Raw genomic sequence first — 42777 nt, forward strand, 5'->3', positions numbered from 1 at the left:
GGCCACCCTCTCCCCGGAGGGGAGAGGGCTATAAAGGTCAAATGCGATTGCCCTGACGCAAACCGTGATGAATGCGGCCAGCAGGCGCCCTCCGCCCGTCGGGCCTCAGGTCGGCTGACCGGGATGCTGGAACTCGATCCCCGGATTGCCGCCCGGCCCGCCGTTGCCGGGCGCGTTCTCATAGGGCTTGTCCGGCATCTTCGGCTGCGGCTGCGCGTAGAATCGCGGCTCCCGGTCATCCCAGGACCGCTCGAAGGGCAGCCGCATCATCGGGTTGGTGCCGTTGCGCTGGGCCTCCCGCTGGGCCTCCTGCAACTGCTCCGCCATGCGGCGGTCCCAGGGCAGGCGGTAGAGGTTGGGCGCCTGTTCCCAGAGAAGGGTGAGGTAGATCGCTTCGTTCTCCACCAGCGTGGCGCTCAGCACCTTGGCCTCGCGCACGTTGGCTCCCATCCATTCCAGCGTGACCGGCTTCGCGCGGCCCAGCAGCGCCGCCGGCGCGGCGTAGGCCGCCGGCAGCAGCAGGGCGAACAGCAGCAGGATCACCACCCGCGCCATCCGGCTGCGCGTCCAGCGCAGCGCCGACAGGACGAGCAGCAGGGTGACGACGGCGACGAAGCCGAAGATGACGGTCAGGCTTTCCATGGCGCACTCCCGGGCCGGCGGGTCAATTCTTGGCCGAGCGCAGCGGCTTGAACACGGCGTTCAGGGACCCCGGCACCAGCTCGCCCCGCTCCGTCAGGGTGAAGCGGAAGGCGGTGATCTCCTGCCCCTCGTGATCCAGGCGGACGCGCGTGGCGGCGATGGTGGCGGCCCCCGATTCATGCTCCGCCTTGACGCGGGCGACCACCCGGACCCAGATGGGAAACACATTTTCCAGGTTGCGGAACAGATGCACGTTGACGGTGTATTCGCCCGGAGGAATGCCGCGGGAATAGGAGGTTTCGAAATTGATTTCCGTGGGATCGGCGTAGGCGCCGAGATCGTCGCGCAGCAGGTTGAAGATCAGCCCCGACTTGTTCGAGTAGCCGACCGGCACGTCGCCCGGCGCCTGCACCCACAGATCGACGTCGCTGCGCAGCTTGTCGTCCCAGCGCGCCTCGATGATGACGTTTCCCGGCGGCTCCATGCCCGCCGCGGCGGACGAAGAGGATTCGTTCTGCTGGTTGGCTTCGGTTTTCTTGGCTTCGTTGATGAAGGGAACCGCCAGGACGGCGCAGGCGACGAAGCCGCACAGCAGCAGCGTCAGCAGGTCCCGCGCGACGAGCACGCCGGTTTGGTCCTCGCCCAGGAAATCGTTCATGATGTGGCCTCACCGCCGAGCGCACCGTAGGGGGCCGCTTGCGGCGCGGCGAAGTCCGGTGTCCCCGTCCGCGGAGCCAGCCGCGAGCGGGCGTGGGCCTCGTCCATGATCAGCGCGCACAGCGACGCCGTGGCCCCGCGCAGAAGCTGCAGGTTGCAGGTGGTCCACAAGCACAGCGCGCCGCCGAGCATCGTGGCGTAGATCGCCACGCCCAGACCGCTCGCCAACGTGGTCACCATGGCGCCGGCCGACGCGGCGTTGCCCACCATGTCCGGCGTGATGTTCGCGGCGAACAGGCTGAAGCCCCAGGCCGTGCCGATCAGGCCGAGCATGCCGAGCGCGTTGGCGATGTGCTGAAGATGCGAGATCCGCGAGAACAGGCGGATTTCCAGGGCGCGCTCGCTTTCGACCTTCATCAGGCGCCCGCCGCCGAGCTTGGCCCGGTCCAGCTCACCGCCGATCTTCCACACCCGATAGGCCGACATCACCAGACCGACCACGAACACGATCCCGATGATCGCGGTCGCCACGGCGATGTGCCCGGTCAAGACCCGGTCCAGCCAGCCCTGCGCATACAAAACGAAAACGAACGCCGAGATCGTCAAATTGAAGGCGACGAATTTCGCCTTGAGGAGCCACTGTTCTTCCATGGTTTTGACCCTGTGACGGTTGCGTGTGTCTCCGGATCGTCATGTTCGGGCGGCGATGGCGCATAAGGGTGGCGCCTCGGACAGCCGGGCGGCGGTGGCGGGATCAGGAGAGCGGGGGACGGGTTGGTGGCGGCACGCGCCGGCGACTCCGCCGCGGCTGGCCCGGGCGCGGGTGGCGGGACGGCTCCGTGTCGGCCATCGGTTCATCGGCGCACCTTCGCCGGAATTGCGCGATGACGGAGCCATTCAGGAGTCATCCGTCACGTCATGAACCCCGGCCCCGGCCAAGAGTTCCCAACGCCCGGCGACGGCTGTGCCGGGTCGACGCGCGACGCCCCTGGGAAAAGTCCGGTTGCCGGACACAAAAAATGAGCGGTCGGGGATAGTCCGTGCCGTCGACCGGCGCCAGTGACTGGACCGGCCTTCAGACGCTTCGCGGCCCGTCCGGCCCGATCACCGGAAGGCGCGCACGGCCATGGCGGTCCTTCGGGAAATGGCCCTTTACCCCAGGCCCTTTTCCTTCAGGAAGGGGCCATACTTCTTGTCGGTACCCTGGATGTGCTTGATCAGCCAGTTCTTCAGGAAGTTCATCACCTCCATGCTCAGCGTGGCGGTGACGCCGGCGTGGTATTTGCGCTGCACCTCCAGCACCTGATTGGCCAGCGCGTCGTGCTCCGCCTTGTGGGCGTCGCGGTCCGGATAGCCGAGGCGGGCGAAATGCTCCTCCTCATGGGTGAAGTGCGACCGGGTGTAGGCGACGAGGCTGTCGAGGATGCCGCCCAGCGCCTCCTTGCTGCGCCCCGCCTGGACGGCGTCGAACAGCTCGTTGACCAGGGCGACCAGTTGCTTGTGCTCCTCGTCGAACTTGGCGATCCCGACGCTCAGCTTGTCGTTCCACACCATCAGCGGCATAGCGCCAATTTCCTTCCCCGACGGACTCCGCTTCCCCCCAAGGGCGCGGGCAATGACCACGACCGGCGCGAGGGTATCCCTTTCCCGACGGCGGTTCAACGCCCGGTGAGCCTCGGCACGGACCGCCACGCTCCGATTTGCCCTCACAACCTCGCGTTCCGTGCGTCCTGCATGTCAAGAGGCGCGCCGCCTCGCCTGTCCACCCGGAGCACAGGACACGGAAAGCATGCCCTACAAGAAGGTTCAGCTCGTCGCCCACCTCATCTTCACCGGCCCCGACGTCGTCATCGAGCGCGAGTTCGTGAATTCGTTGTTCGGCAGAAGCGTCCGGACGACGTCGAAGCAGCGCTACCTCGGACTGGACAAGCCGGACGATGACATCGCGGAGCGCGTGAAGCTGGTCGGCTGCGCGATCGACGCCGCCCGCGCCTCCACGCAGATCGACACGTCCGACGAAACCCTGAAAATCTTCATGATGCCGGAGTTCTTCTTTCGGGGGAAAACCGGCGCCTACGACATGGACGATGTTCAGGCCCTTGTCGACAAGCTGCAAGGCCTGGTCGCCGACGCCAAATGGAAGAATTGGCTGTTCGTCTTCGGCACCATCGTCGGCAAGTCGGAATGGGACAAGGATGCGACCCTGCTGTCGCAGTTGATCGCCTTTCTTTTCCCGCCCAATACGGAAGCCTACAACTACAGCCTGATCCAAAAGGGAGGCTTCGGCGCCGACAAGGTCCTCGGACAGCGCACCGCCTTCGCCGTGCTCAAGGAAAAGAAGTCCGGGATCGACTTCATCCGGGCAGGAACCTTGAAGGACGGCGGCATCGCCCTTGAGCGGGTCAAACATCTGGCCCCGTCCAACACGACCCGAAGCGAAAGCCAGCGCCGCAATTACGACGGCTCGTCGGTCTTCACCCTGGACGGGCTGACCTTCGGCCTGGAAATCTGCCTGGATCATCTGGTCGGCAGGCTGCGCAAGTCCCGAAACCTCGCGCCCATCGACGTCCAGCTCATTCCCTCCTGCGGTGCGGAAGTCGACCCGCTGAACATTGCCGTGAAACCCGGCGGCCTCGTCCTGCATTGCGACGGGCTGGGGTGGGGATGCGACGCGCAGGCGGTGTCTCTGCCCCCGGCCGTCCCTGCCGAAATCCTGGCCGTGAACGCCGCCGGCGTCCGCGTTGCCGACATCTTCGCGCGGGGCGCCGGAGACCTTCACGTCTTCCCGGCGCTCGCGCTGCCCTGATCCATCCGCGCCGTCGTCAGCCCGTCCTTACGAAAGGCCGTATCATGCCGAGAACAGTTCTGAACATCGCCGCGGGCTACATTCCGCTCGTCGCGGAAGACTTCGACCGGTGCGACGTCACCCGCCTGATCAATTTCGATCCGCTCGACCTTTCCAACGCCACCACCGCCTTCCAGGCGATCCTCAACAGTCTTGCCGACAACCTGGAGGGCGCCCCGGGGCCGGCGGACTTCGAGTACTTCACCGCCCGAGAAGCAACCATCCAAGCGATCGGGAACGATCGGATCGATCTCACCATGGCCGTGTCGCCTCACGGATTCACGACGGTGGACGAATGGAACGACGCCCTCATGAATGTCGGGAGTTACGTGATGCTCTTTGGCAATCAATCCAACACCTTCATCACCCAGGATAACGCCTTCAGCGTCGCCGTTCGCAATAAATATCAGGAGCTTACCGAGGGGTTGGTGGATGGTTTGGAGGATTGGCTCGGGGAAATCGCCTCGCATGTCCTGTGGGGCTACTCGTCCTACCGGACGGCCCTGAACGGCACGACGATGCTCCAGATCTGCAAAATCTTCAAAAAGATCGGTTAGACCGACGCCGGGCCACGCGCCCGGCGTCGGTCTGGATTCACCCGATCGCCGACGGCCTGCCCTACGCCATCTCCTCGGCGAAGTGGCAGGCGACCAGCCGCTCGTCCACGGGGCGCAGCGCCGGCACCTCCGCGGCACAGCGCTCCGTGGCGTGGGGACAGCGCTTGTGGAAGGGACAGCCCGGCGGCGGATTCAGCGGCGAGGGCAGCTCGCCCTTCGGGATCACCCGCTCCGCCCGCAGCGCCGGGTTCACCCTCGGCGTGGCGGCCATCAGGATGCGGGTGTAGGGATGGCGCGGGCGGGAGTAGACCACGTCCTTCGGCCCATGCTCCACCGGCCGGCCGAGATACATCACCATGACCGCGTCGGCGATGTGCCGGACCACGCTGAGGTCGTGAGAGATGAACAGGTAGGCGAGGTTCAGCTCCTCCTGAAGGTCCATCATCAGGTTCAGCACCTGCGCCTGGATCGACACGTCGAGCGCCGACACCGGCTCGTCCGCCACGACCACCCGCGGATTCAGCATCAGCGCGCGCGCGATGGCGATGCGCTGGCGCTGGCCGCCGGAGAACATGTGCGGGTAGCGGTCCACCTGATCGGGGCGCAGCCCGACCTTCGCCATCATGGCGACGGCCCGCTCCCGCCGCTCCTGCTTGCCCATCGGGGTGTTGATGACCAGCGGCTCCGACAGGATCGAGCCCACGGTCTTGCGCGGGTTCAGCGATCCGTAGGGGTTCTGGAACACCATCTGGACGGTGCGCCGCAGCTCCTTCATCTCCGAGGCGGTGCGTCCGACCACGTCGCGCCCGTCGTAGAGAAGCTGGCCCGAGGACGGCGGCTCGATCATCGTGACGGAGCGCGCCAGCGTCGACTTGCCGCAGCCGGACTCGCCGACCACCGCCAGCGTCTTCCCGGCTTCGAGCTGGAAGGACACGCCGTCCAGCGCCTTGACGGTGGCCGCCGGCTTGAAGGCGCCGCGCTTCACCGCGTAGTGCTTGCGCAGGTGAATGGCTTCCAGCACCACCGGACCGGTGGCCGGCATGACGTCGGTGAGGATGTCGGTCATCACAGAACCTCCCCGGCGCCGACCGGAGCATCAGCGAGAGGATAGAAGCAGCGCGCCTTGCCGGCGTCCACGTCGAACAGGGCCGGCCGCTCGATGCGGCAGCGATCGGTGGCGAAGCGGCAGCGCGGGTTGAACAGGCAGCCCTGCGGCCGGTCGCCGATGCCCGGCACCACGCCGGGGATGGTCGGCAGCCGGCGCTTGCCCAGCGCCCGCTCCGGCAGCGCGTCGAGCAGCGCGCCGGTGTAGGGATGGCGCGGCGCCTTGAACAGGGCGTCCACCGGGCGCGTCTCGGCGACCTGCCCGGCGTACATGACGACCACCCGCTGCGCCGTCTCCGCCACCACACCCATGTCGTGGGTGATCAGGATCAGAGCCATGCCCCGCTCCTTCTGGAGGCGGACCAGCAGGTCGAGGATCTGCTTCTGGATGGTCACGTCGAGCGCCGTCGTCGGCTCGTCCGCGACCAGCAGGCGCGGGTTGCAGGCGATGGCGATGGCGATCATCACGCGCTGGTTCATGCCGCCGGACAGCTGGTGCGGGAAGGCCGACAGGCGGCTTTCCGGGGCCGGGATGCCGACCTGCTCCAGCAGCTCGATGGCGCGGTTGCGCAGCGCCTTGCCGGACAGACCCTCATGCACCTTCAGCGTCTCCATGATCTGGAAACCGACGGTGAAGCAGGGGTTCAGGCTGGTCATCGGCTCCTGGAAGACCATGGCCACGTCCTTGCCGGTGATCTTCCGGCGCTGCGACGGGCTCATCGCCAGCAGGTCCTTGCCGCCGAACTGCATGCGGTCGGCGACCACCGTGCCGTTGGAGCCGAGCAGGCCCATCACGGCGAGCGAGGTCACGGACTTGCCGGACCCGGACTCGCCGACGATGCCCACCACCTCGCCCTCGTCCACGGTGAGGTCGATCCCGTCCACGGCGCGGAAGGTGCCGGCGCGCGTGGTGAACTCGACGGACAGATTCTTGATGTCGAGAAGAGGCATGGCAGCCATCAGCGTTTCAGCTTGGGGTCGAGCGCGTCGCGCAGCCCGTCGCCCAGCAGGTTGAAGGCCAGCACCGTCACCAGGATGGCCACGCCGGGCCAGGTGACGACCCAGGGGGCGCGCTGGAGGAACTGGAGGGAGGAAGCCAGCATGGTGCCCCACTCCGGCGTCGGCGGCTGCGCGCCGAGGCCGAGGAAGCCCAGCGCCGCGGCGTCCAGGATCGCCGTGGAGAAGCCCAGCGTCGCCTGGACGATCAGCGGCGCCACGCAGTTCGGCAGGATCACCACCAGCATCAGCCGCAGCGGCCCGGCTCCCGCCACGCGGGAGGCGACGACGTAGTCCTTGTTCGTCTCCGCCATCACGGCGGCGCGGGTCAGGCGGGCGTAGTGCGGGATGACCACGATCGACACGGCCAGCATGGCGTTGACCAGCCCCGGCCCGAGGATCGCCGCCACCACCACGGCCAGCAGCAGGCTGGGCAGCGACAGCAGAATGTCCATGAGGCGCATGACCAGGGCATCGGTGACGCCGCCGAAGAATCCGGCGATCATGCCCAGCGCCAACCCGACCGCCAGCGACAGCGTGACGACGATCAGGCCGATCATCATCGACAGCCGCGCCCCGAAGATCAGCCGCGACAGCATGTCGCGCCCGATGTCGTCGGTGCCGAGAAGGAAGGCCCAGCGCCCGCCCTCCTGCCAGACCGGCGGCACCAGGATAGCGTCGCGGTACTGGATGTTGGGGTCGTGCGGCGCCACCAGCTCGGCGAACAGCGCCACCACGGCGATCAGCAGGATCACCGCGAGGCCGGCCATGGCCCCCTTGTTCTGCCGGAAATGGTACCAGAACTCGACCAGCGGGTGCGGCGGCTGGGAAACCGGCGGAGAAGCGGCCGGAAGAGTCTCCGGAACGCCCGTCGTCGTAGGAGTCGTCATGGCTCACCTCACCGCGAATGGCGGATGCGGGGGTTCAGGACGCCGTACAGAACGTCCACCAGCAGGTTCACGGTCATCACCGTCGTCGCGATCAGCAGCACCCCGCCCTGGAGCGCCGGATAGTCGCGGCGGTTGATGCTCTCGATCAGCCACTTGCCCACGCCGGGCCAGGAGAAGATGGTTTCGGTCAGGATCGCGCCGCCCAGCAGCGTGCCCACCTGGAGGCCGATCACGGTGACCACGGGGATCAGCGCGTTGCGCAGCGCGTGCAGGCCGATCACCCGCTTGCCCGCCAGCCCCTTGGCCTTCGCGGTGCGGATGTAATCCTCGCCCAGCACTTCCAGCATGGCGGAGCGCGTCATGCGCGCCACGACGGCCAGCGGAACGGTGCCGAGGACGATCATCGGCAGGATGAGGTGGTGCAGCGCCGACCAGAAGGCGCCGTATTCACCGGCCATCAGCGTGTCGATCAGCATGAAGCCGGTCACCGGCTCCACGTAATAGAGCAGGTCGAGCCGCCCAGACACCGGCGTCCAGCCCAGCCCCACCGAGAAGAACAGGATCAGCAGCAGGCCCCACCAGAAGATCGGCATGGAATAGCCGGTCAGGCTGATGCCCATCACCCCATGGTCGAAGATCGAGCCGCGCCGGACCGCCGCGACGATTCCCGCGGGCAGGCCGACCACCGTGGCGAACAGCATGGCCAGCGCCGCCAGTTCCAGCGTCGCCGGGAACAGCGTCACGAATTCGCTGAACACCGAGTTGCGCGTCACCAGCGACACGCCGAGGTCGCCCTGGAGGACGCCGCCGATGTAATCGAGAAACTGGTGCCACAGGGGGCGATCCAGCCCCAGCTCGTGCCGCAGTTCGAGAAGCCGTTCGGGGGGGATGCCGCGCTCGCCGACGCGCACCTCGATGGGGTCGCCAGGGACAAGGCGGATCAACAGGAAGGTCAGGAAGGTGACGCCGAGAAAGGTCGGAATCACCAGGCTCACCCGCGTCAGGATGAAGCGTAGCATCGGATCGTCACCGGGGGCTCGAAACGAAAGCAAGGGGGCCGTGGCCCCCTTTTTTACCTCTGCATCCGCAAAGGGAAGCCGGGGGTTTAATGCCCCGGCGACCGCTTTGTAAAGCCGCTTGCTACGCGGAATTTATTGTTTCAAATCGACGCCGTAGAAACGATGGATGCCGAACGGGTCCATCTTGTAATCGACCACATTCTTGCTCAGCGCCATGTGCACGACCGAATGCGCGACGGTCAGCCACGGGGCCTCTTCCTTGAAGATGACCTGCGCCTGCTCGTACAGCTTGGTGCGGGCGGCGATGTCGGTGGTGCGCTTGGCCTGGACGACGAGGTCGTCGAACTCCTTGTAGCACCACTTGGCGATGTTCGACCCGCCCGGACGCGCGGCCTCGCAGCCGAGCAGCACGTGCAGGAAGTTGTCGGGGTCGCCGTTGTCGCCGGTCCAGCCCAGCATGCCCATCTGGTGCTCGCCGGCCTGGAGGCGCTTGCGGTACTCGCCCCACTCGTACTGCACGACCTTGGCCTTGATGCCGACCTTGGCGAGGTCCGCCTGCATCATCTCGGCCATGCGCTTGGCGTTGGGGTTGTAGGGACGCTGCACCGGCATGGCCCACAGGTCGGTCTCGAAGCCGTCCGGGAAGCCGGCCTCGGCCAGCAGCTTCTTCGCGCGCTCCGGATCGTAGGGGTAGTCCTCGATCTCCTTGTTGTACGACCACATGGTCGGCGGGATCGGGTTCTTCGCCGGGACGCCGGCGCCCTGGTACACCGCGTCGACCACGGCCTTCTTGTCGATGGCCATGTTCAGCGCGCGGCGGACGCGCACGTCGTCGAAGGGCTTCTTGGTGACGTTGAAGGCGAGATAGCCGACGTTCAGGCCTTCCTGCTCCATCAGGGTGATGGCGCTGTCCTTCTTCATCGCCTCCAGATCGGCCGGGTTCGGGTACGGCACGATGTGGCACTCGCCGGCCTTCAGCTTGGCATAGCGGACGGCGGCGTCGGGCGTGATCGCGAAGACGAGGTTGTCGAGCTGCGCCTTGCCGCCCCAATACGGCTCGAACGCCTTGTAGCGGATGACCGCGTCCTTCTGGTAGGCGACGAACTGGAACGGGCCGGTGCCGATCGGCGCCTGATCGATCCTGTCGATCTGGTTCTTCTTCTGCAGGGTCTCGGCGTATTCGGCGGACTGGATGGGCGCGAAGGGCATCGCCAGATTGGCGATGAAGGGCGCCTCGACCTTGTTCAGCGTGAACTTGACCGTGTAGTCGTCGACCTTCTCGATCGACTTCAGCAGGTCCGGCATCGCCATGTCGTTGAAGTAGTCATAGGCGCCGCCGGACACCTTGTGGAAGGGGTGATCCTTCTTCCACTGACGGTTGAACGACCACAGGACGTCGTCCGCGTTGGCGTCGCGGGTCGGCTTGAAGTCGTTGTTGCTGTGCCACTTCACACCCTTGCGCAGGTGGAACGTGTAGGTCAGCCCGTCCTCCGACACCTCCCACTTCTCGGCGAGGCCGGGGACCACCTTGGTGCCGCCGTACTCGAACTGCACGAGGTTGTTGTACACGGGCAGCGAGACGTCGAAGCTCGTTCCGGTCGTGTTGACCATCGGGTTGAAGTTTTCGGGGCTGCCCTCGGAGCAATAGACGAGGGTCTTGGCGGCCTGGGCCGGCGCAGCAAGCGCCAAGGTGGCGGCAACGCCGAGCCCGGCACCCAGCAGGATGCGCTTCATTCCTAACAACCTCCCGTGTTCGGTCGAATGGCCGCCCGTTCTTTTCGGCGGCCGGTGATGCGGGTTCATTTGGCGCGTGGCCGAATCGTCTGTCAACACGCAACCAAGCCGCATCACGCAAGCTCCACGGGCGGCGTCAGGCCAGACGGAACTTCAGGCGCGGCCCGATCTCCGTGAAGCCTTCGCGCTTATAGAATCGCAGGGAATCCGGCCACTCGGCGGCGGACGGCGCCCCCACCTCGACCCGCGTCCAGCGATGGGCGCGGCCATGGTCGAGAACGGCCCGGATCAGCACCCGCCCCACTCCGGCGGAGCGCGACTCCGGTGTCACGTACAATTCCCGGATCGTCCCGAACCGGCCCAGCGTGGAAATGCACGCCCCCTCCGACAGGGTCGCGACGCCGAGCGGGCGGCCCGCCCCATCCTCGGCCAGGAAGACCGTGTAGGACGCGCCGCCGCTCAGCAGGGATTCGGCGACGGCCAGCATGACGGCGCGCGGCGTGTCGTTCTGCCCGGCGGACAGTTCCGACAGCAGCGCCCCCACGAGGCCGGTGACCACGCCCGCGTCGGCGAGACCGGCCTTTCGCACACGAACGTCATCCATCACCGGCCTCCCCCATCCCTTTTCTTGTGATCAGCAAGCCTCCGCTTCGATGGTCAGGCTGTCCAGGAGAAAGCTGCCGTCCTCCAGGATGTCGAAGTGGCGGCGCACCTCGTCGGAGGCGAGGTCCTGCAGGGCCCGGATGGCCTGGGCGCGCAGGTCCGGGGTGGAGGTGCGGGCGGTCCAGACGGCGAACTCCATGCGCAGGCGGCGCGGCGTCAGGCCGGTCACCGCGAAGCCGGCGCGCGACAGGGCGGCCATCCATTCCGCGGCGCTGTAGTTGCGAACGTGCGAGGTGTCGCGCAGCAGTTCCACGGCCTGGAGGTGGGTATCCAGCAGCGGGTGGCCCGGCGACACGATGTCCACGAACACCGCCCGCCCGCCGGGGGCCAGCACCCGCCGCGCCTCGCGCAGGCCGGCCTCGGCGTTCAGCCAGTGATGGGCGCTGAAGCGGCTCAGCACCACGTCGAAATGGCCGTCCGGAAAGGGCAGGCGCTCGGCGGGGGCCTGGGTGGTGGTGATGTTGGTCAGCCCGCGCTCCGCCGCGTTGCGGGCGACCGCCTCCAGCATCGGGGCGGTGACGTCCACGGCGACCACCTCGGCGGCGTGGGGAGCGGCGCGGTAGGCGACGTGGCCGCCGCCGCAGCCGAGATCCAGCACGCGGGCGGCGTTCCGGCCGCGCAGCGCGTCCTCGATCTGCTCCAGGTCGGCGCCCGAGGCGTGGACGGCGCTGGTCACATAGGCGTCGGCGCGCTGGCCGTATTGCGCGGCGACGACGCCGTGGTGGCTGTTGGTCATGGTGGCGATTCCGTTGGTGTTTGTTGGGGCGTGTCCGTTGTGATGACCCAGCATCGGGTTTCCGGCAAACTGGTACAAGGCAAGCGCTTATCCTGGTATAAGCGCTGCCACCATGAGTTCCGACGACGATGCCCGGCACCGGCTGGGCGCCTTCCTGCGCGCCCACCGGGAGCGGCTGACCCCGGCGGAGGCCGGCATCCCGCAGACGGGTTCCGCCCGCCGCCGCACGCCCGGCCTGCGGCGGGAGGAGGCCGCGCAGCTCTGCGGCCTCAGCCCGACCTGGTACACGTGGCTGGAACAGGGGCGCGAGGTCTCCGTCTCCCCCCAGGCGCTGGCACGCATCGCCGGGGCGCTGCGGCTGACCGCGGCGGAGCGCGCATACCTGTTCGAGCTGTCGCGCAAGCGCGATCCCGACGCCGACGCGAAGGATGGACCGGACCATCGCCCGGCCACGCTGCTGGCGGCGCTGGAGGTTGTGGCGGCGCCGGCCTACCTGCTCGACCGCGTCTGGACGGCGGTCGGCTGGAACGCGGCGGCGGCGCATCTCTTCTCCGGCTGGCTGGGCGGAGCGGAGCGGAACCTGCTGCGCTACGTCTTCCTCGATCCCACCGCGCGGGGCTTCATCGCCGACTGGGAGGACCGCGCCCGCCGGCTGCTCGCCGAGTTCCGCGCCGACACCGCCCGCCGCGCCGGAGATGCGGAGGTGACCGCCCTGGTCGACGGCCTGCGCGCGGCCTCGCCCCGCTTCGCCCGGCTGTGGCAGGACCAGGGCGTTCTGGAGCGCGAGGGCGGCACCCGCAGCTTCACCCATCCCCAGGACGGGACGCTGGTCTACGAACAAGTGACGTTGTGCCCCGCCGGACGATCCGACTACAAGCTGGTGATGCTGCTGGGGCCGCAGGCTCCGTAAGACGCCCACCGACTTTCCCCGGACGCCCCATGGACCGCCAGCCGCGCAACGCCGTCTTTACAGCCTATGCCCTGTATCTGCTCTCCTCGGCCTTCTTCGCCTCCAACGTGGTGATCGGACGGGCCGCGGCGGCCATCGTGCCGCCGGTCGGGCTGGCCTTCTGGCGCTGGGTGCTGGCCTTCCTGATGATCCTGCCGCTGGCCCTGCCCGGCCTGATCCAACACCGCCACGCCCTGCGCGCCTCGTGGAAGCGCTTTCTTCTGCTGGGCGCGCTGGCCCAGGGCGTGTGCGGCGCCGTCGTCTACATGGGGCTGGAGCGCACCAGCGCGACCAACGCCGCGCTGATCTACGCCACCAGCCCGGTCATCATCCTGATGATCGCCGCCCTGTGGCTGCGCGAAAAGGTGACGCCGCGGCAGGCGACGGGAATCGCCGTCGCCATGGCCGGCGTGCTGGTGATCCTGACCCGCGGCGACGCGCAGGCGCTGCTGCATTTGTCCTTCAACGCCGGCGACCTGCTGATCCTGGTGGGGTCGGCGACCTGGGCGGTCTACACGGTGCTGCTGCGCCAGACCCGCAGCTCGCTGCCGGTGGTGACGGTGTTCGCGGCGAACGCGCTGGCCGGTGTCGTCGTGCTCGCCCCCTTCTACGCGTGGGAGACGCTGGCCCTGCGCCCCGTCCCGCTGAGCCTGGACGCCGCCGTCCGCATCGCCGGGGTGGCGCTGTTCGCCTCGGTCCTGGCCTTCCTGACCTACCAGAAGACGATCAACCTGATGGGTCCGGCGCGGGCCGGCACCTCGCTCTACGTCATGCCGCTGTGGGCGGCGGTGGCGGCCTGGGCGCTGCTGGGCGAGCAGTTCCAGATGTTCCACCTGCTGGGCGTCCTGCTGGTGCTGCCGGGGGTGGCGCTTGCGACCCTGCCGCCACGCGCCACCCCCGCCAAGCCCGCCCCCGCCAAGCCGGTCAGCGGATCATCGGAAGCGTGAGCCCCTGCTCCTTCGCGCAGTCCTTGGCGATGTCATAGCCGGCGTCGGCGTGGCGCATCACGCCGGTGCCCGGATCGTTGGTCAGCACCCGCTCAAGCCGCTTGGCCGCGGCGTCCGTCCCGTCGGCGACGATGACCATGCCGGAATGCTGGCTGAAGCCCATGCCGACGCCGCCGCCATGGTGCAGCGACACCCAGGTCGCCCCCGAGGCGCAGTTCAGCAGCGCGTTCAGCAGCGGCCAGTCGGACACCGCGTCGGAGCCGTCGATCATCCCTTCCGTCTCGCGGTTGGGGCTGGCGACGGAGCCGCTGTCGAGATGGTCGCGGCCGATGACGATGGGGGCTTTCAATTCGCCCTTCGCCACCATCTCGTTGAAGGCGAGGCCGAGCCGCGCCCGGTCGCCCAGACCCACCCAGCAGATGCGCGCCGGCAGGCCCTGGAAGCGGATGCGCTCGCGCGCCATGTCCAGCCAGTTGTGCAGGTGCGGGTTGTCGGGGATCAACTCCTTCACCTTGGCGTCGGTGCGGTAGATGTCCTCCGGATCGCCGGACAGGGCGGCCCAGCGGAAAGGACCGATGCCGCGGCAGAACAACGGCCGGATGTAGGCGGGCACGAAGCCGGGGAAGGCGAAGGCGTCGGCCACCCCCTCGTCCTTGGCGACCTGCCGGATGTTGTTGCCGTAGTCCAGCGTCGGCACGCCCATGGCGTGGAAGTCCAGCATGGCGCGGACATGGGCCGCCATCGACGCCTTGGCCGCCGCGACCACCGCCGCCGGGTCGCTGCGGCGCTTCGTCTCGGCCTCCTCCATCGTCCAGCCGGCGGGGAGGTAGCCGTTCAGCGGGTCGTGGGCGCTGGTCTGGTCGGTCACCGCGTCGGGGCGGAAGCGCGGGTCGGCCTTGGCCCGGCGGACCAGCTCCGGGAACACCTCCGCCGCGTTGCCGAGCAGACCGACCGACACCGCCGTGCCGGCGGCCTGGGCCTCCCACAGGATCGCCATCGCCTCGTCCAGGCTGGTGGCCGAGCGGTCGAGATACTTGGTCTCCAGCCGCCGCTCGATGCTGCGGGCGGAGCATTCCACGGCCAGCATCGACGCCCCGGCCATGGTCGCGGCCAGCGGCTGCGCGCCGCCCATGCCGCCCAGCCCGCCGGTCAGGATCCAGCGGCCCTTCAGGTCGCCGCCATAATGCCGCCGCCCGACCTCCACGAAGGTCTCATAGGTGCCCTGCACGATGCCTTGGCTGCCGATGTAGATCCAGGACCCGGCGGTCATCTGGCCGTACATCATCAGCCCCTTGGCGTCCAGCTCCCGGAAATGGTCCCAGGTCGCCCAATGCGGCACGAGGTTGGAGTTGGCGATCAGCACGCGCGGCGCGTCCGCGTGGGTGCGGAAGACGCCGACCGGCTTGCCCGACTGGACCAGCAGCGTCTCGTCCTCGTTCAGGCTCTTCAGCGACGCCACGATGGCGTCGAAGCAGTCCCAGTTCCGCGCCGCTCGCCCGATGCCGCCATAGACCACCAGCTCGTCCGGGTTCTCCGCGACGTCGGGGTCGAGGTTGTTCATCAGCATGCGCAGCGGCGCCTCGGTCAGCCAGGACTTGGCGGACAGTTCCGTGCCATGCGGCGCCCGGATGACGCGGCGGTTGGCCGGCGGCTTGGTGTCGGACATGTGACTCGTCCCTCTCGAATTTTGCTTGATACGTTTGTTGTTTTCAGGCGGGAACAGTGCCACCACATCTGCTTTCCCCTCTCCCCTCTGGGGAGAGGGTTAGGGTGAGGGGGGTGCGCTTGTGCCGGACGTACCGCTATGCACATCCCCCTCACCGGCCCTCCGGGCCACCCTCTCCCCAGAGGGGAGAGGGCTATAGGCCGGCTCAGTTCCGTCCGCATTGCCCCGATGATACCTTACCCCTGGAGCGATTTCACCAGCCGCCCGCCCCGCACCACCGCCGCGCAGGGGTTGGCGCCCAGCCAGTAGCACAGCTCCGCCGGGTCGCCGACGTCCCACACCGCCAAGTCGGCGGCCTTGCCGGGTTCCAGCGTGCCGTAGGTGGCGGCCATGCCCAGCGCCTGGGCGGCGTTGCGGGTGACTCCGGCCAGCGCCTCCTGCGGGGTCAGGCGGAACAGGGTGCAGGCCATGTTCAGCATCAGCAGGAGCGACACGGCGGGCGAGGTGCCGGGGTTGCAGTCGGTGGACACCGCCATCGGCACACCGTGGCGCCGGAACAGCTCGATGGGCGGCAGCTTGGTCTCGCGCAGCGTGTAGAAGGCGCCGGGCAGCAGCACCGCCACCGTCCCGGCCATGGCCATCGCCCGCGCGCCCTCCTCGCTTGTGTGCTCCACATGGTCGGCCGACAGCGCGCTGTAGCGGGCGGCCAGCGCCGCCCCGCCGCCGTCCGAGAGCTGGTCGGCGTGCAGCTTCACCGGCAGGCCGAGCCGATGGGCGGTGTCGAAGACGCGGGCCGTCTGCTCCGGCGAGAAGGCGATCCGCTCGCAGAAGGCGTCCACCGCATCGAGCAGCCCCTCCTCCGCCAGGGTGGGCAGGATCGCGTCGCAGACCAGCGCGATGTAGTCGTCCGGCCGACCGGCGAACTCCGGCGGCAGGGCGTGGGCAGCCAGCCCGGTCGTCCGCACCGTGACGGGGAAGCGCTCGCCCAGCGCCCGCGCCGCCCGCAGCATCCGCCGCTCCGTGGCGAGGTCGAGACCGTAGCCGGACTTCACCTCCACCACCGTCACGCCCTCGGCCAGCAACGGTCGCAGGCGCACGGCGGCGCTGGCGATCAGGCTCTCCTCGTCGGCGGCGCGGGTGGCGGCGACGGTCGAGGCGATGCCACCCCCGGCGCGCGCGATCTCTTCGTAGGTCGCTCCCTCCAGCCGCATTTCGAACTCGCGGGCGCGGTTGCCGCCGAAAACCAGATGGGTGTGGCAGTCGATCAGCCCCGGCGTCACCCAGCGCCCGCCCAGGTCATGCTCCTCGGCGGCGCGACCGGCGGGGCGGTCCCTGGCGGCGCCGATCCAGGCGATCCGCCCGTCCTTCACGGCGATCACCGCGTCCCGCAAGACGCCTCCCGGAGCCATGGTGGCCGCATGACCGTTGAACCACAGGCTGTCCCACTCCATCATCCCCTCCCCGGCTTTGCGCCGCTGTCCGTCCCACCTTACCATCGCCATGCCCGACACCGACACCACCCCAGCCCCGCGCTCCGTGCATCCGGTCCTGCTCTGCGCCGATGACTACGGCCTTGCGCCCGGCGTCAACGAGGCCATCCGCGACCTCATCGCCGCCGGGCGCCTGACGGCGACCTCGGCCATGACGCTGTGCCCCTATTGGGCGGAGGGAGCGGCGCCGTTGAAGGAGCTGGCCGACAAGGCCGACGTCGGGCTGCATTTCACCCTGACCGACCAGCCGCCGCTGGGTTCCCTGCCCGGGCTGGCCCCGAACGGCAAGCTGCCGCCGCTGGGACGGTTGATGAAACTGGCCTACAGCGGCGGCCTCGATCCCAAGGAAATCCAGGAAGAGCTGGCCCGCCAGATCGACGCCTTCGCCGCGGCCTGGGGCGGCCCGCCCGCCTACATCGACGGCCACCAGCACGTCCACCAGCTTCCCACCGTGCGCGACGCGGTCGCCGACGCCCTTGCCGCCCTGCCCGGCGCCTACGTCCGCCTGTGCGGAGAGCCGGTGACCGCGATTCTGCGCCGCGGTGTGGCGGTGCCGAAGACGCTGCTGATCGGCGGCCTCGGCGGCGGGCTGGCGCGGCTGGCGCGGGCGCGCGGCATTCCCGCCAACGACCGCTTCGCCGGGGTCTACGACTTCGCCGGACGCCAGCCTTTCCCCGACCTGATGGCGCGCTTCCTCGACCGTCCCGCCGGGCGGCTGCTGGTGATGGTCCATCCCGGCATCCCGGACGAAGCCCTGCGCCGCGCCGACCCGCTGGTGGAGCAACGCCGGGTGGAGCACGACTATCTGAAGAGCCCGGCCTTCGCCGCCCTGCTCGCCGAGAAGAACATCCGGCTCGCCCGCTTCGCCGAATTCACGGCGCCCTGACGCAACCTCCCGTTTCGCCGCACCCTCCGGCGGCATAGTCCTGCCGGTCATTCTTGACCGCTGCGATTGTTCGCCCCTACCATCATTACGACACGGTCGGATCGAGGGGGCTCTTCCGTACGAAGAGACGAACAACACAATCCCCTCGGCAAGAAACGGCCTACAAAAAGGGATGCGGGACATGCTGAACAACAGGGAGTCGTCCGGGCCACCGGACGCCCAGGGCTCCAGCGGCTGGGTCGATTTCTGGAACCGGCCCAACGCCATCTACGCGAACCAGCGCAACCTCGAAGCGCATTTCGCCTGCCTGCAGAACGACCTCGACGCCCATCTTCCGGAGGGGGGGGCCGTCCTGGATTTCGGCTGCGGCGACGCGCTGGCGGCGGAAGCCATGGCCAAGCGCTGCCGGAACGTCTGGCTCTACGACGCCGCCCCCGCGGTGCGGCAACGGCTGCGCGACCGGCTGTCCGGCCATCCGGGAATCCGGGTTCTCGACGACGACGACCTCGCGGCCCTGCCGACAGGCAGCGTCGATCTGGTGCTGGCCGTCTCCGTGCTGCAATACATCCCGCGCGAGGAGCTGGAGGGCGTCCTTCACCGCTGGCGCCATCTGATCGGGGCGCGGGGGCGCATCCTGATTGCCGACGTGGTGGAGCCCGACACGCCGATGCTGCGCGACATCGCCAGCCAGCTCAGCATGGCGCGCCGGCACGGTTTCCTGATGGCGGCGCTGATGGGGCTGGGGCGCATGGCCCTGTCCGACTACCGCCGCATCCGGCGCGAGGCCGGCTTTTCCACCTACAGGCCGGCGGAGTTGCAGGCGCGTCTGTCCGCCGCCGGGCTGCGGGGCGACCGTCTGGCGAAGAACATCGGCCCGACGCCGCACCGCCATTCCTTCGTCGCGCAGCCCCTTCAGGCGGCCGGCGATCCGGCCTTGAAGGTCCAATAACGGTTCGCGCCGAAGCTCCACAGCATCACGAGCGCCGTGGCGGTCAGCTGGGCCGGCAGGTAATGCAGGCCCAGCCGCTGGGCCAAGGCCCACATGATGGCGCTGTTCACGCACAGCCCCACCGCTGCGACGGCCACGAACTTCGTGGCGGTGGGCAGATGATCCTGCTCGCTGCGGAAGACATGGCCGTAGTTCAGCAGATAGCTGATGACGCCGCCGACGAGGAATCCCGCCGCCGAGGCCAGGACCGGCGGGGCCGCCGCCAGCTCCGACAGGGCGATCAGCACGACGTAATGGCCGACCGCCGCCGCGCAGCCGACCAGCGCGAAGAGCAGGAACTGCACCAGCGGCGCGTGCGCCGTCCGCCCCCCGGTGAGTTTTCCGCCGGTCAATCCTCGTTCTCGACCCATTCCCTCTGCCGCAGCTTGTAGCGCTGGATCTTGCCGGTCTCCGTCCGCGGCAACTGTTCCAGGAACTCCACCGCGCGGGGGTACTTGTAGGGGGCGATCCGGTCCTTGACGTAGCATTGCAGCCGTTCCGCCAGATCGTCGCTGGGCCGCACGCCGTCGCGGGTGACGATGAAGGCCTTGGGGATGGAGCCGCGCAGCGGGTCGGGCGCCGCGATGACCGCGCATTCCTCCACCGCTTCGTGGCCGAGCAGGACGTCCTCGACCTCCAGGCCGGAAATCTTGTAGCCGGCGGAGACGATCAGGTCGTCGGTCCGCGCGTGATACCAGAAATAGCCGTCCTCATCCATGCGGAAGGCGTCGCCGGTCAGGTTCCAGCCGCCCTGCACGTAGTTCTCCTGGCGCGGGTCGTCCAGATAGATGCAGCCGGTCGGGCCGCGCACGGCCAGCCGCCCGATCTGGCCGGGCGGCAGCGGGGTCAGGCTGTCGTCGACCACGCGGGCCTCGTATCCCGGAACCACCATCCCGGTGGCGCCGGGCCGGACGGCGCCGGGCGGCGAATGCAGGACGGCGTTCAGCATCTCGGTGGTGCCGAAGCTGTCGAGGATCTCCATCCCGGTCACCGCCTGCCAGCCCTCCAGCGTGGTGGCGGGCAGCGGTTCCCCCGCCGAGACGCAGGCGCGCAGCGTGCGCAGCCCCTCGGCCAGGGACGGCTCCTCCTCGATGCGCGCGGTCATGGCGCGGTAGACGGTCGGCACGGTGAACATCACCGTCGCCTTGTGCTTCGCGGTCACTTCCAACAGCCGTTCCGGCGTCGCCCGGTCCAGCAGCACCACCGACGCCCCCACCCGCAGCGGGAACAGCAGCATTCCCCCCTGCCCATAGGCGAAGGCGAGCGACGGGGTGCCGCAGAACACATCGTCGCCGCCGGTCTTCAGCAGCGATTGCGGCGACAGGTCGGCCACCGCCAGAAGGTCCCGGTGGAAATGGGCGGTCGCCTTGGGCTTGCCCGTGGTGCCGGAGGTGAAGGCGATCAGCGCCACGTCGTCGGCGGCGGTGTCCACCGCGGCGAAGCCGGTGTCGGATTCCTCCAGCCGCCCTTCGAGGTCACCGCCGTTGAAGGTCACGACGGGCATCCCCCCGTCCATCGTTTCCGCCGCGGTGTTCAGATCCTTGGCGAAGCGCGCGTCGCACAGCGCCAGCGAGACGGCGGCGCGCTCGATGATGCTTTCCAGCTCCGTCGCGCGCAGCAGCGGCATGGTTGGCACCACCACCGCGCCGGCCTTCAGCACCCCCAGCCAGCAGGCAGCCAGCATCGGCGTGTTGGTCCCGCGCACCAGAACCCGATTGCCGGGAACGATGCCGAACCGCTCGGTCAGGAGACGCGCGATGCGGTCCACCGTGTCGCGGAAGCGGCCGTAGCTCCACACGTCGCCGTTTCCGATGACGCAGGGACGCTCGTCCCAGCCGCGCTCCCGCCAGACGTCCAGCAGGGCCGCGGCGGCGTTCAGACGCTCGGGATAGGTGAGTTCGGGCCGGTCATAGGAAAAGTCGGGCATCTGCTCCGGCGGCGGCAGCCGGTCGCGCGTGAAACTGTCGATATGACCGGACCGAATCATCCCCTGACACCTCCGCCACGCACCGTGTTCTTGAGCTTTCCCAACAGCCCCATCAGCTGGACCACGTCGCCGTGGGGCATCCCGTCCATCAGCTCGGCCAGCCAGCGGCGTTGCGCCGCCGCGATGGCCTGCGCCAGGGCGCTGCCTTCGGGGGTGATCCGGACGAACTGCATGCGCCGATCGTTCGACGCCGCGGCGCGCGTGACCAGCCCATCCGCGGACAGCCGTTCTACAATGCCGGTGACATTGCCGTTGGTGACCATCATGCGCTTCGACAATTCGCCCATGGTCAGCCCTTCCGGTTGGCGGTCGAGCAGGCTCAGCAGATCGACACGCGGCTGGGTGGTGCTGAATTCGTCGCGCAAACGGCTGCGCAACCGGGCGCCGATCAGAACGGCGCACGCCGAAAGACGCAACCAGAGGCGCATCTCCGGGGAGGCGGCGAGATCAGCCGCAACCTCCACATCGACCGACACGTCCCCCTGCGCCCCAGCCGATGCGTCGGCCGCTGCGGTGGCGGGTCCCTTCACGGTCTGTCTCCACTCCCGGTGGGAGGCATCCGCCGCAGCGCCGCCTCTTCTTCGTTCGAAGGCTTACTGTAGTTGGACGCTCGGCCTTTGAGCCATGCAAGGAAGGAATGCTTGGTGCACAAGCAATAGTCATCTGCGCAGAGATCGGGCGTTCGCCCCCTTGAGAGCGGCGCAGGCTATTCGGCGCTCAGATACAGGTCGATCTCGCCCTGTTCCATGACATGGGCTGTGCCGTGGATGATGCCGTTGGCGACCTGGATGATGCGGTGGATCATCGCGACCGAGGTCTGGCAGTCCATCCGCAGCTTGTCGGTCGCCCCATCCTGGATGTCGACGGACACACGCTCCAGCGTGTGGCGGACCACCTGATGCGCCTGGGCGATGGTGTCTTCGAAGGGCCGCTTGAACTTGGCGGGGACGTGGCCGTACGCCTCGATGGCCAGTTCCTTGTCCGAGAAGCCGCTGTCGCGGAAATGCTCCGGGTAGCTCTTGGGTTGCCAGATCAGGCATTCCTCCAGCATGTCCGGCATGTCCGGGATCATCTCGATCAGCATCACGATTTCGTTGAAGTGATTGAGATAATCGGTGGCGAGCAGAGTCTTGTCGGAAATGTTGGTGCCGACCACGCGCTGCCGCCAGGCGTGAAAATCCGCCAGTTCGTCCGGCGCGACGCCTTCGGTCACCGACGGGTCGGATGCGGGCGGATCAGAATCTGCCGGGTCGAAATCTGGTTCGGTCATTCGCGACTCTGGCATGCGCGGCCCTGGCATACACGGTTCGACAGGCACGGGTCTGACGATGCGGTGCCGGACGGCTTCCCAGCCGTTCCACCACCGGTGCGCGACGCCGGGGACAGTCAGTAATATCGCACTCATCCCGGCGCAAGCCCACCAGTGCGCTTTTTTTCGATGCCGTGCAAAAAAACGCCGCCGGCGTGTCCCCGCTGGGACAGGCGCTGCGGCGGCAGTTCATGGCGGTTCAGGGAGGAATCACACCATCGGCAATCCCAACACCCTCCCCTTGCCGATTGTTCCGTCACCACGCACATGCAGCGGACCGCGTGGCGGCGAAGCGACCGGAAGGACCCGGCGCCCAAGCGAACGAGGTAGGACGCCACCCATCCGGCGTCACGACTTAACCCGTTCAAGCTATCCCGAATAACCCTTTCGTCATCACTCCCGATACGGCGCGAACTGCGCCATATGAACTTAACTTTGTAAGCGATCGGACGGGAACATTCGGCACGGTCCGGGAAACGCGGCAGGCAAGCCAGCGCCCCTCGGCGGTCCGCACTGGCTGGAGGTACGGGGAAAAAGTCATGGATCAGAACACCCGCCACCTGATGGAACATCTGCCTTATCTGCGACGCTACGCGCGGGCCTTGACCGGTACGCCGACGCAGGGGGATGCCCTGGTGACGCGCACGCTGGAGTGGTACCTGGACGGGCCGGGCGGCTCGGCGGCGGTGGACCTGTCGCGCGGCTCGCTCTACCGGCACCTGAACCAGCTGCAGGACAGCTCCGGCGCCCGGGCCGGTGCGCCCGGCGCCCACCCGGTCGAGGCGGCGCTGCACAGCCTGGACGAGATGGATCGCCGGCTCTACCTGCTGGTCAACCTGGAGGATCTGCCGGTCGCCGACGCCGCCACGGTGCTGGGCATCGCCCCGGAGGACGCGGTGGAGCGTTTGAACTTCGCGCGCGAGCGTGTGCGCTCGAAGCTGACGGCGACGATCCTGATCGTCGAGGACGACGCCATCATCGCCTTCGATCTGGCGGAGACGGTGCGCGGCATGGGCCATACCGTGTGCGGCAACGCCGCCACCATGGACGAGGCGCTGACCCTGGCCTCCCGCCATGCGCCGACCCTGGCGCTGATGGACATCCGTCTGGCCGAGGGCGATAACGGGATCGAGGTGGCGCGTGAACTCCGCCGCCAGCGCTTCCTTCCGGTGATCTTCGTCACCGCCTTCCCCAACGAGCTGGCCAAGCAGGGGCTGGAGCATCTGGGCCCGGTGATCCCCAAGCCCTTCACCCGCGAGCAGATCGAACAGGCGATCACCCGCGCCGTCTTCACCCCCCACCCCGAGGAAGCCTCGCTCGCCATGAAGCACTGAGGTTCCGTGGAGGGGTGGAAAACGCAGCCGTTTCTTGAAGCAGCCGTTACTTGAAGCAGCCGTTACTTGAAGACGACGGTGCGTCCTCCGTTCAGCAGGACGCGGTGTTCGACGTGATAGCGGACCGCCCGAGCCAGCACGATGTTCTCGATGTCACGCCCCATGGCCACCAGGTCGTCGGGCGTCATCGTGTGGTCGACGCGCTCCGCCTCCTGCTCGATGATCGGACCCTCGTCGAGATTCGACGTCACGTAATGGGCGGTGGCGCCGATCAGCTTCACGCCGCGGGCGTGCGCCTGATGGTACGGCTTGGCGCCCTTGAAGCTGGGCAGGAAGGAATGGTGGATGTTGATCACCCGCCCGGCCATGCGCTCGCACAGGGCCGGCGACAGCACCTGCATGTAGCGGGCAAGCACGACCAGATCGATCTTCTCCTGCTCCGCGATCTCCAGCAGCCGGGCCTCCTGCTGGGCCTTGCTGTCGTTGGTCACCGGCAGGTGATGGAAGGGAATGTTGTGCCACGCCGCGAGTTGGTAGAAGTCGCGGTGGTTGGACACGATGGCCGGGATTTCGATCGGCAGATAGCCGGTGCGGTAGCGGTACAGCAGGTCGTTCAGGCAGTGCCCGAACTTCGAGACCATGATCAGCACGCGCTGGCGCCGCCCGGCGTCGTGCAGCTTCCACGTCATGCCGAAGCGCTCGGCCACCTGCTCGGCGAAGGCCGCCTGAAGCTCCGCCTGCGACGGCCCCGACGGCTCGGCGGAGAAGTGGATGCGCAGGAAGAACAGATTGGTTCCGCGGTCGCCGAATTGCGCGCTGTCGATGATGTTGCACGACCGCTCGGCCAGGAAGCCCGACACGGCGTAGACGATGCCCACGGCATCGGGGCACGAGACGGTGAGGATGTATTCAGAAGCGGTGCCGGACATACGCGCCTACCGTTGCGACCTGGAATCGAGGGCGGATTCCCTAGCACGATCATCCACGGGATGCATCGTGCAATGTGGGAATACCGGAACGCCCTTCCGGCAGCATTTGGTAAGGATTCCCATGCGATGATGAGCCGTTTCGGCATTGGGCCGACCGCGGAGGCGAACTGGCGGAGGCGAACCATGGGCATGGGCGGCAAGATCATCGGCGAATACGCCAAGGGCAAGGTTGACAAGCTGCTGACGCCGGAAGCGGCGGAAAGCACATCGCGGCACCGGATCATGCACTTCCTGGAGAACATGGAGGCGGCGGTGCTGGAGGCGAACTGCGAGGTGATGGGGCGCGAGCTTCCCAACCTCGACCAGACCTCCTTCCTGCGCATGGCCGTCCGGGTGGCGGAGCTGCGGGCCGACTATCTGCGCGCCGGGCTGAAGGTGGCGGATCACCGTCACCCCAACGCCGCCGCCATCGATGAGCTGGCCCGCGTCCGCCGCGCCTACGAGGAAATGCAGGCGGTCTTCGAGGCGGCCGAACGGGTAATCGAACGGGGGTACGTGAAGCTGGGATGAGGAGCCCCGTCCCCAGCGTCACGGCCCGGTCAGGTGCAGGGCATCAGGCGTCCATGCCGGGGTGGCGGTAGACCATCGGCCCCGGCCCGCCCTCCTCGCCGTTCTTCTCGGGAAGCTGGGGCTGCGGCAGGGCGTAGAACTTGGGCTTGTCGGGGTCCAGCGTCTTCTCGAAGGGCAGGGTCATCGCCATGCCCGACCGGTTCCTCTCCGCCTCGCGCATCGCCTGCTGAAGCTGCTCGGCCAGCTTCTGGTCCCAGGCCAGCTTGTAGTAGCGCGGCTCCATCCCGCCCTCCAATTGGAGCCACAGGTAGATCCCCTGCCCCTCCTTGATCTGGGCGCCCAGGATGGTGGCCTGGGCGGTGGCGCTCTGCGCCCATTCCATGCGGACCGGCTTCGGCTTGCTCAGCAGGTCGGCCATGCCGGCGTAGGCGACGGGCATGAAGCCGATGGAGACGGCGACCGCCGACACCTTCACCCACAGCCGGCGCGGCGCCCAGATGGCGATGGTGGCGAGCGTGGCGGCCAGCGCGACCGCGGCGACCTGGAAGTCGAGCAGTTGGGTCATGATTTCCTCCCGCTGCGCAGGGGCTTGTAGAGGCTGTGGACGCTGTCGCCGACCAGATCGCCGGCCTCCGTCAGCTTGAAGCGGAAGACGGTCAGTTCCTGCCCCTCCCGGTCGAGCTGGACGGTGGTGGCGAGGAGCTGGCGGGCGTTGTCGCCGTCCGGCCGCTTGGCGCTGACCACCACGGTCACCGGCACCGGGAAGACCATCGCCTTGTTCCGGTAGAGATGCAGGTTCACCGCGTATTCGCCGGGCGGAATGCCGCGGCTGTAGCTGGCCTCGTAGTTCAGCTTCGTCGGGTCGGCGTTGCGACCGAGGTCGTCTCGCAGCAGGTTGAAGATCACCCCGGACTTGTTGGAATAGCCGACCGGCACGTCGCCCGGCGCCTCCACCCACAGGTCGACGTCGGCGTCCAGCTCGTCGGGCCAGCGGGCCTCCACCATCACGTTGCCGGGCGCTGCGACGCCCGCCGTGTCGGCCTGCTTGGCCTCCGGCCGGATGTGGGGAAGCAGCAGGATGACCACCGCCACGAAGCCGCAGAGCGCCAGCGTGATGACGTCGCGGAAGACGGTGCCGGCGTCGTCCTCCTCGAACTGGTCAAGGGCCTGCATGGCGTTCCCCCACGGCGACGATCTCGGTGATCAGGTTCACCGTGGCGCCGGACAGCAGGCCGATGTTGATGTTCAGCCAGATGTTCAGGACGCCGCCGACCAAAGTGGTGTAGAGCGCGACCGCCATGCCCTCGATCAGCTTCGACACCATCGGGCCGATGGCGGCGACGTCGCCGGCCTTCTGCGGGTCCACCCCCGACAGGGCCATGATGAAGCCGATGACCGTGCCGATCAGGCCGAGGATCACCAGGGTCGAGGAAATCTGCCGCACCGTGCCGATGCGCGCCGACAGCTTGAACTTGAGGGACGAGGCGGCGATCGACCGCGCCCCGGAATCCCGTCCGCGGACCTCCGCCAGATAGCGCGCGGCGCGCGACGGGACGGAGGGGTCGAATTCCTTGGCGCGGTTCAGTTCACGGCTGGTGCGCAGGATGCGCTGGGCCGACAGCCCCAGCCCGGCCAGAAAGACCAGGAAGATCAGCAGGCAGAGATGCGTGCTGTCGGTGGCGACGATCGGGTCGATCAGCCCTTCCGCCCAGGCGGCGGCGAGAAGGGCGAAGCCCGCGGCGTTGACGACCGCGAAGCGCAGGAGCAGCAGGTAACGTTGCGACACCAGCGACAGTCCGGCGGCCAGCTGGCCGCCGCGTCGGCGGCGCACGGTGGGCACGAGGGAATGAACGGGGACGTTCTGGGCGTCATCGGCCATGGCGTCCGAAACAGCGTCCGACATCGGGCAGCCCTCCATCCAGGGAGCAGGGAGCGTTCGGGTTGGCACTCCGCAACCGGCGTGCCAGCGGTTCGTCGTCGGTCCCACCCAATCCCGCAGCCCGCCGCTCCGGCCCGTTCATGTGCTTGGCCGGATGGGATAAATCGCCCCTGTGACAAACAGGCTACCCCGGAAGTCTGAACGGCAAGTCCACAGCCCCCATTGCTTTGGATCAACGGATTCCACGATTTCGGGCGATGCCTTGATTAAATTCTGACCAAAGCCCAGGACTCGACCTACCCACTGCTCATTGAATAAGCAAATTTATATTGCGGTGCAGCATGAAAATGCGGCTTCACCAAAGGCACCGAAAATTCCGCGCGAATACAGAAAACCCCTTTCCCGCCATTGCGGGAAAGGGGTTCGCGGACAAAATCGTTCGTATTCGATGAATCAAACGTCGCGATAGTGTTCCAGCTCGCGCCGCAAATCGGTAACCTCGCGCTGCAGCGCAACCACCCGGCCGACATCGGGAGCGGTGCGACGCTCTTCCTTTTCGAGTTCGTCTTCGACCTCGCGCTGCTCCTGCCGGATGATGTTGAACAAGGCTTTCCTCAACATCGCCACCTCCCGAGCTTATTTCTAAAATTTTAGCGCTTTCGGCCATCATCATCAAGGAATTCTTGGAAAGAGTCGAATCTTCATAGGGTGGCGACGCTCTCCACGACGGCTTGGCCGCGACAATTGGCGGAGCTAACCCGGGCGGCCTTGACAACCCTTTTGCGCGTCCCCATTGGTTAACGCTCACACCTTGGGCTCAACCTCAGGCCTGTTCGGGCCGGACGCCGCCTTTCCGATCGCGCTCAGGACTTTTGGTTTCGGCGGCCCCAACTCCTTGCGGAATCAGGGGCGAATGGAACGCAGACGTCTTCTCCAGCTGGCGCTGACCGTCCCCCTCGCCGGGGCCGGCGCCTTGCTGTTCCCGCAAGCCGCGGATGCCCAGACCAAGCCCCGCCCGGCTTCGCGTCCGCGCATGGTGGTGCTCGACCCCGGCCATGGCGGCATCGACCCGGGCGCCATCGGCGTGCGCGGCACCCGGGAAAAGGACATCACCCTGCACATCGCGCAGGAGGTCGGACGCCTGCTGTCCCGGCAGCACAAGCTGGGGGTGACGCTGACCCGCGACGGCGACCGCTTCCTGGCGCTGGGCGAGCGGGTGGACGCCGCGCGCGCGGCGCGGGCCGACCTGTTCGTGTCCATCCACGCCGACAGCGCGCCCAACCGCGAGGCGCGCGGCCTGTCCGCCTACACCCTGTCCGAGAAAAGCTCCGACTCCTTCGCCGCAGCACTGGCGCACAAGGAAAACGCCGTGGACCGGCTGGGCGGCGTCGACGTGAAGGACGCCAAGAAAGCCGTGAAGGAGATCCTGCTCGATCTGACGGCACGCCACACCAGGCACGCGGCGCTGGTGGCCCGGCACGCGATCGTGAAGGGGGCGGGGAAGGACATGCCGCTGCTCGACAACCCGATGCGCTCGGCCAACTTCGCGGTGCTCAAGGCGCCGGACGTCCCGTCCGTTCTGCTGGAGACCGGCTTCCTGTCAAATCCGAAGGATGAGGCGATCCTGCGCGACCCAAAGGCGCGGCAGAGGATCGCCCGCGTTCTCGCGCGCGAAATCGCCGGGCTGGTGACGCGCGCGCCCTTTGCCTAGCCCGGATTCCTTCGCGCTCGCAGCGAGTGAAACATTCGTGCATCACCCCGGGACAAAACCACGATGAAGCCGAACACCCCCAAGATTACCCATTGCCAACGCACCTGCGGCATGACTTTTTCCGCCCGCCCGTTCTTTCGGCGGGCCGGGGATCGGAGGCAGAGCGTGTCGGGGTTTGGCCGCCTTTGGGCGCTGGTCGGGATGGCCGCTGTGGCGGGCCTTGCGTCTGGCTGCGCGCCTGTCGTGCTGGGCGCCGCCGGTGGCACCGCCGTCGTCGCGGCCAGCGAGCACCGGGGCCTGTCCGGCTTCGCCTCGGACACCGAGATCAAGGCCCGCATCAACCATCTGTGGTTCCAGCACTCGCTGGAGATGCACAGCCGCATCGGCCTGACGGTCGACCAGGGCCGCGTGTTGCTGACCGGGCGCGCCACCGACGCGCAGATGCGCCTCGACGCCGTGCGCCTGTGCTGGCAGGTGGAGGGTGTCAAGGAGGTCATCAACGAGATCCAGGTGGACACCGACTCGGGCATCATGGACAGCGCCCGCGACACCTGGATCACCACGCAGCTGCGCACCAAGCTGACCTTCGATTCACAAATTCATAGCCAGAATTTCAGCATCGATACCGTCAACGGCGTCGTCTATCTCATGGGTCTGGCCACCCACCAGGGCGAGCTCGACCGTGTGATCGAGCACGCCCGCACGCTGCCGAACGTCCAGCGTGTCGTCAACTACGCCCGCGTCCTCTAGCGCACCAGGGTCTCCGCACCGCCATGGCCATCCTGCCCGCCCCCGCCCGCCGTCTTGCCGCCTCCGCCGCCATGAGCCTGTTCATGGCGCTGGCGGCGTTCACCGTGGCGGCGGGGGGCGCCGGCAATCCGGCGATGGCGCAGCAGTCGCCGCAGCCCGACCAGGGGCCGGCCAACCGCCTGTTCGTCCAGGCGATGCAGATGATCCGGCAGGCGGACAACACCTACGACATCGCCGAGGAGAGCCGCTTCCTGAAGGAGGCCGACCGGCTGCTCAACGAGATCGTCGTCAAGTATCCGGACAGCGCGCTGGCCGTCCAGCTCGTCACCAACCAGTTCGTCGGCGACTTCGACTTCTTCGAATTCCGCTCGCGCATCCGCTCGCTGGTGTGCAACGAGCCGATGACCTCGCTGTGCTTCCTGCACCGGGTGGCGGAGATGCTGCCCCCGGTGGAAACGCCGATCACCGCCGCCCGCTGGGACTGGCTGTCGCTGGCCGTCGCCTACAACACCATCGGCGACACCGCGCGGGCCAAGGAGATCATCGCCCCCTTCGTCAGCGCGGTGCGGCGCGGCGCGGCGTCCGACGGGGCCGGGCAGGATCTGTTCGTCGCCCGCGCGCTCGCCCTGATGGGGCAGAACCAGCTCGCGCTCGACATCACCCGGCAGATCCCGGAATGCTCGACCCGCATCTACAACCTCGCCGACATCGCCAAGGCGGCGGCGTGGCGCGGCGACACCGCGCTGGCCGGGCAGCTCGCCGAGGAGGCCAAGGCCTACGCCACCGCCCGCAACTGCAGCTGGGAGCTGGGTCTGGTCGCCCAGACGCTGCTGCGCGCCGGCAAGGAGGGGGCGGCCCGCACCCTCTTCCTGAACACGGTGGAGACGCAATTCTCCAAGTTCCGCGAGACCAAGACCGACTGTTGCCCGCCGGAGCTGGCGGTGGCCGCGGCGGAACTGGGCGACACCAATCTGGCGCTGGGCCTGCTGCGCACCGTGCAGGATGAGAATCCCTGGACGATCCCGGCGGTGCTGGGCCGCATCGCCCGCCGTTCCGACGCGTCGGTCGCGCTGTCCTACGCCGAGCAGGTGCAGGACCTCGACATCCGCGGCGAGGCCCTGGCCGAGCTGATCGAGGCGGCGCTGAAGCGCGGCGACCCGACCAGCGCCAACGAGCTGATGAAGCGGCTGACCCGTCTGGTGGACGACTCCGCCGGACGCCGCCCCGGCCTGCTCGCCCAGAAGGCCAAGGCGGAGAAGGTGATGTACGGCGACGACCGCTGGCGCAAGAGCTTCCAGGGGTCGCTGAACGCCGCGGACCGGGCGAGCAACTTCGTCCGCCGCGACATCGGCGCGCCGCTGCTCGCCGCCCTGGTGCGGATCGAGACCGGCCTGCCGATGCTCGACTGAGACCGGCTTGCGACCCGTCAGGGCCGCGTTGCCAGCACCACCAGCCCGGCCACCGGCGCACCGCTCTCGTGGCGCAGGGTTTCCGGGGCGAGGCTTAGGACGGTCAGCCCCGCGGCGCCCAGTCCGTCCCGCACATGGCTCTCGGTATGGGCGTAGCGGCCGTGCGGGCTGACCCGCCAGGGCGCCCCGCCCTCCTCCAGCCGCTCCACCGTGAAGGCCAGACGCCCACCGGGACGCAGCGCCGTGGCGGCCTGTGCCAGCACTCCGTCCAGCGCGCCGAAGTAGCACAGCACGTCGGCGGCCACGATCAGATCGAAGGCCGCCGGGCGCTCCACCAGGAAGGCGCCGAGTTCCGCCTCCTCCAGCGCGTCGTACAGGCCGCGCGCGGCAGCGCGCTCCAGCATGCCCGGCGACAGGTCCACCCCGACGAGACGCCGCGCCGCGCCGCGCAGGAAGGGAGCGCACAGGCCGGTGCCGCAACCGGCGTCCAGCACGTCCAGCGTCCCGTCCGCGGCGCCCCCCGCCTCGGCCAGCGCCTCCGCGAGCAGCGTCGGCGCGCGGTAGCCCAGCTCGCCGAGAAGCTTGTCGTCGAACTCCCCGGCGAACAGGTCGAACACCTGCCGGACGTAGGCGTCGGACGCCCGCTCCCCGGCCTCCAGGCCGGCGATGGCGGCGCCGATGTGACGGGCCACCGGATGGCCGGGATGGTCGCGCAGCCACAGCCGGGCGAACCACGCCGCCTCCTCGTGCCGTCCCTCCTCGTGAAGCAGGTAGAGGGCGCCGGACAGGTTGTCGTGCGCCTCGTCCCAATCGGGCCGAACCGCCAGGGCACGGCGGTAGGCGATGGCGGACTCGGTCAGCCGGTCGCCGTCGCGCAGCAGGTTGGCGAGGTTGTTGAAGGCTTCCGCATAGGCCGGCTCCTCGGCCAGCGCCCGGCGGAAATGCCGCTCCGCCGGCGCCGCGTCGCCCGCCGCCTTCAGAGCCGAGGCCAGATTGTAGTGGACCAGGGGATGGTCGAGACCGCAGGCCAGCGCCTCGCGGTAGGCCGCCACCGCCTCCTCCGCGCGGCCCAGGGCGCGCAGCACGTTGCCCAGGTTGTTGTGCGCCTCCGCGAAGCGGGGGTTCAGCGCCAGCGTGCGGCGGTAGGCGGCTTCCGCCTCCGCGGCCAGCCCGTCCGAGGCCAGGGCGTTGGCCTCCGCATAGAGGCGCATGGCCTGAGCGGCCAGCCCGCCGAGCCTCCCCGCGCCACGGGCGAGCAGGCCCGGACGCGGCGGCGGGGGACGGGGCGGATCGCTCGGCTCGGACACGGAACGGCTCCTGAATTGGGGGCATGGGCTAACAGCATCTTTACCGGGAACCGGCGAACATGGCACTCCCTTCCAGCAAAGGACCGGCGGCAACAGACCGGCGGAAGGCCCCGCGCTCCGGGGCCGCATCGGGCAGACGGAAAAGGCGAACCCCATGAACCAGCCCACCGACCCGGCGTCGCCGACGCCGCCCGATGAGGTCGCCACCCGGCTCGGCCATGCCGTCGCCCATCATCGCGCGGGCCGCCTGACCGACGCCGAACGGGACTACCGCGCCGTCCTGGGGGCCGACCCGCACCACCCCGACGCCCTGCACCTGCTGGGCGTGCTGGCGCTCCAGGCCGGGCATCCCGGCCCCGCCGTGGAGTTGATCGAGGAAGCCATCCGGCAGGCGGGCGGCGTCGCCGATTACCACGACAATCTGGGAAGCGCGCTCGCCGCTCTGGGCCGTCACGCCGATGCGGCGGGGGCGCACCGCGTGGCCGCCGCGCTGAGCCCGCTATCGGCCCGGCCGCGCCACAATCTCGGCAACGCCTTCCAGGCCCAGGCGCTGCCGGGACTCGCTGCGCTCGCCTTCACCACGGCGGTGGAGCTTGAACCGGGCTACGCCAAGGCTTGGTACAATCTCGGCCACGCGCTGCGCGCCCAGAACCGCCTCGATGACGCCTTGCGGGCCTTCGCCCGCGCCACGGTGCTGGTCCCCACGATGGTCGAGGCCCACGCCAATCTCAGCGACGCGCTGAGCGCCGCCGGGCGGCTGGACGAGGCGCTGGCCGAGGCCCGCGCTGCGCTGCGGCTGCGGCCCGACGATCCGAAGGCCCACCACAATCTCGGTGGCATCCTGCAGCGCAAGGGCGCCTATGAGAGCGCGGAGATCGCCTACCGCGAAGCGCTGAAGCGCGCGCCGGACAATCCGATGACGCTGAACGGTCTGGGCGGCGTTCTCCTGAAGCTGGGGCGCCCCGCCCAGGCCGAGCAGTGCTTCCGCAGCGTGCTGGGCCGGAACCCTCACGCCGTCGAGGCCATCCACAACCTCGGCGACGCGCTGCGGGCGCAGGGGCAGTTCACGAAGGCGGAGGCCTGCTACGAGGAGGCGCTGGCCCACGACCCGGACCTTGCCAGCGCCAGCGACAACCTCGCGGTCATCGCCCTTCTGCATGGACGGCTGGAACGCGGCTGGGAAGGCTATGAGCGGCGTTTCGCCGCCGGCCGGGTCCAGCCGGACCGGCGGATCGCCGCGCCGCGCTGGCGGGGCGAAGGGCTGCGCCGGCGGCGCCTGCTGGTCTGGCGGGAACAGGGGATCGGGGACGAGATCCTGTTCGCGTCCTGCTATGGCGACGTGATCGCCTGGGGCGGCGGACCGGTGACCATCGAGACCGATCCGCGGCTGGTCAGCCTGTTCGCCCGCTCCTTCCCGCGCGCGACGGTGCGGGCCGAGACTCGGGACGCCGAAGGGCGGGAAACGGTGGTTCCCCCGGATGCCGATCTCCAGGTGCCGGCGGGAAGCCTGCCCGGCCTGCTGCGGGGAGCGCTGGACTCCTTCGACCAGTTCGCCCCCTGGCTGAAGCCCGATCCGGCCCGCACCGCCCAATGGCGGGAGCGGCTGGACAGGCTGGGGCCGGGGCTGAAGATCGGTGTCGCATGGCGCAGCCATCTGGCGAGTGCCGAGCACAAGGGCGCCTACACCACGCTCGATCAGTGGGGGCCGCTGCTCGCCCTCCCCGGGGTGGTTCTCGTCAATCTTCAGTATGGCGACTGCGCTGCGGAGATCGCCGCGGCGGAGGAGCGGTTCGGCGTGACCATCCACCGCTGGGACGATCTCGACCTGAAGGATGATGTCGAGGGGGCGGCGGCGCTCACCGCCAATCTGGATCTCGTCATCGCCCCGGCGACGGCGGCCGGCGAACTGGCCGGCGCCGTCGGCGTGCCGGTCTGGCGCTTCGGGCACCGCGACTGGACCCAGCTCGGCACCGGCGTCCGCCCCTGGTTCCCATCCATGCGCCTCTTCCAGCCGCGCCCCGGCGAAACCTTCGACGACGTGCTGGCGGGCATGGCGCGCCGCCTTGCCGCGATGCGGCCCGCTGCGGCCCCCGAACGCGCAGCCGCCCCGCCCCAACCACCGCCACTGCCTGCCGATCCGGACGCGTTGCTGAACGACGCCATCGCCCTGCACCGGGCGGGGCGGCTGGACGACGCCATGGCCACCTACCGCACGGTCCTCGATCTGTCGCCGACGCACGGCGACGCCCTTCACCTTCTCGGCCTGATCCAGCATCAGACGGGCCGGAACGCGGAAGCGGAGCACCACATCGCGGCGGCGTTGCGGACCGATCCGGACTTCCCCACGGCCTGGAACCATCTCGGCCTCGTCCGGCAGGCCCTGGACCGTCCGGACCAAGCCCTCGCCTGCTTCCGCCAAGCCATCGCCCTGCGTCCGGACTTTCCCGAGGCGATGACCCATATGGGGCTGAGCATGAACCGGCCGGACCAGCGGGCTGCGGCCAAGCGCTGGCACCGCCGGTCCATCCGTCTCGCTCCGGCCAACCCGGCCGCCCACACCAACCTGGGCTACGTCTGCGAGGTCGAAGGACAGCTCGAAGCCGCCGCGCGCCATTACCGGCGCGCGCTGACCTTGCGGCCGGACTCCGCCGACACCCTGAACAACCTGGGCACCCTTGCCAAGATGGCCGACCGGACGGCCCTCAGCCGGCGTTTTCTCGACCGCGCCCTGCGGGTGGCCCCCGGGTTGGCGCTCGCCGCCTGGAACGTCGGGCTGCTGGCTTTGGCCGACGGCGACCTCGCCACCGGCTGGGCCGGTTACGGCCGCCGGTTCTCCGCCCGCCAGCTTCAGCGGGCGCGCCGCATCCCGCTGCCCGTTTGGACCGGCGACCCCTTGCGCGGGCGTCGCCTGCTGGTCTGGCCGGAGCAAGGGCTGGGCGACGAAATCCTGTTCGCCTCCGTCTTCGGCGACCTCGAGGACAGCGGCGGGACCGTGGTTCTGGAGTGCGACCCGCGGCTGGCGCCCCTCTACGCCCGCGCCTTTCCCTGGGCCGTCGTCCGGGCGGAATCCGTCACCGCCGACGGACGGGAGCGCTTCGACCCGCCGGATTGCGACCTGCAGATCGCCGCCGGCTCCCTGCCCGCCCTGTGGCGCGACCGGCTGGAGCGCTTCCCGGTGCGCCCGTCCTTCCTGACACCCGACCCGGCGCGGGCCGCCTTCTGGCGTGAACGGGTGGACGCGCTTGGCCCCGGTCTGAAGGTGGGCATCAGTTGGCGCAGCCAGATCGTCACGGCCCATCGCGAAGGCGCCTACACCCGCATCACCGACTGGCTGCCGCTGCTGGAGATGCCGGACGTCCGCGTCATCAACCTTCAATATGGAGACTGCGCCGCCGAACTGGCCTCGGTCGAGCCGGACGGCGTGCCGCGCGTCCATCGCTGGGACGATCTGGACCTGAAGAACGACCTGGAGGGGGTGGCGGCGCTGATGGCGGCGCTGGACCTCGTCATCCTGCCCGCCACAGCCGCCGGCGAACTGGCGGGTGCCCTGGGGGTGCCGGTCTGGCGGCTGGGCAGCTGGGACTGGACATGGTTGGGCAGCGGCGCGCGGCCTTGGTTCCCCACCCAAAGGCTGATCGCCCCATACCCCGGCGAGACCTCCGCCGACATGGTCCATCGGATCGCCCGAATGCTGACCCGGATGGCTGAGCCCCCTTTCCCCAACGAGGTATGACGACGCAAGGACGTTCAACCTTTTGGTATAGTCCCGCAACGAACGGAAAAAGGCAGGCATATGCGGCGAATTGTCCTACCCTCCATCGTAAGGGGCGGTCACTCCCCGTCTTTGGAGTACTAGGACAAAAGTTTGGGGTTGTTTGGCGGCACGGATGAGTGAACACTATGGTTTCCGGCCTGCCGGACTTGGCAGGAGCCGGTTCGATCTGACGGAGAGCAGCCCATGCACACTGATGCTCGCCTATCTTCCCTGCAGGAAAAGCACCTGCGTCTCGACCGCGCCATCCTCGACGAGGAGAAGCGTTCGTGGCCTGACGATAGTGCCATCAAGCGGATGAAGCTTGAGAAGCTCCACCTCAAGGAAGAAATTGACCGTTTGGCCAGAACCAGTCACAGGGTGAATTAACACCCTTCCGGATCGATCCGATTCGTAAAGTCGGGGGCGACGGACGGTTCGCTCCCGGCTTTCCTTTATCCGCCCGGCGTGGTGACCGGCCCAGTGGTGACCGGCGCAGACACTGGTGTGCCAGCGGGATGGAGCTTGGCCAACCGGCGCGCGATCGTCGGCAAGGCGCCGGAGGCCGATTCTCCCGGTGGCGCGGAAGTCAGCGTCATGGTCGGGAACCATGGCCGCACCCCCGTACCAAGCGCCGTCCAATCCCCCCGTGGCCCGAACCGCCAGACCGGCACGCCCAGCGCCCCCGCCAGTTCCCCCACCGAACTCGCCGGGGTGATGACGAGGTCGAGGGTCGTCATGAGAGCCGCCACGCCGTCCAGATCGTTCTTCAGGTCCAGATCGTCCCAACGGTGGATGGTCACGCCGAAGTGGCGCTCCGCCTCGGCGATCTCGGTTGCGCAGTCGCCGTACTGGAGGGTGACGAACACCACCCCCGGCAGCGCGAAGACCGGTCCCCAGGCGTCGAGCGGCGCGTAGACCCCGCGGCGCTCCGCCGTCATCAGCCCGCTGCGCCAGGCGATTCCCACCCTCAGACCGGGGCCCAAGGCGGCCATCCGCTCCCGCCAGAACGCGGTCCGTTGCGGGTCGGCGGTCAGGAAGGCGGGGCGCGATGGAAAGCGGTCCAGCCGGGGCCGAAACCAGCGTGGCAGTGATCCCATGGCGACGTGGCGGTCGATGCCGGCGCAGGGCGCCTCCGGGTCCGCCGGAGCCGGGCGCCATTGCGCGCGGGGAAAGGACCGCGCGAACAGAGGCACCAGCCGATGGTCGCACTCCACAACCACGGACGCGGCCCGCGCGATCAGCTCGTCCAGGCAACCGGCGAACAGGATCTCGTCGCCGATCCCCTGCTCGGCCCAGACCAGCAGGCGCAAGCCGGCGGGATCCTCCCCCACCCAGGCAGGGACGGGGACGGCCCGGGCGCCGCCGGACAATTCACGGGCACGGAAACGGGCGTCATAGCCGGCCCAACCCGCTTCCAAACGGCCACGGGCCAGATCCAGCAAGCCGAGGTTGAACGCCGCCGCGGGGTGCTCCGGTTCCACCGCCAGGGTTCGGCGGCACCAACGCTCCGCCGCCGCAGCTTCGCCGCGGTCGCGCAGCAACCGCCCCAGATTGGCCAGCCCATCCGCCTGCGCCGGGGCCAGGGACAACGCGCGGACCAGCGCCCACCGGGCCTCGTCCAGTTGTCCCGCCCGGCGCAGCGCCACCCCCAGATTAAGCCAGCCGTCCTCGCGGTCCGGGGCCAGGCGCAGGGCGTGGCGATGGCGCTGCCCGGCCGCCTCCAGCGCACCGAGACGGGTCAGCACAGCGCCCCAGTTGTCGTGCGCCTCCGCCAGTCCCGGCTCGGCCAGGGTCGCCCGGCGGTGGGACTCGGCGGCGGAGGGCAGATCGTACGCCGCCTCCAGCGCGTTGCCGAGGTTGGTCAAAGCCGCCGCGGCGGCGGGTTGCAGGGCGAGCGCCAGCCGGAACCGGCGCACCGCCTCCGGCGCACGGCCGAGGGCCAGCAGCACGCTTCCCAGGCTCGAATGGGCGGCGCCGTACGCGGGCAGGACCTCCAAGGCACGGGCAATGCGCGCCGCCCCGCCGACGGAATCACCGGACTGGTGCGCCAGCAATCCCGACAGGTGGAGCGCGACCGGGTGGTCCGCCCGCGCCGTCAGCACGCGCTCGTACAGCGGCGCCGCCTCGGCCAGCCGACCGTCCCGGTGATGGGCGGCGGCGGTCTCCAACAGCGTGTCCGGATCGACCGGAAGACCGCCGGACGGTGGTTCGTCGCTTCCGGGCATGAGCCGGCACAGGGCGAGGGCCATCCGCCCCATGACCGCATCCAGCCCTTCACCGGGCCGCGGCTGGAACAGGCGCATCGACGGGAACCAGGGGCGGACGCCGGTGCCGAGCTGCGTCCAGTCGCGGTGCCCGAAGCGCCAGACCGGCACGCCCAGGGCGCCGGCCAGTTCGCCGGTCGACACGGCGGGCGTGAGGACGAGATCCAGGTTGGCGGTCAGCGCCGCCGCCCCCTCGACATCATCCCTCAGGTCCAGCTCGTTCCAATGGTGGATGGTCACGCCGAACCGCGCCTGCGCCGCGGCGATCTCCGCAGCGCAGTCGCCGTATTGCAGATTGACGAAGACCACTCCCGAGAGCGCGAACAGCGGCGCGAAGGCGTCCAGCGTGACGTAGGCGGCCCGGCGTTCCCCATCCATGATCTGGCTGCGCCACGCGATGCCGACCCTCAGCCCCGGCCCCAAGGCGGCCAGCCGGTCCCGCCAGCGCTCCAGCCGCCCCGGTTCCGGGACCAGCCAGGGCCGGGCCGGAAACCGTTTCACGTCGGACCGCAGCAACCGCGGCAGGGACGCGGCAGCGACCTGGACCTCGACGTCGCGCGGCTCCACGGTCGGCGGGCGGACCGTCGCGCCGGGGAACGAGCGCGCGAAGAGCGACACGAGACGGCGGTCGCATTCGATCACCACATGACCGGCGCGGCGCATCAGGTCGGGATAACAGGAGGCGAAGAGGATTTCGTCCCCGACGCCCTGCTCCCGCCAGACCAGCAGACGGGCGGCGGCGATGTTCTCACCCCGCCAGGGTTTTACGGCGAAGCGGCGCTTCTGGTCGTGGAACTGAGGGGTGTCGAACCGCCATTCATGCTCCGCCCACCCGGAGCGAAGCTCTCCCCGCTCCAGCAGAAGAAGCGACAGGTTGTAGTGGGCGGTGGCCAGCGCCGGGTTGATCCGGATGGCTTGGCGATAGGCGGCGACGGCCTCGGCCGGGCGCTGCCGCCGCGCCCAATGCATGGCGAAATTCGCCTGGGCCTCCGCCATCTCTGGCGCGCGGTCGACGGCCCGGCTGTGGCAGGAGAACGCCTCGTCGATGCGCCCGAGCCGGTCGAGCGCGCTGCCCCGATGGGTCCAGGCCGCGGCGGAATCCGGCGCAACCGCCGTGGCGCGGCGCAGCAGCCGCTCCGCCTCCGCGGGCCGGTCGGCGGTCGTGTGGAATGCGCCGAGATTCACCAGCGCGTCCAGCTCCGACGGCGCCAGCGCGACCGCCCGCCGGTGGCTCCGCTCCGCTCCCGCGGGATCCCCGCGCTCGGCAAGCAGATGCCCCAGATGGACGTGCGCCATGCCCAGCGACGGGCGCGCGTGCAGGGCCCGCCGCGCGCAGGCTTCCGCCTCTCCGCCCTCGCCCCACCGCCGCAGGAGGGCGGTTCGGTTGAGCCAATGCTCCGCCCCGTCCGGACAGAGCAGGACGGCGTTGCGTTGCGCCGCCAGCGCCGCGCCGTGCCGGCCCGTCGCCTGGCAGGCGTCGGCCAGGGCGGCATGCGCGGCGGCGTTGCCGGGATCGGCCTTGACCGCCAGGGCCAGAGTCGCCGCGGCGTCTCCGGCGTCGCCTTGGCGAAGCCGCAGGATCCCCAGGAGATGGAGGGCCACCGGATGCTCGGAAACAGCCGCCAGCACCGTCCGGCAATGCTCCTCCGCCTCCGACAGAGCGCCGGCGCGGTAGCGGGCGATGGCCTCGGCGATCAGAGGCGCGACATCTATGGGTGCCGTGGGTGCCGCCGACGGATGGCTCGGCACGGCCTCGGCCGGCCGCGCCAGATCGCGAAGGGTTTGGGCAACGCGCGCCATGACGCCGTCGAGCGTCTCGCCGGGGCGGGGCTGGAACAGGCGCATCGTCGGGTACCAGGGACGGACTGCGGTGCCGAGCTGCGTCCAGTCGCGGGCACCGATGCGCCACGCCGGCACGCCGACGGCCCCGGCCAATTCACCGGTGGAGACGGCGGGCGCGATGACCAGATCGAGCGAAGCGGTCAAAGCGGCCGCGTTTTCGAAATCGTCCTTGAGGTTCAGGTCGGCCCAGCGGTGGATGGGCACGCCGAACCGCGCTTCCGTCGCGGCGATCTCTGCCGCGCAATCGCCGTACTGAAGATTGATCAGCACAACCCCGGAGACGGCGAACAGCGGCGCGAAGGCATCCAGAGTGATGTAGGCGGCCCGTCGTTCGGTCGTCATCAACTGGCTGCGCCAGGCGATGCCGATCTTCAGGCCAGGCCCGAGGGCGGCCAGCCGCTCCCGCCATGTGGCGAGGCGTACCGGGTCGGGCATCAGCCAGGGACGGGCTGGAAAGCTCGCCAAATCCGGACGCAGACGGCGCGGAAGGGCCCCCGCGGCGATCTGGGCGTCGCAATCCGCCGGGACCAGCGTTTCCATTCCATCGGCCGCCGTGGTTTCCGCCCGGACCGTCGCCCAGGGAAAGGAGCGGCTGAACAGGCTGACCAGCCGGCGGTCGCACTCCAGGATGACCTGACCGATCCGGCCCGCCGCCACCCGATCCTCCAGGGCGGGATAGCAGGAGGCGAACATCAGCTCGTCCCCCACCCCCTGCTCCCGCCAGACCAGAAGGCGTGGAACGACCGCTCCGTCATCCCGCCAGAGCGGCGCCGTGATCGTCCGCTCCGGATACTCCTTGGCCTTGAAACGGTCCTGATAGGCGTCCCAGCCTTCCCGCAGGTTGCCGGTCGCGAGACTGACCAGGGCGAAGTTCAGCCGCGCCGCGGCCAGGGCCGGATCGATGCGCAGGGCGCGGCGCAGGGTTCGCTCCGCCTCCGCCACCCGCATCGATTGCCATTGCAACATACCGAGGTTGGCATAGGCCTCCGCCTGCCCCGCGTCGATGGACAGCGCACGCCGATGCATGGCCTCCGCCTCCCCGTTCCGACGCAGCACATTCAGGGCAAGGCCGAGGGTGGTCAGCGCGATGGCGCTCTGCGGCGCCAGACGCACCGCATGCCGGTGCAGGCGCAGCGCAGCCTGCCAGTCGTCCCAATCCTTCAGGACGTTGCCGAGGTTGGTGTAGCTGTCGGAATAGTCCGGTTGGACGATCAGCGCTCGCCGGTAAAGCGCCGCGGCGGCATCGGTCCGGCGGGCGGCCCGGTGAGAATTTCCAAGGTTGTTCAACGCCTTGCCGTAGTCTGGCCGGATCGTCAGGGCACGCTGGAAAACGCGCGCCGCCTCCTCCGGCCGGTCCATGCCGTCAAGACCGGTGCCCAGGTTGTTGAAGGCCACCGCATCGGCGGCCCGCAACGCGATGCAGGTCCGCAGCGCCGCCACGGCGGCGGCATACTCACCCAGATCGAGCAGCGCCACACCCAGATTGTTCCACGCCCCCGCCAACAGCGGGTCCTGGAACAGCGCGTCGCGATAGCGGGAAACCGCTTCCGCCAGCCGCCCATCCCCCTGAAGCGCACTGCCCAAATGGAAGAGCAGGAGCGCGTCCCTGCCGGTGTCGGCATCCACCGCCGGAGCCAAAATCTCCGCGGCCTCGGCGAAGGCGCCACGCTCGTTCAGGAGCGTCCCCAAATCGCGTGCCACCTCGCGGTCCGCCGGGTCATCGGACAAGGCGCGGCGCAGGCACAGCTCCGCATCGGGATGACCCAGGGCGCGCAGCACGAGCGCCAGGTTGCGCCATGCCTGCGCATGGTCCGGCTGGGTCTGGACGACTCGGTAAAAGGCCATGGCCGCCTCGTCGAGACGGCCATGGCGCCGATACAGAACCGCCAGATCGAAGCGGGTCGCCGTGCGTCCGGGATCGGCGCGCAGCGCCTCCTCATAAGACAGGATGGCGTCGCCGATCCGCTCCTGCGCCTGCAGAAGGAGACCGAGATTGCCCAACGCCTCGGCATAACCGTCCTGAAGCGCGATGGCGCGGCGGTAGGCGCGGACCGCCGCCTCCGGATCGCTTCGGTCGGCGAGGAGATTGCCCAGGCTGTTGTAGGCCGGGGCGAAGGCCGGGTCCGCCGCCAGGACCACCCGGAAGCACGCCGCCGCACGCTCGGCCTGACCGGCCTGATAGGCGGCGATGCCCGACAGGTGACGGGCATCGGCGTGGGTTGGATCGGCGGACAGGATGTGACGGTAGAGTTGGCGCGCTTCGTCCAGGTCACCCGCCCGGTGCCGGGCGATGGCGTCGGTCAAAAGCGCGTCGACCCCGTGGCCGTCCCGACCCTCAACGGCCCTGTCGATCACGGCGCCGGATCGGTCGCCGGGCTTTCCGCCCCATCGGAGGCGCTGGACGAGCCCTCGGAGCCACCCTTGAACATCTTCCGGCAGATTTTCAGCGCACGGTAATAATTGCGCGCTTCGACCAGCCGTTCGATCTCCTCAAGGTCATCACGGCAATCCGGCCGGGCATCGCGCGTCTCGGCGAGGATCGCAGCGAAACGTTGCAGATTGAGAACCGCGTCTTCCGGGAAGATGTAGATGAGCTGAATGACGAAGTAGAGCTTCTTCTCGATACAATCGATCTGCTCTTCCTTCAACACCTCGCGCCCGCGAAGGAAGTTGGCGGTGTTGTAAAGAAAGAAAGAGCCGGGACGGTCACCGGCCCCGATGACCGCACCGTTAATGATGACCTTTTCATTGGGGCGGAGAACGAACTTCAAAGGCATGAAACGGACCCGGTCCTTGTCTCGGCAGCGCGCGGAAGCGGAAAGCCGCATCCGGGAGCGCCGCACCAAATGGAACGGGCGGCGGCTTGCGCCGCCGCCCGCCGGGCGTGATCCTACCCGAAGTCTCAGGCTTAGAACAGACGCAGGATCGACTGCTGCGACTGGTTGGCCAGCGAGAGGGCGATG

Annotated in this window: 38 protein-coding genes; 13 read left to right on the forward strand and 25 right to left on the reverse strand. The window is 68.9% G+C overall.

The genetic code is table 11. The features are described from left to right. Nucleotides 1-105: 105 nt before the first annotated feature. The 4 genes from DXK32_RS24610 to DXK32_RS24630 form a co-directional block, all read right to left on the reverse strand. Entirely contained in the window at nt 106-642 is a 537-nt protein-coding gene (locus tag DXK32_RS24610; RefSeq protein ID WP_014198683.1) for a hypothetical protein, read from the reverse strand. A 22-nt stretch (nt 643-664) separates the two neighbouring features. Further along, nucleotides 665-1300, reverse strand: a complete 636-nt coding sequence (locus DXK32_RS24615; RefSeq protein WP_114860909.1) for a hypothetical protein — start codon at nt 1298-1300, stop codon at nt 665-667. Next, nucleotides 1297-1848, reverse strand: coding sequence for a MotA/TolQ/ExbB proton channel family protein (locus DXK32_RS24620; protein ID WP_247877323.1), 552 nt, complete (start codon nt 1846-1848; stop codon nt 1297-1299). Before DXK32_RS24620 ends, DXK32_RS24615 begins: the two co-directional genes overlap by 4 nt. Before the next feature lie 603 nt (nt 1849-2451). Further along, on the reverse strand, nt 2452-2862 hold the full coding sequence (locus DXK32_RS24630; protein ID WP_114860912.1) for a bacteriohemerythrin: 411 nt from the start codon (nt 2860-2862) through the stop codon (nt 2452-2454). A gap of 226 nt (nt 2863-3088) precedes the next feature. On the opposite strand from DXK32_RS24630, the gene DXK32_RS24635 reads away from it, so the two are divergent. Together DXK32_RS24635 and DXK32_RS24640 are read left to right on the forward strand one after the other, a co-directional pair. Next, nucleotides 3089-4105, forward strand: coding sequence for a hypothetical protein (locus DXK32_RS24635; RefSeq protein WP_114860913.1), 1017 nt, complete (start codon nt 3089-3091; stop codon nt 4103-4105). Between the two features lie 44 nt (nt 4106-4149). Continuing rightward, nucleotides 4150-4701 (forward strand): hypothetical protein, encoded by a 552-nt coding sequence (locus DXK32_RS24640; protein WP_114860914.1) that lies wholly within the window; start codon nt 4150-4152, stop codon nt 4699-4701. Between the two features lie 61 nt (nt 4702-4762). Here the strand turns inward: DXK32_RS24640 and DXK32_RS24645 are convergent, their stop codons facing one another. The 7 genes from DXK32_RS24645 to DXK32_RS24675 all read right to left on the reverse strand — a co-directional run bounded on the left by DXK32_RS24645 (nt 4763) and on the right by DXK32_RS24675 (nt 11843). Then, nucleotides 4763-5767, reverse strand: coding sequence for a peptide ABC transporter ATP-binding protein (locus tag DXK32_RS24645; RefSeq protein WP_114860915.1), 1005 nt, complete (start codon nt 5765-5767; stop codon nt 4763-4765). Next, on the reverse strand, nt 5767-6756 hold the full coding sequence (locus tag DXK32_RS24650) for an ABC transporter ATP-binding protein (protein WP_114860939.1): 990 nt from the start codon (nt 6754-6756) through the stop codon (nt 5767-5769). Before DXK32_RS24650 ends, DXK32_RS24645 begins: the two co-directional genes overlap by 1 nt. A gap of 8 nt (nt 6757-6764) precedes the next feature. Continuing rightward, entirely contained in the window at nt 6765-7691 is a 927-nt protein-coding gene (locus DXK32_RS24655) for an ABC transporter permease subunit (protein ID WP_059399254.1), read from the reverse strand. A gap of 8 nt (nt 7692-7699) precedes the next feature. Continuing rightward, entirely contained in the window at nt 7700-8710 is a 1011-nt protein-coding gene (locus DXK32_RS24660) for an ABC transporter permease subunit (protein WP_114860916.1), read from the reverse strand. 132 nt (nt 8711-8842) lie between these two features. Beyond that, the gene (locus DXK32_RS24665) at nt 8843-10444 is read right to left on the reverse strand and encodes an ABC transporter substrate-binding protein (RefSeq protein WP_114860917.1); all 1602 of its coding nucleotides are present in this window, start codon (nt 10442-10444) and stop codon (nt 8843-8845) included. Nucleotides 10445-10580: 136 nt separating this feature from the next. Further along, complete coding sequence (locus DXK32_RS24670; protein ID WP_114860918.1) at nt 10581-11048, reverse strand: GNAT family N-acetyltransferase; 468 nt, start codon at nt 11046-11048, stop codon at nt 10581-10583. Between the two features lie 30 nt (nt 11049-11078). Then, a complete protein-coding gene (locus DXK32_RS24675; protein ID WP_114860940.1) occupies nt 11079-11843 on the reverse strand; it encodes a class I SAM-dependent methyltransferase in 765 nt (254 codons plus the stop codon). A 112-nt stretch (nt 11844-11955) separates the two neighbouring features. On the opposite strand from DXK32_RS24675, the gene DXK32_RS24680 reads away from it, so the two are divergent. After that, nucleotides 11956-12753 (forward strand): helix-turn-helix transcriptional regulator, encoded by a 798-nt coding sequence (locus DXK32_RS24680; RefSeq protein ID WP_114860919.1) that lies wholly within the window; start codon nt 11956-11958, stop codon nt 12751-12753. Between the two features lie 29 nt (nt 12754-12782). Next, nucleotides 12783-13739 carry a DMT family transporter gene (locus tag DXK32_RS24685; protein WP_114860920.1) on the forward strand — a complete coding sequence of 319 codons (957 nt, stop codon included), beginning with the start codon at nt 12783-12785 and terminating at the stop codon, nt 13737-13739. Here the strand turns inward: DXK32_RS24685 and hutU are convergent. After that, nucleotides 13717-15405 (reverse strand): urocanate hydratase, encoded by a 1689-nt coding sequence (gene hutU, locus DXK32_RS24690; protein ID WP_114860921.1) that lies wholly within the window; start codon nt 15403-15405, stop codon nt 13717-13719. The genes DXK32_RS24685 and hutU overlap by 23 nt on opposite strands. 236 nt (nt 15406-15641) lie before the next feature. Continuing rightward, nucleotides 15642-16901, reverse strand: a complete 1260-nt coding sequence (gene hutI, locus DXK32_RS24700; RefSeq protein WP_432612363.1) for an imidazolonepropionase — start codon at nt 16899-16901, stop codon at nt 15642-15644. Between the two features lie 4 nt (nt 16902-16905). Between hutI and DXK32_RS24705 the strand changes: the two genes are divergently transcribed. Then, the gene (locus DXK32_RS24705; RefSeq protein WP_114860923.1) at nt 16906-17781 is read left to right on the forward strand and encodes a ChbG/HpnK family deacetylase; all 876 of its coding nucleotides are present in this window, start codon (nt 16906-16908) and stop codon (nt 17779-17781) included. Nucleotides 17782-17962: 181 nt separating this feature from the next. Next, complete coding sequence (locus tag DXK32_RS24710; RefSeq protein ID WP_114860942.1) at nt 17963-18730, forward strand: class I SAM-dependent methyltransferase; 768 nt, start codon at nt 17963-17965, stop codon at nt 18728-18730. On the opposite strand, the gene DXK32_RS24715 is transcribed toward DXK32_RS24710, so the two are convergent. From DXK32_RS24715 to DXK32_RS24730, 4 genes are all read right to left on the reverse strand, one after another. After that, nucleotides 18694-19122 carry a GtrA family protein gene (locus tag DXK32_RS24715; RefSeq protein WP_247877324.1) on the reverse strand — a complete coding sequence of 143 codons (429 nt, stop codon included), beginning with the start codon at nt 19120-19122 and terminating at the stop codon, nt 18694-18696. The two genes, DXK32_RS24710 and DXK32_RS24715, sit on opposite strands and share 37 nt — an antisense overlap. Beyond that, complete coding sequence (locus tag DXK32_RS24720) at nt 19119-20756, reverse strand: AMP-binding protein (RefSeq protein ID WP_114860925.1); 1638 nt, start codon at nt 20754-20756, stop codon at nt 19119-19121. Before DXK32_RS24720 ends, DXK32_RS24715 begins: the two co-directional genes overlap by 4 nt. Continuing rightward, nucleotides 20753-21286 carry a MarR family winged helix-turn-helix transcriptional regulator gene (locus DXK32_RS24725; RefSeq protein WP_114860926.1) on the reverse strand — a complete coding sequence of 178 codons (534 nt, stop codon included), beginning with the start codon at nt 21284-21286 and terminating at the stop codon, nt 20753-20755. Before DXK32_RS24725 ends, DXK32_RS24720 begins: the two co-directional genes overlap by 4 nt. A gap of 176 nt (nt 21287-21462) precedes the next feature. Beyond that, entirely contained in the window at nt 21463-22026 is a 564-nt protein-coding gene (locus DXK32_RS24730) for a hypothetical protein (RefSeq protein ID WP_114860927.1), read from the reverse strand. A gap of 578 nt (nt 22027-22604) precedes the next feature. Between DXK32_RS24730 and DXK32_RS24735 the strand changes: the two genes are divergently transcribed. Then, nucleotides 22605-23399 (forward strand): response regulator, encoded by a 795-nt coding sequence (locus DXK32_RS24735; protein WP_114860928.1) that lies wholly within the window; start codon nt 22605-22607, stop codon nt 23397-23399. A 62-nt stretch (nt 23400-23461) separates the two neighbouring features. Here the strand turns inward: DXK32_RS24735 and purU are convergent, their stop codons facing one another. Next, nucleotides 23462-24328, reverse strand: coding sequence for a formyltetrahydrofolate deformylase (gene purU / locus DXK32_RS24740; RefSeq protein ID WP_114860929.1), 867 nt, complete (start codon nt 24326-24328; stop codon nt 23462-23464). A 126-nt stretch (nt 24329-24454) separates the two neighbouring features. Between purU and DXK32_RS24745 the strand changes: the two genes are divergently transcribed. Then, a complete protein-coding gene (locus DXK32_RS24745) occupies nt 24455-24898 on the forward strand; it encodes a hypothetical protein (RefSeq protein WP_247877325.1) in 444 nt (147 codons plus the stop codon). A gap of 43 nt (nt 24899-24941) precedes the next feature. Here DXK32_RS24745 and DXK32_RS24750 read toward each other — a convergent pair whose 3' ends face one another. From DXK32_RS24750 to DXK32_RS32355, 4 genes are all read right to left on the reverse strand, one after another. Further along, nucleotides 24942-25463: a hypothetical protein gene (locus tag DXK32_RS24750; RefSeq protein WP_114860931.1), complete on the reverse strand. Its 522-nt coding sequence runs from the start codon at nt 25461-25463 to the stop codon at nt 24942-24944. Then, nucleotides 25460-26071: a hypothetical protein gene (locus DXK32_RS24755; protein ID WP_114860932.1), complete on the reverse strand. Its 612-nt coding sequence runs from the start codon at nt 26069-26071 to the stop codon at nt 25460-25462. Before DXK32_RS24755 ends, DXK32_RS24750 begins: the two co-directional genes overlap by 4 nt. Further along, nucleotides 26058-26801 carry a MotA/TolQ/ExbB proton channel family protein gene (locus DXK32_RS24760; RefSeq protein WP_114860933.1) on the reverse strand — a complete coding sequence of 248 codons (744 nt, stop codon included), beginning with the start codon at nt 26799-26801 and terminating at the stop codon, nt 26058-26060. The genes DXK32_RS24755 and DXK32_RS24760 overlap by 14 nt, the downstream gene beginning before the upstream one ends. A gap of 429 nt (nt 26802-27230) precedes the next feature. Continuing rightward, a complete protein-coding gene (locus DXK32_RS32355; protein WP_158282581.1) occupies nt 27231-27383 on the reverse strand; it encodes a hypothetical protein in 153 nt (50 codons plus the stop codon). A gap of 307 nt (nt 27384-27690) precedes the next feature. On the opposite strand from DXK32_RS32355, the gene DXK32_RS24765 reads away from it, so the two are divergent. From DXK32_RS24765 to DXK32_RS24775, 3 genes are all read left to right on the forward strand, one after another. Then, nucleotides 27691-28488 (forward strand): N-acetylmuramoyl-L-alanine amidase family protein, encoded by a 798-nt coding sequence (locus DXK32_RS24765; RefSeq protein WP_114860934.1) that lies wholly within the window; start codon nt 27691-27693, stop codon nt 28486-28488. A gap of 165 nt (nt 28489-28653) precedes the next feature. Continuing rightward, nucleotides 28654-29238 (forward strand): BON domain-containing protein, encoded by a 585-nt coding sequence (locus DXK32_RS24770; protein ID WP_035679005.1) that lies wholly within the window; start codon nt 28654-28656, stop codon nt 29236-29238. A 23-nt stretch (nt 29239-29261) separates the two neighbouring features. Next, nucleotides 29262-30647 carry a hypothetical protein gene (locus DXK32_RS24775; protein ID WP_114860935.1) on the forward strand — a complete coding sequence of 462 codons (1386 nt, stop codon included), beginning with the start codon at nt 29262-29264 and terminating at the stop codon, nt 30645-30647. Between the two features lie 17 nt (nt 30648-30664). Here DXK32_RS24775 and DXK32_RS24780 read toward each other — a convergent pair whose 3' ends face one another. After that, on the reverse strand, nt 30665-31954 hold the full coding sequence (locus tag DXK32_RS24780; RefSeq protein WP_114860936.1) for a tetratricopeptide repeat protein: 1290 nt from the start codon (nt 31952-31954) through the stop codon (nt 30665-30667). A 154-nt stretch (nt 31955-32108) separates the two neighbouring features. Between DXK32_RS24780 and DXK32_RS24785 the strand changes: the two genes are divergently transcribed. Beyond that, nucleotides 32109-35687, forward strand: a complete 3579-nt coding sequence (locus tag DXK32_RS24785) for a tetratricopeptide repeat protein (RefSeq protein ID WP_114860937.1) — start codon at nt 32109-32111, stop codon at nt 35685-35687. A gap of 225 nt (nt 35688-35912) precedes the next feature. After that, entirely contained in the window at nt 35913-36095 is a 183-nt protein-coding gene (locus tag DXK32_RS24790) for a YdcH family protein (RefSeq protein ID WP_040134215.1), read from the forward strand. 65 nt (nt 36096-36160) lie between these two features. Here DXK32_RS24790 and DXK32_RS24795 read toward each other — a convergent pair whose 3' ends face one another. Together DXK32_RS24795 and DXK32_RS24805 are read right to left on the reverse strand one after the other, a co-directional pair. Then, on the reverse strand, nt 36161-42169 hold the full coding sequence (locus DXK32_RS24795; RefSeq protein WP_247877326.1) for a tetratricopeptide repeat protein: 6009 nt from the start codon (nt 42167-42169) through the stop codon (nt 36161-36163). Next, a partial coding sequence (locus tag DXK32_RS24805; RefSeq protein ID WP_247877327.1) for a flagellar biosynthesis repressor FlbT occupies nt 42166-42777 on the reverse strand: 612 nt, incomplete at its 5' end. The genes DXK32_RS24795 and DXK32_RS24805, both read right to left, overlap by 4 nt.

Source organism: Azospirillum brasilense, from assembly GCF_003349955.1.
Lineage (GTDB): Bacteria > Pseudomonadota > Alphaproteobacteria > Azospirillales > Azospirillaceae > Azospirillum > Azospirillum brasilense_B.

Coding starts and splice junctions, on each gene's coding strand:
- DXK32_RS24610 (WP_014198683.1), bottom strand. CDS start 642: ATGGAAAGCCTGACCGTCATCTTCGGCTTCGTCGCCGTCGTCACCCTG.
- DXK32_RS24615 (WP_114860909.1), bottom strand. CDS start 1,300: ATGAACGATTTCCTGGGCGAGGACCAAACCGGCGTGCTCGTCGCGCGG.
- DXK32_RS24630 (WP_114860912.1), bottom strand. CDS start 2,862: ATGCCGCTGATGGTGTGGAACGACAAGCTGAGCGTCGGGATCGCCAAG.
- DXK32_RS24635 (WP_114860913.1), top strand. CDS start 3,089: ATGCCCTACAAGAAGGTTCAGCTCGTCGCCCACCTCATCTTCACCGGC.
- DXK32_RS24640 (WP_114860914.1), top strand. CDS start 4,150: ATGCCGAGAACAGTTCTGAACATCGCCGCGGGCTACATTCCGCTCGTC.
- DXK32_RS24645 (WP_114860915.1), bottom strand. CDS start 5,767: ATGACCGACATCCTCACCGACGTCATGCCGGCCACCGGTCCGGTGGTG.
- DXK32_RS24650 (WP_114860939.1), bottom strand. CDS start 6,756: ATGCCTCTTCTCGACATCAAGAATCTGTCCGTCGAGTTCACCACGCGC.
- DXK32_RS24655 (WP_059399254.1), bottom strand. CDS start 7,691: ATGACGACTCCTACGACGACGGGCGTTCCGGAGACTCTTCCGGCCGCT.
- DXK32_RS24660 (WP_114860916.1), bottom strand. CDS start 8,710: ATGCTACGCTTCATCCTGACGCGGGTGAGCCTGGTGATTCCGACCTTT.
- DXK32_RS24665 (WP_114860917.1), bottom strand. CDS start 10,444: ATGAAGCGCATCCTGCTGGGTGCCGGGCTCGGCGTTGCCGCCACCTTG.
- DXK32_RS24670 (WP_114860918.1), bottom strand. CDS start 11,048: ATGGATGACGTTCGTGTGCGAAAGGCCGGTCTCGCCGACGCGGGCGTG.
- DXK32_RS24675 (WP_114860940.1), bottom strand. CDS start 11,843: ATGACCAACAGCCACCACGGCGTCGTCGCCGCGCAATACGGCCAGCGC.
- DXK32_RS24680 (WP_114860919.1), top strand. CDS start 11,956: ATGAGTTCCGACGACGATGCCCGGCACCGGCTGGGCGCCTTCCTGCGC.
- DXK32_RS24685 (WP_114860920.1), top strand. CDS start 12,783: ATGGACCGCCAGCCGCGCAACGCCGTCTTTACAGCCTATGCCCTGTAT.
- hutU (WP_114860921.1), bottom strand. CDS start 15,405: ATGTCCGACACCAAGCCGCCGGCCAACCGCCGCGTCATCCGGGCGCCG.
- hutI (WP_432612363.1), bottom strand. CDS start 16,901: ATGGTAAGGTGGGACGGACAGCGGCGCAAAGCCGGGGAGGGGATGATG.
- DXK32_RS24705 (WP_114860923.1), top strand. CDS start 16,906: ATGCCCGACACCGACACCACCCCAGCCCCGCGCTCCGTGCATCCGGTC.
- DXK32_RS24710 (WP_114860942.1), top strand. CDS start 17,963: ATGCTGAACAACAGGGAGTCGTCCGGGCCACCGGACGCCCAGGGCTCC.
- DXK32_RS24720 (WP_114860925.1), bottom strand. CDS start 20,756: ATGATTCGGTCCGGTCATATCGACAGTTTCACGCGCGACCGGCTGCCG.
- DXK32_RS24730 (WP_114860927.1), bottom strand. CDS start 22,026: ATGACCGAACCAGATTTCGACCCGGCAGATTCTGATCCGCCCGCATCC.
- DXK32_RS24735 (WP_114860928.1), top strand. CDS start 22,605: ATGGATCAGAACACCCGCCACCTGATGGAACATCTGCCTTATCTGCGA.
- purU (WP_114860929.1), bottom strand. CDS start 24,328: ATGTCCGGCACCGCTTCTGAATACATCCTCACCGTCTCGTGCCCCGAT.
- DXK32_RS24745 (WP_247877325.1), top strand. CDS start 24,455: ATGATGAGCCGTTTCGGCATTGGGCCGACCGCGGAGGCGAACTGGCGG.
- DXK32_RS24750 (WP_114860931.1), bottom strand. CDS start 25,463: ATGACCCAACTGCTCGACTTCCAGGTCGCCGCGGTCGCGCTGGCCGCC.
- DXK32_RS24755 (WP_114860932.1), bottom strand. CDS start 26,071: ATGCAGGCCCTTGACCAGTTCGAGGAGGACGACGCCGGCACCGTCTTC.
- DXK32_RS24760 (WP_114860933.1), bottom strand. CDS start 26,801: ATGTCGGACGCTGTTTCGGACGCCATGGCCGATGACGCCCAGAACGTC.
- DXK32_RS24765 (WP_114860934.1), top strand. CDS start 27,691: ATGGAACGCAGACGTCTTCTCCAGCTGGCGCTGACCGTCCCCCTCGCC.
- DXK32_RS24775 (WP_114860935.1), top strand. CDS start 29,262: ATGGCCATCCTGCCCGCCCCCGCCCGCCGTCTTGCCGCCTCCGCCGCC.
- DXK32_RS24785 (WP_114860937.1), top strand. CDS start 32,109: ATGAACCAGCCCACCGACCCGGCGTCGCCGACGCCGCCCGATGAGGTC.
- DXK32_RS24790 (WP_040134215.1), top strand. CDS start 35,913: ATGCACACTGATGCTCGCCTATCTTCCCTGCAGGAAAAGCACCTGCGT.